The organism is Lacticaseibacillus thailandensis DSM 22698 = JCM 13996 (genome assembly GCF_001312865.1).
Lineage (GTDB): Bacteria > Bacillota > Bacilli > Lactobacillales > Lactobacillaceae > Lacticaseibacillus > Lacticaseibacillus thailandensis.
On record NZ_BBER01000004.1, the window covers coordinates 57,672 to 115,342 of the forward strand.

47 protein-coding genes, 1 other RNA gene, 16 pseudogenes and 1 riboswitch (2 of these 65 cut by a window edge) are annotated in these 57,671 nt (G+C 54.5%); of the genes and pseudogenes, 13 read left to right on the forward strand and 51 right to left on the reverse strand.

Features of this window, described 5'->3' with window-relative positions:
- From JCM13996_RS13195 to JCM13996_RS06830, 23 genes and pseudogenes are all read right to left on the reverse strand, one after another.
- Window positions 1-1,174, reverse strand: a pseudogene (locus tag JCM13996_RS13195) (dihydrolipoyl dehydrogenase family protein); it reaches 168 nt to the left of the window's first position.
- A 299-nt stretch (window positions 1,175-1,473) separates the two neighbouring features.
- Window positions 1,474-2,508, reverse strand: coding sequence for a tRNA (adenosine(37)-N6)-threonylcarbamoyltransferase complex transferase subunit TsaD (gene tsaD, locus JCM13996_RS06735; RefSeq protein ID WP_054750550.1), 1,035 nt, complete (start codon window positions 2,506-2,508; stop codon window positions 1,474-1,476).
- Window positions 2,505-3,074 carry a ribosomal protein S18-alanine N-acetyltransferase gene (gene rimI, locus JCM13996_RS06740; protein ID WP_054750551.1) on the reverse strand — a complete coding sequence of 190 codons (570 nt, stop codon included), beginning with the start codon at window positions 3,072-3,074 and terminating at the stop codon, window positions 2,505-2,507. Before rimI ends, tsaD begins: the two co-directional genes overlap by 4 nt.
- A pseudogene (gene tsaB / locus JCM13996_RS06745) lies at window positions 3,058-3,776 on the reverse strand (tRNA (adenosine(37)-N6)-threonylcarbamoyltransferase complex dimerization subunit type 1 TsaB). Before tsaB ends, rimI begins: the two are co-directional and overlap by 17 nt.
- 239 nt (window positions 3,777-4,015) lie before the next feature.
- Window positions 4,016-4,537: a folate family ECF transporter S component gene (locus tag JCM13996_RS06750; RefSeq protein ID WP_054750552.1), complete on the reverse strand. Its 522-nt coding sequence runs from the start codon at window positions 4,535-4,537 to the stop codon at window positions 4,016-4,018.
- Window positions 4,538-4,665: 128 nt separating this feature from the next.
- Window positions 4,666-4,771, reverse strand: a riboswitch (THF riboswitch).
- A gap of 48 nt (window positions 4,772-4,819) precedes the next feature.
- Window positions 4,820-5,560 (reverse strand): acyl-[acyl-carrier-protein] thioesterase, encoded by a 741-nt coding sequence (locus JCM13996_RS06755; RefSeq protein ID WP_054750553.1) that lies wholly within the window; start codon window positions 5,558-5,560, stop codon window positions 4,820-4,822.
- 20 nt (window positions 5,561-5,580) lie between these two features.
- Window positions 5,581-6,469, reverse strand: a pseudogene (gene rsmI / locus JCM13996_RS06760) (16S rRNA (cytidine(1402)-2'-O)-methyltransferase).
- Window positions 6,470-6,527: 58 nt separating this feature from the next.
- Window positions 6,528-6,893: a DNA replication initiation control protein YabA gene (locus JCM13996_RS06765; RefSeq protein WP_054750554.1), complete on the reverse strand. Its 366-nt coding sequence runs from the start codon at window positions 6,891-6,893 to the stop codon at window positions 6,528-6,530.
- An 87-nt stretch (window positions 6,894-6,980) separates the two neighbouring features.
- Window positions 6,981-7,460, reverse strand: coding sequence for a hypothetical protein (locus JCM13996_RS12465; protein ID WP_054750555.1), 480 nt, complete (start codon window positions 7,458-7,460; stop codon window positions 6,981-6,983).
- Between the two features lie 16 nt (window positions 7,461-7,476).
- Window positions 7,477-7,668 carry a DNA polymerase III delta subunit-related protein gene (locus JCM13996_RS12470; RefSeq protein WP_054750556.1) on the reverse strand — a complete coding sequence of 64 codons (192 nt, stop codon included), beginning with the start codon at window positions 7,666-7,668 and terminating at the stop codon, window positions 7,477-7,479.
- 46 nt (window positions 7,669-7,714) lie between these two features.
- Window positions 7,715-7,879, reverse strand: a complete 165-nt coding sequence (locus JCM13996_RS12475) for a DNA polymerase III delta subunit-related protein (protein ID WP_082383865.1) — start codon at window positions 7,877-7,879, stop codon at window positions 7,715-7,717.
- Window positions 7,879-8,207, reverse strand: a pseudogene (gene darA / locus JCM13996_RS06780) (cyclic di-AMP receptor DarA). Before darA ends, JCM13996_RS12475 begins: the two are co-directional and overlap by 1 nt.
- A 21-nt stretch (window positions 8,208-8,228) precedes the next feature.
- Window positions 8,229-8,876: a dTMP kinase gene (tmk, locus tag JCM13996_RS06785; protein WP_054750557.1), complete on the reverse strand. Its 648-nt coding sequence runs from the start codon at window positions 8,874-8,876 to the stop codon at window positions 8,229-8,231.
- Window positions 8,877-9,029: 153 nt separating this feature from the next.
- Window positions 9,030-9,299: a DUF2508 family protein gene (locus JCM13996_RS06790; RefSeq protein ID WP_054750558.1), complete on the reverse strand. Its 270-nt coding sequence runs from the start codon at window positions 9,297-9,299 to the stop codon at window positions 9,030-9,032.
- Between the two features lie 14 nt (window positions 9,300-9,313).
- Window positions 9,314-9,913: a recombination mediator RecR gene (recR, locus tag JCM13996_RS06795; RefSeq protein WP_054750559.1), complete on the reverse strand. Its 600-nt coding sequence runs from the start codon at window positions 9,911-9,913 to the stop codon at window positions 9,314-9,316.
- 25 nt (window positions 9,914-9,938) lie between these two features.
- Window positions 9,939-10,237, reverse strand: a pseudogene (locus JCM13996_RS06800) (YbaB/EbfC family nucleoid-associated protein).
- A gap of 376 nt (window positions 10,238-10,613) precedes the next feature.
- A complete protein-coding gene (gene dnaX / locus JCM13996_RS06805; protein ID WP_054750560.1) occupies window positions 10,614-12,398 on the reverse strand; it encodes a DNA polymerase III subunit gamma/tau in 1,785 nt (594 codons plus the stop codon).
- Between the two features lie 133 nt (window positions 12,399-12,531).
- An RNA gene (ffs, locus tag JCM13996_RS10480) (signal recognition particle sRNA small type) lies at window positions 12,532-12,618 on the reverse strand.
- Between the two features lie 54 nt (window positions 12,619-12,672).
- Entirely contained in the window at window positions 12,673-13,182 is a 510-nt protein-coding gene (gene tadA, locus JCM13996_RS06810; RefSeq protein ID WP_054750561.1) for a tRNA adenosine(34) deaminase TadA, read from the reverse strand.
- Between the two features lie 11 nt (window positions 13,183-13,193).
- Complete coding sequence (locus tag JCM13996_RS06815; RefSeq protein WP_054750562.1) at window positions 13,194-13,802, reverse strand: class I SAM-dependent methyltransferase; 609 nt, start codon at window positions 13,800-13,802, stop codon at window positions 13,194-13,196.
- Between the two features lie 232 nt (window positions 13,803-14,034).
- Window positions 14,035-14,922, reverse strand: coding sequence for a glycine betaine ABC transporter substrate-binding protein (locus JCM13996_RS06820; RefSeq protein WP_054750563.1), 888 nt, complete (start codon window positions 14,920-14,922; stop codon window positions 14,035-14,037).
- 36 nt (window positions 14,923-14,958) lie between these two features.
- Window positions 14,959-15,813, reverse strand: a pseudogene (locus tag JCM13996_RS06825) (ABC transporter permease).
- 13 nt (window positions 15,814-15,826) lie between these two features.
- Complete coding sequence (locus JCM13996_RS06830) at window positions 15,827-17,017, reverse strand: quaternary amine ABC transporter ATP-binding protein (protein ID WP_054750564.1); 1,191 nt, start codon at window positions 17,015-17,017, stop codon at window positions 15,827-15,829.
- Window positions 17,018-17,809: 792 nt separating this feature from the next.
- Between JCM13996_RS06830 and JCM13996_RS06835 the strand changes: the two genes are divergently transcribed.
- The 3 genes and pseudogenes from JCM13996_RS06835 (at window position 17,810) to JCM13996_RS06845 (ending at window position 21,038) form a co-directional block, all read left to right on the forward strand.
- Complete coding sequence (locus JCM13996_RS06835) at window positions 17,810-18,370, forward strand: ECF-type riboflavin transporter substrate-binding protein (protein ID WP_054750565.1); 561 nt, start codon at window positions 17,810-17,812, stop codon at window positions 18,368-18,370.
- 132 nt (window positions 18,371-18,502) lie between these two features.
- Window positions 18,503-20,208: pseudogene (locus JCM13996_RS06840) on the forward strand (ABC transporter ATP-binding protein).
- The gene (locus JCM13996_RS06845; RefSeq protein ID WP_054750566.1) at window positions 20,208-21,038 is read left to right on the forward strand and encodes an energy-coupling factor transporter transmembrane component T family protein; all 831 of its coding nucleotides are present in this window, start codon (window positions 20,208-20,210) and stop codon (window positions 21,036-21,038) included. The pseudogene JCM13996_RS06840 and the gene JCM13996_RS06845 overlap by 1 nt, the downstream one beginning before the upstream one ends.
- A gap of 73 nt (window positions 21,039-21,111) precedes the next feature.
- Here JCM13996_RS06845 and JCM13996_RS10915 read toward each other — a convergent pair whose 3' ends face one another.
- The 6 genes from JCM13996_RS10915 to JCM13996_RS06870 form a co-directional block, all read right to left on the reverse strand.
- Entirely contained in the window at window positions 21,112-21,282 is a 171-nt protein-coding gene (locus JCM13996_RS10915) for a hypothetical protein (protein WP_156321900.1), read from the reverse strand.
- Window positions 21,283-21,357: 75 nt separating this feature from the next.
- On the reverse strand, window positions 21,358-22,179 hold the full coding sequence (locus tag JCM13996_RS06850) for a Cof-type HAD-IIB family hydrolase (protein ID WP_054750567.1): 822 nt from the start codon (window positions 22,177-22,179) through the stop codon (window positions 21,358-21,360).
- A gap of 136 nt (window positions 22,180-22,315) precedes the next feature.
- The gene (locus tag JCM13996_RS06855) at window positions 22,316-22,990 is read right to left on the reverse strand and encodes a Crp/Fnr family transcriptional regulator (RefSeq protein WP_054750568.1); all 675 of its coding nucleotides are present in this window, start codon (window positions 22,988-22,990) and stop codon (window positions 22,316-22,318) included.
- A gap of 31 nt (window positions 22,991-23,021) precedes the next feature.
- The gene (locus tag JCM13996_RS06860) at window positions 23,022-23,573 is read right to left on the reverse strand and encodes a ferritin-like domain-containing protein (protein WP_054750569.1); all 552 of its coding nucleotides are present in this window, start codon (window positions 23,571-23,573) and stop codon (window positions 23,022-23,024) included.
- Window positions 23,573-23,803 (reverse strand): heavy-metal-associated domain-containing protein, encoded by a 231-nt coding sequence (locus JCM13996_RS10920; protein ID WP_054750570.1) that lies wholly within the window; start codon window positions 23,801-23,803, stop codon window positions 23,573-23,575. The genes JCM13996_RS06860 and JCM13996_RS10920 overlap by 1 nt, the downstream gene beginning before the upstream one ends.
- A 24-nt stretch (window positions 23,804-23,827) precedes the next feature.
- Window positions 23,828-25,735: a heavy metal translocating P-type ATPase gene (locus JCM13996_RS06870; protein ID WP_054750670.1), complete on the reverse strand. Its 1,908-nt coding sequence runs from the start codon at window positions 25,733-25,735 to the stop codon at window positions 23,828-23,830.
- 330 nt (window positions 25,736-26,065) lie between these two features.
- Here JCM13996_RS06870 and JCM13996_RS06875 point away from each other — a divergent pair.
- Window positions 26,066-27,165: pseudogene (locus tag JCM13996_RS06875) on the forward strand (glycosyltransferase).
- A 58-nt stretch (window positions 27,166-27,223) separates the two neighbouring features.
- On the opposite strand, the gene JCM13996_RS06880 reads toward JCM13996_RS06875, so the two are convergent.
- From JCM13996_RS06880 to JCM13996_RS06890, 3 genes are all read right to left on the reverse strand, one after another.
- Window positions 27,224-28,000 (reverse strand): Cof-type HAD-IIB family hydrolase, encoded by a 777-nt coding sequence (locus tag JCM13996_RS06880; protein ID WP_054750571.1) that lies wholly within the window; start codon window positions 27,998-28,000, stop codon window positions 27,224-27,226.
- 210 nt (window positions 28,001-28,210) lie between these two features.
- Complete coding sequence (locus JCM13996_RS06885; RefSeq protein ID WP_054750572.1) at window positions 28,211-28,591, reverse strand: zinc-binding dehydrogenase; 381 nt, start codon at window positions 28,589-28,591, stop codon at window positions 28,211-28,213.
- Window positions 28,572-29,189, reverse strand: coding sequence for an alcohol dehydrogenase catalytic domain-containing protein (locus tag JCM13996_RS06890; RefSeq protein ID WP_054750573.1), 618 nt, complete (start codon window positions 29,187-29,189; stop codon window positions 28,572-28,574). Before JCM13996_RS06890 ends, JCM13996_RS06885 begins: the two co-directional genes overlap by 20 nt.
- A gap of 171 nt (window positions 29,190-29,360) precedes the next feature.
- Here JCM13996_RS06890 and JCM13996_RS06895 point away from each other — a divergent pair.
- Window positions 29,361-30,201: pseudogene (locus JCM13996_RS06895) on the forward strand (aldo/keto reductase).
- Between the two features lie 109 nt (window positions 30,202-30,310).
- Here JCM13996_RS06895 and JCM13996_RS10485 read toward each other — a convergent pair.
- From JCM13996_RS10485 to JCM13996_RS06940, 12 genes and pseudogenes are all read right to left on the reverse strand, one after another.
- Window positions 30,311-30,844 (reverse strand): annotated as a pseudogene (locus tag JCM13996_RS10485) (alpha/beta hydrolase family protein); the annotation flags it as partial.
- Window positions 30,814-32,043, reverse strand: a complete 1,230-nt coding sequence (locus tag JCM13996_RS10490) for a S9 family peptidase (RefSeq protein WP_156321902.1) — start codon at window positions 32,041-32,043, stop codon at window positions 30,814-30,816. The gene JCM13996_RS10490 and the pseudogene JCM13996_RS10485, both read right to left, overlap by 31 nt.
- A 422-nt stretch (window positions 32,044-32,465) precedes the next feature.
- Entirely contained in the window at window positions 32,466-32,924 is a 459-nt protein-coding gene (locus tag JCM13996_RS12480; RefSeq protein ID WP_369395704.1) for a M20/M25/M40 family metallo-hydrolase, read from the reverse strand.
- A complete protein-coding gene (locus tag JCM13996_RS06905; RefSeq protein ID WP_263848884.1) occupies window positions 32,810-33,580 on the reverse strand; it encodes a M20/M25/M40 family metallo-hydrolase in 771 nt (256 codons plus the stop codon). Before JCM13996_RS06905 ends, JCM13996_RS12480 begins: the two co-directional genes overlap by 115 nt.
- A 305-nt stretch (window positions 33,581-33,885) precedes the next feature.
- Window positions 33,886-35,538 carry a peptide ABC transporter substrate-binding protein gene (locus JCM13996_RS06910; protein ID WP_162205194.1) on the reverse strand — a complete coding sequence of 551 codons (1,653 nt, stop codon included), beginning with the start codon at window positions 35,536-35,538 and terminating at the stop codon, window positions 33,886-33,888.
- 123 nt (window positions 35,539-35,661) lie between these two features.
- The gene (locus tag JCM13996_RS06915; protein WP_082383869.1) at window positions 35,662-36,795 is read right to left on the reverse strand and encodes a metal-dependent hydrolase family protein; all 1,134 of its coding nucleotides are present in this window, start codon (window positions 36,793-36,795) and stop codon (window positions 35,662-35,664) included.
- A gap of 689 nt (window positions 36,796-37,484) precedes the next feature.
- Window positions 37,485-37,646 carry an SOS response-associated peptidase gene (locus JCM13996_RS12485; RefSeq protein ID WP_162205195.1) on the reverse strand — a complete coding sequence of 54 codons (162 nt, stop codon included), beginning with the start codon at window positions 37,644-37,646 and terminating at the stop codon, window positions 37,485-37,487.
- Window positions 37,647-37,659: 13 nt separating this feature from the next.
- The gene (locus JCM13996_RS06920; RefSeq protein ID WP_054750575.1) at window positions 37,660-38,085 is read right to left on the reverse strand and encodes an SOS response-associated peptidase family protein; all 426 of its coding nucleotides are present in this window, start codon (window positions 38,083-38,085) and stop codon (window positions 37,660-37,662) included.
- A gap of 30 nt (window positions 38,086-38,115) precedes the next feature.
- Window positions 38,116-38,745 (reverse strand): DUF4352 domain-containing protein, encoded by a 630-nt coding sequence (locus JCM13996_RS06925; protein WP_054750576.1) that lies wholly within the window; start codon window positions 38,743-38,745, stop codon window positions 38,116-38,118.
- Between the two features lie 123 nt (window positions 38,746-38,868).
- A pseudogene (locus JCM13996_RS06930) lies at window positions 38,869-40,327 on the reverse strand (6-phospho-beta-glucosidase).
- 101 nt (window positions 40,328-40,428) lie between these two features.
- Window positions 40,429-40,797 (reverse strand): PTS lactose/cellobiose transporter subunit IIA, encoded by a 369-nt coding sequence (locus tag JCM13996_RS06935; protein ID WP_054750577.1) that lies wholly within the window; start codon window positions 40,795-40,797, stop codon window positions 40,429-40,431.
- 24 nt (window positions 40,798-40,821) lie between these two features.
- Entirely contained in the window at window positions 40,822-41,139 is a 318-nt protein-coding gene (locus tag JCM13996_RS06940; protein WP_263848893.1) for a PTS sugar transporter subunit IIB, read from the reverse strand.
- 341 nt (window positions 41,140-41,480) lie between these two features.
- Between JCM13996_RS06940 and JCM13996_RS06945 the strand changes: the two genes are divergently transcribed.
- A complete protein-coding gene (locus JCM13996_RS06945; RefSeq protein ID WP_054750578.1) occupies window positions 41,481-42,188 on the forward strand; it encodes a GntR family transcriptional regulator in 708 nt (235 codons plus the stop codon).
- Window positions 42,189-42,525: 337 nt separating this feature from the next.
- Here JCM13996_RS06945 and JCM13996_RS06950 read toward each other — a convergent pair whose 3' ends face one another.
- Entirely contained in the window at window positions 42,526-43,260 is a 735-nt protein-coding gene (locus tag JCM13996_RS06950) for a GntR family transcriptional regulator (RefSeq protein ID WP_054750579.1), read from the reverse strand.
- Between the two features lie 183 nt (window positions 43,261-43,443).
- On the opposite strand from JCM13996_RS06950, the pseudogene JCM13996_RS06955 reads away from it, so the two are divergent.
- Window positions 43,444-44,816: pseudogene (locus JCM13996_RS06955) on the forward strand (glycoside hydrolase family 1 protein).
- A 1,078-nt stretch (window positions 44,817-45,894) separates the two neighbouring features.
- Here JCM13996_RS06955 and JCM13996_RS06960 read toward each other — a convergent pair.
- The 4 genes and pseudogenes from JCM13996_RS06960 to JCM13996_RS06975 all read right to left on the reverse strand — a co-directional run bounded on the left by JCM13996_RS06960 (window position 45,895) and on the right by JCM13996_RS06975 (window position 49,398).
- Window positions 45,895-47,222 (reverse strand): annotated as a pseudogene (locus JCM13996_RS06960) (PTS sugar transporter subunit IIC).
- A gap of 514 nt (window positions 47,223-47,736) precedes the next feature.
- On the reverse strand, window positions 47,737-48,096 hold the full coding sequence (locus JCM13996_RS06965) for a hypothetical protein (RefSeq protein ID WP_054750580.1): 360 nt from the start codon (window positions 48,094-48,096) through the stop codon (window positions 47,737-47,739).
- A 94-nt stretch (window positions 48,097-48,190) separates the two neighbouring features.
- On the reverse strand, window positions 48,191-49,012 hold the full coding sequence (locus JCM13996_RS06970) for a Cof-type HAD-IIB family hydrolase (RefSeq protein WP_054750581.1): 822 nt from the start codon (window positions 49,010-49,012) through the stop codon (window positions 48,191-48,193).
- Between the two features lie 56 nt (window positions 49,013-49,068).
- On the reverse strand, window positions 49,069-49,398 hold the full coding sequence (locus JCM13996_RS06975; protein WP_054750582.1) for a PTS sugar transporter subunit IIB: 330 nt from the start codon (window positions 49,396-49,398) through the stop codon (window positions 49,069-49,071).
- Between the two features lie 172 nt (window positions 49,399-49,570).
- Between JCM13996_RS06975 and JCM13996_RS06980 the strand changes: the two genes are divergently transcribed.
- The 4 genes and pseudogenes from JCM13996_RS06980 to JCM13996_RS06995 all read left to right on the forward strand — a co-directional run bounded on the left by JCM13996_RS06980 (window position 49,571) and on the right by JCM13996_RS06995 (window position 54,529).
- Window positions 49,571-50,323 (forward strand): gamma-glutamyl-gamma-aminobutyrate hydrolase family protein, encoded by a 753-nt coding sequence (locus JCM13996_RS06980; protein ID WP_054750583.1) that lies wholly within the window; start codon window positions 49,571-49,573, stop codon window positions 50,321-50,323.
- Between the two features lie 202 nt (window positions 50,324-50,525).
- Entirely contained in the window at window positions 50,526-51,893 is a 1,368-nt protein-coding gene (locus JCM13996_RS06985; RefSeq protein ID WP_054750584.1) for a glutamine synthetase family protein, read from the forward strand.
- 100 nt (window positions 51,894-51,993) lie between these two features.
- Window positions 51,994-53,159: pseudogene (locus JCM13996_RS12930) on the forward strand (amidohydrolase family protein).
- Between the two features lie 25 nt (window positions 53,160-53,184).
- A pseudogene (locus JCM13996_RS06995) lies at window positions 53,185-54,529 on the forward strand (APC family permease).
- A gap of 66 nt (window positions 54,530-54,595) precedes the next feature.
- Here the strand turns inward: JCM13996_RS06995 and JCM13996_RS07000 are convergent.
- Complete coding sequence (locus JCM13996_RS07000) at window positions 54,596-55,393, reverse strand: MerR family transcriptional regulator (RefSeq protein WP_054750585.1); 798 nt, start codon at window positions 55,391-55,393, stop codon at window positions 54,596-54,598.
- A gap of 93 nt (window positions 55,394-55,486) precedes the next feature.
- Between JCM13996_RS07000 and JCM13996_RS07005 the strand changes: the two genes are divergently transcribed.
- Window positions 55,487-56,431, forward strand: a complete 945-nt coding sequence (locus JCM13996_RS07005; RefSeq protein ID WP_054750586.1) for a zinc-binding dehydrogenase — start codon at window positions 55,487-55,489, stop codon at window positions 56,429-56,431.
- Window positions 56,432-56,447: 16 nt separating this feature from the next.
- Window positions 56,448-56,798, forward strand: coding sequence for an MmcQ/YjbR family DNA-binding protein (locus JCM13996_RS07010; protein WP_054750587.1), 351 nt, complete (start codon window positions 56,448-56,450; stop codon window positions 56,796-56,798).
- A gap of 129 nt (window positions 56,799-56,927) precedes the next feature.
- On the opposite strand, the pseudogene JCM13996_RS07015 reads toward JCM13996_RS07010, so the two are convergent.
- Window positions 56,928-57,671, reverse strand: a pseudogene (locus JCM13996_RS07015) (DNA/RNA non-specific endonuclease); its annotated part runs 122 nt beyond the window's last position; the annotation flags it as partial.

Consider the following 57,671-nt stretch of genomic DNA (forward strand, 5'->3'; position numbering starts at 1 on the left):
ATTGGTAATCGTCGTGACGCGGGCATCGTCGTCGCGAATACGGTGGTACGTGTACCAACTACCGACATCCTGAGTCAGCACGGCGTACCGGTCGGAATCTGCCTGTGCCGCGGAAAGTGACAAACCAACTTGAGCTAACTCCGGACCCGCAAAAACGGTGTGGGGAACCGGTGGGTACTGAATCGGCGCCGTGGCACCGTTAATCAAATCCGCGACGTAGCGCCCTTCAAAACTCGCGGTCGGCGTTAATTTCGGCACCTGTTTATCGGCGGCGTCCCCAATGGCAAAGACGTTTGCTACGGTACTTTGCAAGTGATCGTTGATCTTAACACCGTGGCGGCTGTACTCAATACCAGCAGCCTCTAAGTTCAAACTGCCAATATTCGCATCCCGGCCAGCTGCCGCAACCAGTAGATCCAACGTCACATCGTCACCGTGGTCAGTAGTGGCAATCACGCCCTGGTCAGCACCGGCACGCACACTCGTGATACTGGTATCCCAGTGCCACTGGACGCCTTTGTCCTGGAGCTGGTTAGCTACGCGCGCAGCGTACTCCTCTGGAAAGGCACGTAAAAGGCGCCGGTTGTGTTGGAAAATGTGCACGGTCACGCCTGCTTCCGCAGCAATATTGGCCAGCTCAACGGCCACATACCCGGCACCAATGAAACCGATGCTCTGTGGCCGGTCAGCGAGCGCCAAAAAAATCGGTGCTAGTCGCCAACAATTCGTGCCCCGGGATGTCAGTAATGTTCGCGTGGGCGCCGGTTGCCACCACGACTTTGTCCGTCGTAACCGTCCGGTCGCCCACCACCAGGGTATGTGCATCACGGAAAGTGGCGGTCCCGTGCAGATGGTCGATTCCGGCCTGCGTCAGTCCCTGCTCAGTCCCAACCGGCACGCCGTCGGTGTAGCTACGCTTGAAGGCCATCATCTGTGCCCAGTTGACCCGCGGCTGCCCGTCCAGGCCGCTACCCTGGTAACGCCGCACCTGACGTTGCGCCTCCACCACGCCGTAAAGCATCTTCTTCGGATCACAACCAAAGTTAGGGCAAGTTCCGCCCCACAAATTGTTTTCCACCACCAGGACGTGCTGTTGCGCCGCCAAACCGTATGCGGCCGCCAAGCCACCAGGACCGGCACCGATAATCACGACGTCATAATCATACTTGGTCATAGTCAACCTCCATTTCAACGCAAAGTCGCGTGGCAATCTTGCCACTTACTATTTAATTATTAGTGCTTACCTAACAGATTGCAAGCGCCACCATGGTAATGAAACATTATTGTACACAAAAAGCGGCATCACCTGCGCAGGTACTGAGCATGAGCCAGGTACGCATTAGGGGATACCGCTATTTATTTGGTACGTTTAATTGTCATTGATTGGGTATGGTGCAACGCGCTGCACCCTATTACGGTCAACTTTCCGGCCCACAGCGGGTTGGCTGGTTGGTTGCTTGACGCTATCTCCTTCTAACCGCGGGGCGCCACTCGCTCAAAGTCTAAGTTCGGTACCGCGTTCAAATCGGGACCCGCCGTAACACCCTTAGCCCACTCAATGTGAGCCGCCGCGCCGACCATCGCCCCGTTATCGCCACACAGGCGCAACGGTGGAAAGACCATCTCGGTGTCGGGAAACCGCACCGCCATCACGCTGTTCAACGCCTCACGGAGACCCTGGTTAGCCGCCACCCCACCAGCGACGATCAGCTGCTTCACGGGGTGAGTGGTCAGCGCACGCAACGTCTTATCAACCAGTACGTCCACCACGGCCGCCTGGAAACTAGCCGCTAAGTCCGCCCGGTCCAACTGGTCACCAACTTGGTCCACGTGGTGCACCGTGTTGATAAACGCCGACTTAAGCCCACTAAAGCTAAAGTCCAAGTTGTCCTCATGCATCATGGCCCGCGGGAAGTTGAACGTATCGTGACCCTTGTGGGCCAACGCATCCATTTCCTTGCCCGCCGGATAGTTAATGCCCAGGATGCGGCCGACTTTGTCGTACGCTTCACCCGCAGCGTCGTCCCGGGTTTCACCGATCACGTGAAACGAACCGGGCGCGTCCACGTAGACGATTTCCGTGTGGCCACCCGACACCATCAAGGCCAGGAATGGGTACTGCAAAGTAGTGACAAACGCAGCGGCGTAGATATGTCCGGCCATGTGGTTGACCGGGATCAACGGTAAGTGGTGCGCGTAAGCAATTGTCTTCGCAGCCGTCACCCCGACTAAGAGCGAACCCACCAGTCCGGGACCATACGTCACCGCCACCGCGTCAAGGTCGTCATAACCGACCCGCGCGGTGCGTAACGCATCATCGATGATCATGGTAATTTGCTCTACGTGGTGGCGACTAGCCACCTCCGGTACGACCCCGCCAAAGCGTTTGTGGCTGTTGATCTGCGTTGCAATAATGTTGCTTAATATCTTGTTGCCATCTTGAATGACAGCTACTGACGTCTCGTCACAGCTAGATTCAAACGACAAAATTAGTTCGTGTTTACTCATACTTTTCCTTGCTCCATCTCCGCACAGGCCGGTGATAAGTCCAGTTGCATATCCAACGCGTCTTGGTGCGTGGACGCATAGTAATTGCGTTTGATCCGGCCGTCACGAAAGCCCAGACTGCGATACAGTTGCTGGGCATTGGCATTATCCGTGCGTACCTCCAGGGTCATCCGCGCCGCATGACGCTTCTCCGCCACGGCCATCATCGCCTGCAACATGGCTTTGCCCAAGCCGTGCCGCTGGCAATCGGACGCTACTGCCAGATTTGTGATGTGCGAATCCGCACCATGAAATGACGCACCGATAAAGGCCACGACACGCCCTGCCATGTTTACGGCCACCACGTACAGCCGCGAATGGACTTTCTGCAGTTCAGACAGAAAGACAAACCGATCCCAGGGGGTATCCCCGTAAACGTCCCGCTCAATATCCAAAGCTGCACCAATGTCGGCCGCCGTCATTTGGCGCAAAATAATTTCCACGTCGCTCACGGTGATCGTGCGGGCGCTAAAGGCTAGTGCTGATGTATTCAACTGGTCAAACCACACCTTAAACCTTTTCCACATAATGCTCAGATCCTTGATTATCATGCGTTTTTAGCCAATTACGTTCGGCTTCGGTGACCCGCAAATAGCGCGGTACAAAGCTGTCCACATCAACTGGCGGCAATAACGTTCCCAGTTGGGCCAACCGACTTCCGCGTGGCAACGCCGCAATGTCGTCTGCAAAACGGGCGCCATGTCCCAGCTGGGCGAGGATTTCTTCCCGCATGGTTGGCGTCGCGCCAATAAAGATGGCCGGCTGCCGCAGTGCTTGCACCTCAGCAATGAGTGTGGGCACCGCAATGTGCCGGTCCTGAATGACGTTGCGCAAGCGGCCGTCAACCCACTGGTAGCCACCAGCAAACACGTTGTTGCGCCGCGCGTCCATCATGGGCACAATCAGGCTTCCGTGTCATGCACGTTGGCCGCCAAAACAGCCAGACTTGACACGCCGACGAGCTGAATATCCTCCGTGTACGCCAGGGTCTTTGCCGTCGTTACCCCAATTCGCAGGCCGGTATAACTGCCAGGTCCGGCAGCAACAACGACCCGATCCAGATCACTGGGCTGCAAGCCACTCTGCTGCATAAGCTGCTCAATTGTGGGTAACAATTGCCCGCTATGTGAGCGGGCATGATTCAATGTGGTCTCGGCAAGTACCTCATTGTTAGCAGTCACCGCGACGCTCATGGCTTTATTCGACGTATCGATCGCTAAAATTTTCATTTTACTTCTCCCCCCTTTGCACAAAGATATTTGCACTTAGTTTAACACAACCACTCTTCCTTGCGGCAGGCAACCCTGCTGGCACATACGCAAAGTAGCGCGGTTAGTGCCAAACTGCTGAGACTTGGTGGGCCAGTCCACTGTGATCACTACTGTACCTACAATAGCCGCACGCACCGCGGCCGCCATCAAAAAAGGAAAGTCCAACAAGACTTTCCTTACTCAATAACAAATCAACTTTATGCGAGTGACGGCCGCACCGCGGTCACCCCTTTGAGCACCCCGTAAATCAACACTGCCTGAATCGGTAGCTCAATTAAGTTCTTGATGACCCGGGGCCACAGGATCACTTTGAGGTCAAACCCCATCAGCACCAGCCACCAAGTCCCCATCACCACATTGACTAACACAATGACCAAAACCGTGGCCACCACCACGCGCCAAATGCTGGCACTATGGTCGTGAAACAAGATTCCGTAAATTGCGGCAGCCACCGCTGCCGATAACGTGTAACCTAAAAAGTCAGCGCCACTACCGAACAGGACAAAACCAACCTGATCCAGGATGATTGCTGCCCCCGCTGCCCACCAGGGACCAAAGTAGTAGCCCATTAAGGCCGTCGCAATGAACGCCGGGCTGACTTTCAAAAACTCGGTCCCAATCGAGAACCGGGCGAGCACCAATTCCAGCGCCATCAGTAGCGCCAAGAACACCATCGACCGCGTATTCAAACGTGGCGAACGAAAACTAAATATTTGCATTGTAGCCATCTCCTTGTGGAGACGCCTAAGGGCAGACCACGCTGCATTGACCAATAGGCCAACACGCGACGCTAATACAACTCGCCGCACACCGACACGGTACGGAATGGGTGTGACGTAGCCCAATCTAAGACGAATGCGGTGCATACATCGCGCTCTACCCCACGGTAGCGGCTTCGTCCGGTGTTCACATTCCGTTCCACCAGCACTTAACGCGTATGTACCTACTCCTTATTTTTTTGTAAGTTGAGTACTTACTGCCTAAGCGTAACATGGTCCCCACTAAGCTGGCAAGGGTGCCCAAGTAATTTCCGCAATCGCGTTGACCTGGTCGCCGGTAGAAATACGGTGCAACGTCGTTGGCGTCGCGGCATCCACCACGTGCCGGAAAGCCGCCGTCGTCACGTCGTCTGGCCCCACTTCCTGTTCGTACTTAATGTTGACGCTAGTCGGCCGGTAATGGCGCAACCAGTCGGTACCCAGGCTGTCGCACATCCAGTCAAAGTAGTGGACGTTATTGACGTGCCCGTTAAAATCGATGTCAAAGTAGCGGACGCGGTAGTCCCGACTACCATCCGCCGCATCGAATTTAGCTACCCGCGGTAACCGCTCAACTTTGGCACTCTTGACTGCCCCCGTAGGCGCGGCCACCGCTTCAATGATCGGCATCATCTTACGCTTGGTTAGGTCAAACATTACCCAGGTGCTGTGAATTTCGGCTAGCGTATGCCCATCCTGATCGTCGAGCCCATAAGTACGGTAGCACAATAGCCGGTTGTAAGACGTGGCCTCCGTCCAGACGTGCAACTGCTCGTCCACGCGGGGCAGCCGCTCAATTGTCATCTGATTTTGGGTAATCACCCAGCCCGCACCATATTTAGCTAAGCCGGCCACCCCGACCCCTAATTGGTCAAGTTGGTGTTCAGACACCAGCATCATAATGTTAACGGCGTCGGCAACGCTAATGTCCCCGTTGGCAGTGCCCATGAAGAACGGTACCTGATAATCCTCTGAATAACGCAAACAATACCCTCCTTGATTACCTAGTGAATATCATGAAATTCATTATAAACGGACTGCCGGGTCCGCCCCAGGCGCTTAGCCACTTGCTTGATGGCGGCGTTTGGAGCTAACCCACCGTCAATCGCGGCTTGTACTTGCTCCGTGACCGTGCCGGTCGCTTGCGGAGCACTAACAGGTAGCTGCCCATCACCAGGAGCGATGAGAATCACGTACTCACCGCGCGGATTAGCCGCCACCGCTTGCAATTCACCCAGCGTGCCCCGGTTAAACTCCTCAAATTTTTTTGGTTAATTCCCGCGCCACGACCGCTTGCCGCTCATCACCGAACACCTGCGCCATTGTGGTTAGCGTTTTGCCCAACCGGTGCGGTGCCTCGTAAAAAATGAGCGTGGTTGGGTGGTGTACCCAATTAGTCAACGTGGCAGCCTGTTCAGTGACTTTACGCGGTAAAAAGCCGTAAAACGTGAACGGCTGGGGGGCCAATCCCGAAGCAATTAGCGCCGTTAACCCGGCATTCGGCCCGGGGAGCGGCACCACGGGAATTCCCGCCTGGGTGGCCGCGGCCACCAGCTCCGTCCCCGGGTCGCTAATGGACGGCATGCCCGCATCACTGACCTGCGCAATGTTGGTGCCCGCACGCAACTTTTCCAGAAGCTCGGGAATACGCTGCTGCGTATTGTGCTCATGAAAACTGATCTGCCGGGTCTCGATGTCAAAGTGGCTCAACAACTGGCCGGTATGGCGCGTATCTTCGGCCGCAATCAGATCTACCGACCGCAACGTATCAATGGCGCGCACCGTCATATCGTCGAGGTTACCAATCGGCGTAGGTACTAGGAACAGCGTCCCCGTATCGTGTTGCGCAAAGCTTTTTTTGCACCTGCATAACTGACTCCTTCTAACAAAAATGGGCTTGGACCCAAACACACCGTCACGGCGCACCGCCCGTACCCACAGCCTAATGCCATCACTTATTGCTACGCTCATTATCAGCGTCCGCATAAATTACCGCGGAGCAAAATGCACACGGTTCACCGTTCAACCGCCGTGAACCGTACTGGAACGAACACACGTGATAGCCCTCATTATAGATTTTCTCCAGGTTTTGCTTGGACTTCGATAAGCCACCCTTTGTGGCAGGCTGCTTGGGGGTCCCGTCCGGTTCGGTCAGCTCTTGGAGTCGGTCGCGGAGGTGCTCATTTTCAATCTTTAATTCGGCGTTTTGTTCCATCACCGCAGTAAAGTCTTCGCGCAGGTCTGCCAGCCTTTGCGTCAACGTTGCGGCGGTATTCGCCGCTTGCTGAAATTCTTCAAACACATCCCGATCCGCCATTGCTGACTTACCCCCGTAAAATTAGTAATACCATTTGTTCCATATTTGCCTGAAAATTAACGTTACTCTCAATCTGGGCCGCCGCGTTCAGTACGATTTGCATGCCAGCGGCGACTGTGGCCCCCGGCAATGTAGCAAGCTTGGCAACACCGGCATCTTGTTTGAACACCGCCGCCTCTGCACCGTAACAACGATTAATGGCTTCCGAGTAGCTAAAGCCAACAAGCGCACAAACTGGCGTTGGCTATCGCGGTCCGGGCACGCTTTAACCACATCCGTTTGTATAAACGGGAAGGCCAATTCGTCGTGTGCAGCTAACCGTGCCACCAGTTGCAACATGACGTGAATCCGTTTAGCCACGTCTTCGTCATTGGCTAACGCCACCCCATCATCAACCGAAACCGTCATCCGGGCCACCACGCCGGCACGGCTCGCCGCCACCCCGGCTTTGACTAACTGGGCCTCAACGTCTCTACGCCGCGGAGCCGGAAACTGGATGACCTGGGCCCGCGACAACACCGTTGGTAGTAACCCATTGCGGTTGGTGGTCGTCAGAATGATCAACATCCCTGGGTACGGTTCCTCAAAAAAACTTGAGTAAGCTATTCGCCGCGGCGGCGGTCATCCGGTCCGCATCTTCAATGATGAACACACGCCGATTGCCTTCAACCCCTGACTTACTCATCTCTGCCTTCAAGCCACGCACAGCATCAGCTTTCACCGTCGTGCCCTCCGGCCGAATGGTGAGCACATCAGTATGGTTCCCCGTCAGCACCCGTTGGCACTCAGCGCATTCGCCACAGGGTTGTCCCCCCTGTAGGTTAGTACAAAAAAAGGCGCTGGGCTAGCCATCGTGCCAGTGCGTTGGGGCCACTACCTCGGGGGCCGACAAACACGTACGCCTGTGATAACCGGTCGTGCTGAATCACGTTTTGAAATTGCTGTACCAGTCCCGGTTGCAACTGGTTGATCTCTGCCGTTGCCATTAGAACTGGTGGAAGGACTCAACTGGCATCACGAAGACGGTTGCCCCGCCCACTTGCACCTCAATGGGGTACGACTGGCCGGCTTCCGCCGTTTCCACGTTCATGATTGGCGGCGTCATAAACTGTTCCCGCGTTTCACCGTTGTCCTTAATGATATCGAGCACTTCGTCGACCCGTTCGTCTTCAATACCGACGATAAACGTTGTGTTACCAGCCTTTAAGAAACCGCCGGTGGTACTCAGCTTCGTAGCCCGCACGTTGCGTCTACAAACGCCGCACTGAGATTAGTTGCATCCTTATCCTGCACAATTGCCAAAATTAACTTCATGGTTTTCCCCCTCAGCCCTAATTATTCCTGCCAGTAATTGACGAGATATTGCTGCAGTACCGCTAGCGTGTCGGCACAAACTTGGTCCAGTGCCTGGGTCGCATCGATGGTCTTGATTCGCTGCGGATTAGCCGCTGCCAACTTTAGGTACGCTGTCCGCACCCGGTCGTGGAAACTCTCCGTTTCCTGGTCGAGTCGGTCGTATTGTGTATCCCGACGGTGCGCATTAATTCGCGCTAAGCCAACACTGGCCGGCACGTCTAGGTAAACCGTTAAGTCCGGTTTGAGGCCCTCCGTTGCAAAATCGTTAAGGGCGGCAACGGCTGCCTCGCCAATACCGCGGCCAGCACCCTGGTAGGCGATGGAGCTATCCACAAAGCGGTCACAAATTACGACTTTACCCGCTGCCAACGCTGGCCGAATTTTCTCGACTAAGTGTTGTCGACGCGACGCCGCGTACAAAATGGCCTCCGTCCGGGGATCCATCTCGGTATTATCCGGGTCCAAAATTAGGTCCCGGATGCGTTCGGAAATTCGGGCCCCACCAGGCTCGCGGGTTTCCACCAACGGCACGCGCAGGTGCGCAGCTAACGCGGGCACTACCCGCAGCAGAACGCTGTCCTTTCCCGCACCATCGGGTCCCTCAAATGTGATAAATACACCAGTCACGTCAACAACCCCTTTGTCGCCTATTCTACTGTAATTAGCCAATCAGGGCAAAGCCGCACGGGGACCCGGGGGAGTAGCGGAGCCTACCAAATCGGGCACGAGAGAAACATTAAAAATAAAAAAAGCAGGCTGGTTAGCCTGCTTGAAAGGATTCTAGCGCAACTGCTTGCGCTCCAAATTGTACCGCACCGAAAAATCCTCGACCTGTTGGCCCGAAACCTTACGGGTGCGCGCTTGGCGGTGCAGGAAGTCAAACAGCCCCTCCTGCAGTTCCACCTGCGCTTGTTGCCGCAGATCTGTAGCCCCCTCAGTCGAATTATTCAAAATCTTGTGGGCCCGCGCACTCTGGTCGCGTACCGCGTAAATCAATTCCAGTAATTCTGCGTCGTGCTGCAACTTAGCGCTGGTTTTTTTTGCGTCCAAACATTCCACTACCCCTATAATTCCGTCCGGCCCTCGACGGCCTTCATCAACGTCATTTGATCGGCATACTCGATATCACTACCAACGGCCAGCCCGTGAGCCAGCCGGGTCACCTTGATGCCCGCTGGTTTGATCAGGCGTGCTAGGTAGGAGGCGGTGGCCTCCCCCTCAGGTGTCGCGTTCGTAGCAACGATCACCTCGTGCACCTCATCGTTGTTTTGTAACCGCCGGATCAGGCTGGTGATGTTAATATCATCGGGACCTAACCCTTCAATCGGTGACAACACCCCGTGCAGGACGTGGTACAGACCGTGATATTCATTCATTCGGTCAATACTCATGACGTCCTTGACTTGCTCCACCACTAAAATGGTGCCCCGGTCACGCGACTTATCCGTGCAAATCGCACAGGGGTCCACGTCGGTGATGTTGCCACAAACCGAACAGTAGTGTAACTGCTCCTTAGCGTTAACTAACGCATCGGCAAAGGTGTGTACGTCCTCTTTGTCCATATCAATGGTATAAAAAGCCAGGCGCGTCGCAGTTTTTTCGCCCACGCCCGGCAACTTCATGTAGCTATCGATTAGCTTCGCAATTGGATCTGGATATTGCATATTCTCTCCCTAACTTAGCCAACAACTAAAACGGCAGTCCCTGCGTGTACTTACCATCTTGGCCTGGGTGGTCTGCTCAATTTGGGCCAACGCGTTGTTGACTGCTTCCAGCACCAGGTCCGACAACATGTCCGGATCATCGGGGTCAATGGCCTCGGGGTTAATGTTCAAACCCGTCATCTTCCGGTCACCGGTAAAGTCAGCTTGTACCAAGTCCTGGGCGCTCTTGCCCGTAAAGGTGGTCTTGTTGATTTCATCCTGCGTGCTGGTCATTTCCTTCTGCAACTTCTGCATCTGCTTCATCATGCCCTGCATGTTGCCCATGTTGCCCATACGACCCATATTTGCCATTACGATAAACTCCTTATTATTTTCATTATTGTTGATAACGATGTTGGTACTGAACGCCTTTTCGGGGAATGTGATACGGATTCAGTGTGGCCAAAGCCAAGCTGATTAGACACGCCTGCCAAAAAGAAGTATTGAAACGAGCTCCGCCCCACAGAAAGCTGCCGCGTAAGGTGACCAAGTCAAAAGGCCAAACCCGGGCCTTTCAGGCATCACGCCCACTAGAAAATGGTTGAAACGAGCTACGCGGGCCAGAAAGCTATCGCGTATGGCACTTAACCATCAAGCCAAAAACCGGCCTTCATGGTTAAGTGCCATACGCTACCGCTTTCTAAGCGGCCCGCTCCGCTCTCTAATCCCCCTTCACCGTGACATTATCACTCCCAAAAATATCCGTCAACGTCTCGACGGCCTTATCCTCAGCGCTCGCTTGAGCGTCCACCTTGGCTGCTTCCTCATCCGCTGGTGCCGCCGACGACTCCGCCCCAGCTGACGTCGCTGCTGCACTCGCCTGCCGCTTCTTGAAGCCAACTTCCTTGATGAACCGTTGCCGCACCACCGGCCACTGCGCCTTTTCAATCAACACGACCTGCTCGTCATGGTGCAGGAACTGCTTTAACGAATCCTCAACTTCTTTGAGGAGTACCGCATCATTCTGTACCCGCTCAACCATAATGTCGTAATCAAAGCTGATAATCACGCCGTCAGGACTAGCCGCTACCGGCTCACTGATGTTCATCATGGCCTTCCGCCGGTCCGTTAACTTGTTCAGCACATCGGGCCAAACGCTCCGCAGCGCCGCCAAGTCATCCTTGGTGGCCTTCCCCAAAATCGGGTAAATGGCGTGCGTGTTGACTTCGCCATGCTTCCGGCTGCGGTTCGGTTGCGCCGCCGCCCGCCGTGGCGCGGCTTTGGTGCCACCATGGGCGGACAACTGCTTGACCGTCTTACTCAGCTCCGCCACCGTTGACCGCAGTTCATCCACTTCCGCTGCAGTGGTAGCCGTTGCCGCCGGCTGCTTCGTTGGCACCGCGTCCGCATCCGTGTCCGGCGTGGCCGGTTGTGTCAACTGCACTGTGGCCACCTGCAAATATAACTCCGGCTGATTGGTCAGCCGCAACTGCTGCTGGGTCCGGTTCAACGTGTTAACTACGTGAAACAGCCACTGCGCATCGAGTGATTTAGCCAACTGCTTAAACTCATCACCCGCCAGCGCTAACTCCCCGGAATCTACCAGCTCTGGGGCTGACTGGTAAACCAGCAGGTCGCGCGCATACGCAATCAGGTCGTCAATCAGCCGTGCCGGATCTTTACCGGCCGCCAGTACGTCACGCACCACCGTTAACCCGGCAGCCACGTTGCCCTGGCGCACATCAGCAAGGTATTGACCTAACTCCTGCTCCGTCACGGCACCGGTCACGTCCTGCGCCGCTTCGAGACTAACGTGGTTCTCACTAAAATTGAGGACCTGGTCCAGAATCGACAGGGCGTCACGCATACCACCTTCAGCGGCCCGTGCAATCACGGCCAGCGCTTCGGGATCGTAAGTGATTTGCTTATCATCCAAAATATCGCCCAAGTGGTGCTCGATATCGTGCATGGTGATCCGCCGAAAATCGAACCGCTGCGTGCGCGAGATGATGGTTGCCGGAATCTTGTTGGGCTCCGTGGTAGCCAAAATGAACACCACGTGGGCCGGTGGTTCCTCCAACGTCTTCAATAACGCGTTAAACGCACCGGTGGACAACATGTGCACTTCATCGATGATGTACACTTTGACCCGGGCCTCGGCGGGCGCATACTTGGCCTTATCCCGAATGTCGCGGATCTCATCCACACCATTATTGCTGGCAGCATCGATTTCAATCACGTCTGGTTGGCTTCCTTGGTTGATAGCCGTGCAGATGGCACAAGTGTTATCCGGCTCGCCGTCCTCGACGTGCAAACAGTTCAGGGCCTTCGCCAAAATTTTGGCCACACTAGTCTTACCGGTACCCCGCGGGCCCGTAAACAGGTAGGCGTGACTGGTCTGCCCAGTGGCAACCGCGTTTTTGAGTGTCTGGGTGATTGCCTCCTGGCCGACCACTTGGGTAAAGGTCTGGGGCCGCCATACCCGGTATAATGCTTGATAACTCACGTGTGGTCATCCTTTCTGTACTAATAAACTAAGGTTAATTCTACCATAGATGGCGAGCGTTTTACCGGTACTTGCTGAATGGTCAGTGTATGCAAAAAGGGCCGGAACGATGTCCGACCCCACTCAATATCATAATAACAAAAGGCACATGGTGAACCAACCTTAGTGCTGCTTCCTTCCGGACCTGACACGATTCGGAAAGCCGCCATTGCCTTCAGGCCTTTCGGCACTGTTTATTATACACAGTCCAGTTACGTTTGGCCAGACCCGGATTTTAAACCGCCGGGTGCGCGTCCGTATCGACCTTGGCGGCTTTTTGCTTGGCCCGGATACCCCGGAAAAAGCGCGTGAGCATCGCACTCGACTCCGCCTGGAAGATACCGCCAACTGAACCGACCTGGTGGTTAAACCGACTATCGGTCAACAGGTTGACCAGCGTACCGGCCGCCCCGGCTTTAGGATCTGGCGCACCCCAATAGCAAATCCGTACCCGGCTGTTGATCATCGCACCCGCGCACATCGGACACGGCTCGAGGGTGACGTACAGGTCACAATCTTCTAGCCGCCATGAATGCCGCACCATGCACGCCTCACGAATCGCCATCATTTCTGCGTGGTGGGTTCCATCCTGCGTGTGTTCACGCATGTTGTGCCCGCGACCAATCACCTGGCCGTTGTACACCACGACCGCACCAATCGGTACCTCACCGATGGCCTCGGCTTTAGCGGCTTCCCCCAGTGCGACCTTCATGAATCCTTCAATTTCTTCACGTGTGGCTGTCATGCCGCGTCCTCCTAGCCCTTGATGCTGTGTAAAATGTAGTAACCTTTGTCCTTACGGAGCACGTCACAATTGCCAAAGGTGGCCTGCAACAGCCTCTTGGCGCTGGGTGCACCCTGCTTCTTCTGTAGCACCACAAACAGCTCCCCGCCACGGCGCAGGTGGCTGAAGGCCCCCGTCAAAATAGCGTTCACCACGTCTTTGCCTGCGCGCACCGGCGGGTTGGTGACCACCACCCCTAAATCAGTCGGTGGCACGTTATCAAACGCGCTGGACTCCACGATTGTGGTCCGATCCGCCACCCCGTTAGTCGCCGCGTTACGCGTGGCTAAGCCCAGCGCCCGCTCGTTGACGTCACTCATCCATACGTGGCGGTCTGGCCACGCCAAAGCTAGGGCAATACCGATGGGCCCATAACCGCAGCCGATATCCGCCACGTCACCACTTGGCACCGTGGTCCGCTGTGCGACTGTTGCGATCAATACCCGGCTACCATAATCGACCGTGTGGCGTGAAAACACCCCACTGTCGGTGGTCAGGCGCACGTCATGACCCGCCAGCGGAAAGTTAAACGTGACCTCATCATGGGCCACATCGGGATTATTGGTGTAGTAATGTTCCATGTGCGTACTCCTTTATACCGCCCCGCGTTTGGGCGGCCATCTAAAGGGATTATAACAGACCAACGCTGGTTACGGAGCGTTCACCCTCGCTTTCTCCACCAATTAGCATCATCTATTGGGGAAGAAGTTAGCGTGCTTTGGACAAAGACGTCAAAAAGGGCCCGTGACAATTCCTGATTTGGAATTGCCGCGGGCCCATACTTTAACCTGCAGCCAAGTAGATCACCGCAGACTACTTTTTATTCAAATCTGTAATCGAATTGACCTTTGTCATGTACGTTGGTACCGCCAAGCCAACCTTCGCACCCCGGAGGTTGACCCCCAAGTCAACGAACTGGCCGCGATACTTACGGTAGTACACACCGCTAGTATTCGGCAACCAGGCGCAGACCTGCGCGTCCGCCGCTTTGGTCGCAATTGACGCCCACATCGGTTGCATTTCCATCGACTGAATCGTGACCTTGTAGCCAATGCTCCGGAGCACTTCCGCCACGACGTTAGTTGACGCCACCTCGGAGTCCCAGGCCACGTACGTCATTTTAAGCGACTGCCCGTGCACATGCTTGACCCCGGCAGTCCACTGGCGGACCTGCTGCGGATGTTGCTTGATCCACTTGTCGGCCGACCGCTTGGGGTCAGCCCCCTTGTTCACGGCTAACATCACCTTGGACATTTCGGCCTTCGTCCAGTGGAAACGGTTGAGCACCGTGTAAGCTTCCGGTTTGTCCTGTTTCAACCCTTTGCGCACCACCGTGTGGATATTTTCCGCCTTACCAAAAACACCCTTGGGATCACGCAAGAACTTCAGCTTGTACTTGGTGAACATCCAGTGGGGTTGCCAACCAGTGACAATAATCGCCTGCCGGTTCTTAATGGCTTTCCCCAGCGTACTGGTCATCGCCGAGGACGAACTGGTTTGTAGTTGCCATTTACTCAGGTGGTACTTCTTGATGGCCTTTTGCGCGGTGGCCATTTCACCGGCACCAGCATCAATGCCAGTGATGGTGTAATCCACCTGCGGACCGACCGCCTTGTTGGCTTGGTACTGCGCCAAGTCGGTACTGCACCCCGCTAAAGTCGGTACCAAGAGCACCACGCGGCGACCAGTAGCCACCACCATTGACGTTGTTTCAAATGCACAATTGGTCCCTCCTCGCTAATGCTCCGGCTTGTTCACAAGTTGCGTGATCCGGTCCAAAATAATCGCGATAATCACGACCGCCAACCCGGCGGTGAACCCGGACCCGGCCTCGTTACGACCAACGGCAAAGTAGACGTCGGTCCCCAGACCCATGGCCCCGATCATTGAAGCGGTCACTACCATTGATAGGGCCAACATCAGCGTCTGGTTAACCCCGGACATGATGGTCTTCCGCGCCAACGGCAGCTGGACTTTGACCAACTTTTGCCAGCTCGTTGAGCCGTAGGAATCAGCCGCCTCGATTAAATCGCTCGGCACCTGCCGAATTCCCAGGTTGGTCATGCGCACTACCGGGGGCATGGCAAAAATCAGGGAAGAAATGACCCCGGGCACGGTCCCAATACCGAAAAACGCGACGGCTGGGATCAGGTAAACAAAGGCGGGCATCGTCTGCATGAAGTCCAAAATGGGCTGGATGATCGTCTGGGCCACGTTACTTTTGGCCATCAGGATCCCCAGGGGAATCCCAATCACCAACGCAATGACACTCGACGTCAACACCAAAGACAGCGTCCGGGTCATGTCCTGCCAGTAATCCAAGTTCCAAATCAGGCCAGTCCGACCAGTTCCAGCACCAATAGCCAGTACCGTGGGGCTTTGCGACTCAAGAACCAAGTCCATGCCATCACCAACACGATAAATAGCCATTGTGGCAGTAAATCAAACACCCACTGAAAGGCACCGTTGATTCCAGAAACAAAGTTAATAATTACGTTGAAGAACCCGGTGAACTGGGTCAACCAGTTCACCAAGCTATCGACAGTTAGCCAACGGCAACTGGGGAATACTTGCACCAAATACATTCATCATTTTGTCACCCCCACTAGTCGCCCGCGATAGCAGCTAACACTGCACCACGAATAACCACACCAATCAACCGCTGCTGATCATCCAGTACCCCCAAAGGTGCGGAGATCGACGAAATTTCGTCAATGATGCTGTTGATTGGCGTGTCGACGGTAGTCGTCTTCACGTCGGGGTTAACGATGGACTTGATACTCCGGACGGACCGGTCGTGGTCATCTTCAATCAACTTAACGGTATCACGCGCTTCAATAAAGCCCACCAGTTCGCGGCGGTTGTTGATCACGAACAGCGTCGACACTTCGTTATCCCGCATCCGCCGCAGCGCTAAACGCGGACCATCCGTGTCCACATTCACGGTGTACGGCCGAATCATGACGCTGCCAACCGTGATGACCTTGGTCCGGTCAACATCCTCGATGAACCGTTCCACGTAATCATTAGCCGGCGCCGTCAAAATTTCTTCCGGCGTCCCGATCTGAACCAACCGACCATCACGCATGATCATGATGCGGTTACCGATTCGTAACGCTTCATTTAAGTCGTGACTGATAAAGATAATGGTTTTATGCAGGTCAGCCTGTAATTCCAGTAACTCATCCTGCATATCCTTCCGGTTCAAGGGATCCAGCGCCGAAAAGGCTTCGTCCATCAGTAGGATATCCGCGTCATTCGCCAACGCGCGGGCCAAACCGACCCGCTGTTGCATCCCCCCGGAAAGTTGGTCCGGATACTGATCGGCGTACCCGTTTAAACCCACGCGATCCAGGGCCTTGTTGGCCTTGGCGTACCGTTCTTCCTTGCCCACACCCTGGATCTCCAGACCGTAAGCGGCATTATCTAATATGGTACGTTGCGGGAAGAGGGCGAACTGTTGGAACACCATGCTCATCTTGTGCCGCCGCACTTCCCGTAACTGCTTCTTATCAAGCTGCGTGAGGTCCTCACCGTCGATGGCGATCTTACCAGCAGTGGGTTCAATCAGTCGGTTGATCATCCGGATCAGCGTCGATTTACCCGACCCAGACAACCCCATAATGACAAAGATTTCCCCAGACTGGACGTCGAAGCTAATGTCACTCACCCCGACAGTCGACCCTGTGGCCTTTAAAATTTCTGCCTTACTCTTGCCGGCCTCGATCATAGACCGTACCTGTTTGTTGTGGCCACCAAAAATCTTGGTGAGGTGTTCAACCTTGACCTTTTCCATACGTAGCCTCCCTTAAACTTACTTTTGCACTATGCAACAAAACCGCATTACGTTAAAAATAAGCAATGTAATGCGGCAACCATAATTAATACTGGGGGTAAAATCAGTGTTTGTCAAATGGTTCACGCTTTGCAAACAGCTATGAAAACGCCAAACCATGCCGGTTGATGCGGTGCAAGCATCATGAGAGTCGCTCTCATAATTAATGCTCGTGGCAAACCAGTTCTCGGGCAAAATCGACAATTGAACAACAAAATTTCGGTCAAAGTTTCCCCATCACCAGACCCAAGACACCCCCATCATGACCAACGGACTAAACATGTCACATCCAGCCGACCGCCACTGATTACAAGTAGACCAATTACCATTATTGAGGATAGTGACCGCCGCACGCTACCCGCTAAACTGTTGATTGGGTCAAACGCCGCTTTGACTTTTACTCATATTACTGTTAGAATTCTCATCATATTAACAGCCGCGTTCAGGAAATAGTACGGTGGTCCCCCAGCAGTGTCAGAGAGCGTCATGTTTGCTGCAAGTGATGCCTGTTGGCCCACCAGAATGAATCCTCGTCAATTACGGTCGGTGACACACGCCTTAAGTGTAAGTGGTTCCGCTGTGGCGGAACAAGGTAGGTGGTACCACGACTTTGGCCGCCCTATCATGATTCAGTTCATGGTAGGACGGCCTTTTTGATTGACCAGGTATTCAACTGTGCCCCGCGACCCGCAATAATTGTTGTGCCTAGTTTAGTTGTCCGTTTTATGTACAAACCTGAGGAGGATAAACGTTATGCAGAAACAATCACATCGTGGTCTGAGCATTCGCACCGTCGTCGCCATTGGGATCGGCGCCGCCATCGTGTTTCTATTAAAGCGGTTTGGCTCCGTTCCTACTGGGGTCCCGAACACTAACATTGACACGTCCTACGGTTTCCTGGCCTTCTTTGCCAGCCTGTTTGGACCGATTGCCGGCTTCATTATCGGGTTTTTGGGCCACATGCTCAACGACCTCACTTACGGCACCCCATGGTGGACGTGGGTCTTTACTACCGGGATCTTTGGTGGCGTCATCGGGCTCTTCTGGAAACGGTTTGACGTCGAGGGGGGTAACTTTGGTGTCAAAAAGATCGTCAGCTTCAACGTGCTGCAAGTGATCACTAACTTGGTTGCTTGGGTGCTCCTCGCGCCAACCCTGGACATCCTGGTCTACTCCGAACCCGCAAATAAGGTATACTTACAGGGTATTGTATCCGGAATTAGTAACGCCATCTCCACCGGCGTTATCGGCACCATCCTACTCGTCATTTACGCCGCCTCACGCACCAAGCGTGGGTCGCTCAAGCGCGAGTAGACACAAACCTCAACTGAGCCGCCATCCGCTATGGCGGTGCACCAACGGGCTATTACTAGACCCACCGCGTAGGTCTGGTAATAGCCTTTCTATCGATATGCCACACTACTTTGCTTTCATTTGGGAGACAACATGCCAGCAATTACATTCGACCACGTTAATTTTCAGTACGAAAGTCAGGCTGAGCCGACGCTCCACGACATCAACCTCACCATTCACGCCGGTGAAAAGGTGCTGATTGCGGGCCCGTCCGGTTCGGGTAAGTCTACGCTCGGCAACCTGATCAACGGTTCCATCCCCCACTCCATCAAGGGACATGTGACCGGGACCGTCCGCATCGGCGATCAGGACACCCAAGACGCCAGCCTGTTCGACTTATCCTTGCTGGTCGGTACCGTGTTGCAGGATCCGGACAGCCAGTTTATCGGCCTCACCACTGCGGAAGACATCGCCTTTGGGCTCGAAAATGACCGCGTCGCCCGACCGGAGATGCACCAACGGGTGGAGGAATGGGCGACGCGTTTGGGCATCGCCGCGCAGTTGCACCAATCCCCCCAGGAACTATCGGGGGGCCAAAAGCAGCGTGACGCGATGGCGGGCGTATTGATCGATGACGGCGACATCCTCCTATTTGATGAACCCTTAGCTGCACTGGATCCCGCAAGTGGGCGCAAGTCGATTGCCTTAATCGACAAGTTGCACCAACAATTACACAATACCGTCATCATCATTGAGCACCAAATCGAGGACGTACTGACGCGGCCCGTGGACCGGGTGATCCTGATGGCGGACGGACGTATTATTGGCGACCTCACCCCCGCCGAGCTTCTGCGTAGTAACCGGCTGCAGCAAATTGGCTTGCGGGAACCGCTGTACGTCGAAGCCCTGCGCTACGCTGGGTGCGACCTGAACCAGGTCGACCACATTGAGGACATCACTGCCCTCGATACTCAAGCTCTGGCACCCACTTTGCAGCACTGGCAGGACGGCGCCGCAGCCACACCACCCACAGTCGCGCGGACACCACTACTAGACGTTACCGACCTCCACTTTGGTTACAACCGGCACACGCCAATCTTTGACGGCCTGAACTTGACTATCAACCGCGGTGATATGTTGGCCCTTGTTGGTCGCAACGGGGTGGGTAAGTCGACACTGAGTCAAATTATTACCGGTTTCCTGAACCCCGCAGCGGGCCACCTCACTTACCACGATGGCGACCAGAAAGTTGACCTCGCTACCCTATCCGTGAAGGAACGGGCCGACAAGATCGGCTACATCATGCAGGACCCCAACCAGATGATCAGCCAAGTGATGATTCGGGACGAAGTCGGCCTCGGTTTACGCCTCCGCGGACTAGACGACGACACCATCACCAAGCGCGTGGATGACACCCTCAAGATTTGTGGCCTGTATCCGTTCCGCAACTGGCCCATCAACGCATTGAGTTTTGGCCAGCGCAAACGGGTGACCATTGCCAGTATCCTGGTGCTCCAACCCGAACTGCTGATTCTCGATGAACCAACTGCCGGTCAGGACTGGCGCCACTACACAGACATGATGACGTTTTTGGAACAACTAAACCAGCAGGGTATCACCATGATGTTCATTACCCACGATATGCACCTCATGCTCGAGTATGCTAACCGCACGGTAGTGCTGGGTGACCAGGGTGTCATGCTCGATGCCCGCCCGTCCACGGTGCTCGCCAACCCCGAAGTGTCAGTGCCGCTGCTTTAGCCCCTACCAGCCTTTACCAACTGGCAGAACGTACTGGCATCGACCCCGATGCTTTTACTCAGCACGTCATTGATACGGAAAGGAGTGTGCGCCGCTAATGAGCTTCCAATTATTTGGCTTTGACGACCAGGACACCTGGCTACACCACCTCAGCGGCGCCACCAAGCTGCTTGCATTTCTGGGCCTGTCCATCATTGCGATGATTTCCTACGACGCCCGTTTCCTAGCGGCCATCACCATCATGTCGTTGATCCTGTTCAAACAGGCACACATCACTTGGCGACAAATTCGCCTGGTGACTAAGTTCATCCTGTTCTTTTCCATTCTGAACCTGCTGGCGGTCTACGTATTCAGCCCGGAGTATGGTGTCCACCTGTACGGTACGCGCCACCTGATCCTCGGTAGCACGGGTTACTTCACGCTGACCCAAGAACAGTTATTCTACGAACTGAATTTGACCCTTAAGTACATCGTCACGGTGCCGCTAGCCTTGATTTTTCTGATGACCACCAACCCGAGCGAGTTCGCCTCAAGTTTGAACAAAGTCGGCTTGTCCTACAAGGTCAGTTACTCGGTGGCCCTAGCACTCCGGTACATTCCGGACGTGCAAAGTGAGTACCACCAAATTAGCTTAGCGCAACAAGCCCGCGGGTACGAACTGTCCCGCAAAGCCAACCTCTGGCAACGGCTGCAGGGCGCGGGTAAGATCTTGATCCCGCTGGTCTTTGCCAGCCTAGACCGCATCGATACGGTCAGTCGCGCCATGGAGCTACGCCGCTTTGGGCGTTACCGTAAGCGCACGTGGTACATGGGCCGTGACTTTCACGCCAGTGACTGGCTAACGCTGCTCGCAACCGTCCTGATTATTATCCTCGGCATCGCGCTCTTTAAGGTCAATGATGGCCGGTTCTGGAACCCGTTCCGCTAACACAACAAAAAGCACAATGGCACCACGCGGACAATCCGTTTGGTGCCATTGTGCTTTTTTTATGATGCGGTGACTACCAATTACGTAGCGGGAATACGCCGGCAGCACCCAAAATGATACCGATAAACGAACCCACAGCAAAGCCAACCGGAACGTTGTGTGTTAGTCCACCAAACAGTACCCCGAGAACTTGGCCTAACCCAATACCTATTAATAGCGACGTGTCATGGTTACGGGATTCCATAAAACCACCGCCCCTTCTTACACCCGAATAATAACAGGCATCGGTTGATTTTGCAAGCGCTTTCTTGTAAAACAGCTAGTCAATGAGGCCGAGGTGTTGGAGACCATTAATAACACCGCCATGATCAAAATTTGTGGTGACGTAAGTAGCCGCGGCCTTCACTGCTGGTAGCGCGTTGCCCATGGCCACTCCGTGATCGACGTACGCAATCATCTCCCGGTCGTTCAACCCGTCCCCAAACGCAAACGTGGGCACTGACTGACTAACCGCAGCTTGCACCGCCTGAATCCCGCGAACCTTGCTGGCGTTGCGGGGAATGATGTCGATATCGTAATCAAAATTGCGGAAGAAACTTAAGCCGGGAAAGGCCGCACCCAGCACCTGATCATCCGTCCGGTTTTCGGTGAAGGCCATCATCATGTACACAGGCTGCGTCTGGTAATCCCTTGGGCGCACCGGCGGCGTTGGTTTGGCAATGGCGGCGTAACCAGCCACAACGGCCGGACTCATCCCCGATAGCCACTCACCATCAGCATTGTAGTAGCCCAGCATTACGTGCCGTTGGGCCGCCATCGCGGTCAGCTGGTTCACCACGGTGGTCGGCATCGTCTGGGCATAGACCACCGTCCCCGCTAGCTCCACATACTGGCCGTTCAGCGCCACCAAACTGTCAATACCACTGGCCACCATCACGTCCCGGATTCCCGCCGCCGGGCGTCCCGTGGCGATCACGGGTTGGTACCCGCGCGCCCGTAGTTCATCCAAGGCTTGGCGAACAGCCGGGTCAACGTGGTGTTGCGGGTTGAGAAGCGTTTTGTCTAGGTCAAAGAAAACCAAACCACGCGGTGTCTGCATACTAACTGGTCCCTTCCGGTGTGCGTTCATCCCGACGCACATTATTTACCTCCAGCATGCCCGATTACCGCTCAACTTGCAAGCCCTTTCTTGATGCCGTAATTGCCAGGACTAAACGCCAAGAGGTCCACAACTCGTTGGGAGTTGTGGACCTCTAAGTCAATGCTACCTGTAAAAATTATTCTACCGTCAGCAACGCGTCACTGTTGTTGATAGCGATGTGGCGCCGGCCGGTTTGGGTGATCCACCCGCGCGTACTAAACTCGGCCAACTTGCGACTGACCGTTTCGGGCGTGGTCCCCAAATAGGCGGCCAGGTCCTTTTTGGGTAGTGGTAAGTCAAACGCCTGGTGTCCCATTCCCGCACTGGTTTCCACCAGGTAATTGGCTAGCCGAGCTGCGACGCTAGTGGTGTTGGCCGCCGTGGCTTGGGCTTCCAGCCTGACCACCCGCTGACCCAGGGCATTGAGCACGTTTAGCGCCAACGGTGGCGTGGCCTGCAGCAGGTGCTGAAAGTCCTGGCGACTAATGGTGCACGCCTGTACCGCCGTCAACGCCGTGGCCGTGGTGGTCCGCTCTGTCGGCGTAAATAGGACGGCTTCACCATCAAAGTCGCCCAGCTGCAGTAATCGTAGCAGTTGTTCACGGCCGCTGGCGGTTGACTGTGTGACTTTGACCTGTCCCCGCGCAATGATCACTAACGTGTCGGCATCGGTGCCCGCGGTAAACAGTTGCTCCCGGGCCTGGTACGTATGGTCACGGACCAACGCTGCGATGGCCCGCACGGCCGTTTCATCGAGCTGCCGAAAAATTGGCACCAATTGTACACACTCGATGGATGCCTGGATGTCCATGCCACTCACCTCCCACCAACATTATACGCGCCTAAAACGCGTCATCGTCATCATCCTCATCATCCAGACCAGTCCGGGCGGCGTGCCCCAGCACGGCCTGGTACAGTCGGATCTGGTGCCGGTTCCAGCCGTACAACGCCGTCATTGTCGCTGCCAATGCTGGCCGCTCTTCCTGATTGGCCAAAGCAATTGCGCGCGTAACGAACAGGTTATCGGTATCCCAATCGTGCACTAACCCGTTGATGATGGTGTCTGTATCACGATACTTCTGGGCCCCGTCTTCCTTGAGCATCGTCCAGGATGCGTATTCGGACATCAAATTAGCGGGAATTTCGCCCTCATCCAGTAAGGCGTCCGCAACCCGGTCGATCCAAGTACTATTTTCCTGATTGGTCGTCCGTAACGCGGTAGCCAGTTGCGGAGCTGCGACCCCGCGAATAAACCACGTCGCCTGACGCAACTTATTAGTGAGAATCACGTGGTTACTCAGAATGTGGTTGATCATTGCCCCAGCCGTGGGGACGTGATGGTCATGCTCAGCTCGCTCCTGTTCAACTTGATACAACGCTTCTGCCGTTGCCATTACGCCAACTCCTTTACTTTGCTACCCACAACCGTATAACCCAACTTAGAGACCACCGTGCTCAAGGCGTCCGCACTCGTGACGTGCGGGTCGAACTTGGCCTTTAGCTTGGCCGCGTTAAATAGCACCTTGACGGCCTGCACCCCGTCAACACCCGCCACGGCGTGCTCGATTTTCTGCATACAGGACGGGCAAGTCAGTCCGTCTAACTTCAAAATTGCCATTGTCATCATTGATCAGTCCTTTCACTACCCTTAATTTACCTTGGTTACCGCCACATTAACTTGATGCTGATCAAGTTGCGTTGTTTTTGGCCCGCGCTGGTGGTGCAACAAGCGCAGGGCGTTAGCGATGACCACCAGAATGGACGCTTCGTGCACCAGCATGCCACTGGCCATTTGTACGACACCGAGTACCAGGCCCAGCAACAATAACGCCACCGTGCCCACCGCGATCACAATGTTTTGGCGCGTGACCGACCGCGTCGCTCGCGCGAGGTGCACGGCCTGGGTCAGTGTGGCAAAGGTGGGCCGGACCAATACAACATCGGCCGTATCGAGCGCTACCGCAGTACCGCCACCCATGCCGATACCAACATCCGCCGTAGCGAGTGCGGGGGCGTCGTTAATGCCATCACCCACGAAGGCAACTTTGTGCCCTGCCGCTTGTGCTTGCCGGACCACGGTCAGTTTGTCCGCCGGCAGCAGCTCTGCTTGCACTGAGTCGATCGGTAACCCGGCCGCAATGTGTTGTGCAGACGCGTGGTTATCGCCCGTCAGCATGACCACATGCTGAATGCCCCGTTGCTTCAACGCCGTTAAGCCCGCCGCCGCGTCTGGTCGCACCACATCGTTAATGCCGACCGCCAACCGTAACTGCCCCGCCACTGCCAGCAATACCACCGAATCACCGTGCCGCTGAATGTCATTCATTCCAGCTTGAGCGTCCCCAGTAATGGGCACCTGGTGCGACTGCATCAACCGTAAGTTACCGACTAAATACCGCCCATCAGCACTCACCAGGCCACGGCCCTTCACGGTCGTCATGGCCGGCGCACTTGGTAGCGGTAAGTGCTGCTCCCGGGCTGCCCGCATGATGGCCTGCGCCAGCGGGTGCTGGGAATCAGCCTCAATGGCCGCCAGCAACGCCAGGTCCGCGTCCGCATGCCCCACAAAGTCGTGCAGGTGGCTCAACGTCATTTTCCCAGTAGTAATCGTGCCGGTCTTGTCGAGCATGATCGTATCCACACCGGCGAGCGCGTCGGTCGTGGCGCCGCCTTTGAACAAAATTCCCTGACTCGCCGCGCGGCCGATACCGGCCACATTCGCCACCGGCGCACCGATCACCAGCGCGCCGGGGCAACCAAGCACCAGCATGGTAATGGCCAACCGCACGTCCAATGTAACCAGGCCGACAAGTAACGCAATCACCATCACGGCGGGCGTGTAGTACCGGGCAAAGCGGTCAATGAACCGCGCAACCGGAGCCTGTGCATCCTGGGCATCTTCCACCAGGGCCACGATTTGGCCAAAGGTGCTGTCCTCTCCGGCTGCCGTCGTGTTAATGGTCAGCGCGCCGCTATCGACGGTGGCACCGGCATAGACCTGGTCACCAGTAGTTTTAGCCACCGGTGCAGCTTCACCCGTAATGACGGCTTCTACCAGTCGGGCCGTGCCCTCCACCACCGTCCCGTCCACGGGGACCTGATCGCCAGGCCGAACCCGCACGTGCATACCAGGTTCAATATCGTCAATATCCATGGCGGCCACGTGTCCCGCCGCGTCAACTACAGCGGCCTGTTGCGGAGCCATGTCCGTCAGGGCGCGCACTGCCGACCGGGTTTTGGCTAACGTGCGGGCTTCCAGCACGTTACCAAAAAGAAACAGGAAGGTCACAATGGCAGCCTCATTCGGCTCGCCAATGGCCAACGCCCCTACACACGCAATGGTCACCAGCAATTCAATACTGACCGTCCGCATGCGCAACGCGCTCCATGCCCGTAACGCAATCGGTATAGTGCCCAGAACGCCAGCCAGGTACATCACCCCTAACGCCACGGCGGGTAGTCGTAGCCACCCTACCAACCAGCTCACAAGGATCAACCCTGCCAACACCAAACTTGCCTGACCAGGATGTTGGTTCAAATATTGTTGCCACCGCATCATCAATCGCCTCCATTAACTTAATTGCTGCTGCATGACTATAGGCTAACTCGGAGGCCACCCCAACGACCTTGATGCGGGTCAAGTTCAATCACTAATGCTAGTTGTCATATTATCGGACGTGAATACACTTACAAGATTAGAATATGACATCCTGTCATGTACCGTTCTGGTTTAGCCTTCGCCAAGAACTATTCTTGTTGGTACGCCACCCGTAACCGGTTACTATTCGTCAGAATATTGCTATTAGGTAACCAATACGCGTATAATTGATATAAGGCATTAACAATTGTTAGATACGTAAACGCTAATCAAACGGGGGTGACCGCAATGAAAGTAATGATGGCTTTGGAAAATGTGGTGATGGACGGCGTCAAACGAGCCTCGACTGTGCTGGCCAACGCGCTCACCGACCATTACGATATGTATTATTACTCGTTGGCCGACGCCCCCCGCTACTTTGAACTTGACGCCCCCCTGATCATCGCGGATCCACCAACTGATCCACACCGGCTAACTTCTTCGGTAGCCAACCCTACGAAGTATTCGCCGACCAGATTGGTGATATGCTGGCGACCATTGAACGACTTAAAATCGACATGGTCATCCTCCCGGCCGGACTCCTGACCAGTTTTGCCCCCCTGATTCGCGCCAAACTGCCCGCCGTGGGCTTAATTGGCTGGATGCACAATAATTACGACACCTACGTCAACGACTATTACGGTTACATGCGCAAGGAGTTCCGCGCTGGTCTACGCGCCGTGGACACCCTGGTGACGCTCACGGAATCCGACTTCCACTCGTACAGCGCGTACAACCAGCACACGGTCAAAATCTACAACCCCATTACCATCCAGGCCACCGGACGCGCAAACCTGGACACGCAATCGGTAGCCTTCACCGGGCGCATCGCCATCGAGCACAAGGGCATTGACTTGCTGCTCGAAGCCACGCGCAACCTCTACCCCGGCTGGCATATCAACATTGCTGGTAGCGGCGACGACGAAAACATGGCCGTCTTTAACCAACTGATGGATTTCTGGCACTTACACGACCGCGTCCATTTCCGCGGCCCACTCAAGGACGCGGAGCTCACACAGCACTACGAAGACGCAGCCATCTTTGCTTCCACCTCGCGTTGGGAGGGGATGCCCCTCGTGATTGGTGAGGCAATGGCCTTCGGGTTACCCATTGTGGCCATGGAAAACACCGGCAGCCGTGAGTTTATCGGTAACGACGAGTTCGGCATCATCACGCGCCCCGGCGATCCCGACGACTTTATGCACCACCTCAACCGCATGATTGCCAACCGTGAATTACGTAAGTACTACGCGGAACAGTCCTTGAAGCGCGCACAAGACTTTAACATCGACAAAATTGTGGCTGATTGGCGGCCGATTATTGAACGTCTGCCCGTCCCAGAGCCATAACGTCAAAGAAGGTGTACCGATAATGAATATCGGTACACCTTCTTTATTGTGACGCTTTTTACAAGAGTTGCTGCAGGCCGTAACCCACACCATCCTCATCGTTGGACTTGGTGATCACTTGGCCCACCGCTTTGATCTCAGGCAGGGCGTTTGCCATCACCACCGGCGTGCCCACCATCTTCAGCATGGGTAGGTCGTTATGACCATCACCAAATGCCGCGGTATCAGCCGGCTGGAGGTGTTCACGCGTCATGATGTAGTTGATGCCGCGCGACTTTTGTGCTTCAATATGGGTCACCTCTAGGTACGCCGTCCCCGACTGCGCAATCGCCACGTGAGGTAGTTGCAGGCTCCGGACAAATTGTTGTAGACGCGCCATTTCGTCACGATCAAAGGTGATCATCATCACCTTAAAGACCGGTTCCGTGGGACTGGTCAGGACGGTCCGCCAATCAGCCAACGTCGGGGTTTGGCCGGTCAGTTTAGCTTCATAGCGCAAACCAGGCGTCACACGGTCGGCATACCATCGGTTCAGGTCATAAAAACTGAGGCTGACATTGGGAAAATCCGTGGCCACCGCCCGCAACAGCGTCGTGGCCGCCAAAAACTCGATGGTCCGCTGACTAATCACGTTCCAGCCATGGGCACCCGGTTGGTAAATCAAGCCCCCGTTAAAACCGATTTGTGGGGCGTGCAAATTTAGCATGTGGATGGCGGCGGCCATCTCCATGGGTGCACGTGCTGATACCAGGGTGAGTGGCACCCCGCTGTGCTTGATCATCGCGGCATTCGTGGCACTAACAACGCCAGCACTATTCAGCAGCGTGCCGTCCATATCACAAAAAAAACGTGTCTAATCGTCCCCAAAACTCATCCACCGTCCTCATAATTCAATATCACCAGTGTACACCATGTTGGGCAAAGGTTGGACGTTGTGCACGTCCCAATACCCCACTTTCCAACGCCATACTTTCATAATCATGACACACACTAAGGGACAACAAAGCACCGCCATCATGCGGGTGGCGGTGCTCATCAGAATTGGTTATGCGCGCGTAATGACAATTTTGCCCGCTTGGTGGCCCGTCTCAAGTTGCGTGCGCGCCTGGTTCAGGTGTGCGGCGTCGATTCCGCCCCGAATGATCGTCGTCGTGGTGTGGTGGATCGTCCCGTCGACCAGTAGTTGCAATACGTGGCTGAGAATCTCACCTTGAGAGTCCAGCTCGTAGCCGTACTTGCTCTTGGTAAACATCAATTCCCAGTCTAGTGATTGGGCGCGACTTTGTAGTCGGCGGATAGGAAAGTGGTCATCATTACCACCAACGTTGACGATGTGACCGAACGGCCGGGTCAAGTGGACCGATTCCGTCAGGTACTGATCCACACCCATTAAGTTGATGGTGGCATCAACGGTCGTGCCGGCCATCTGGCTTCCAGGTCCTCATGATAATCCAACGTAACGTCCACGCCGTTTTGGCGCAACCAATCATAATGCCGTGGGCTGGCAGTGGCGTAGACCTTGATGCCCGCCCAGTGGCTAACTGGCTCAAAATACTGCCAACGCCACCAGCACCATTAAGCACCAGCACGCTACGGCCAAGATTGGCATCCGCCGCCGGGATAAACCCCACCTTATCGAAGAGGATCTCCCAGGCGGTCAAAGACGTCAGCGGCATCCCCGCCAGTGGCGCCCAGTCCGTTAATGCATCAGGGACCAGTGCTGTCAGGCGTTCGTCAACGGCTTCCTGCTCCGCCCATGCCCCCGGGCGGACAGCCGAACCCGCGTACATGATGCGGTCACCAACCTGATACTTTTGCGCTTGGTCACCCATGGCCACCACGCGGCCGACCGCGTCGTAACCAAACACTTGTTGATCATCGCCAGTTACCCGGGCTAAAGCCTTCACGTCGTGGGGATTGATGGCCACGGCGTCGACGGCCACCACCACATCATGGGGCAATGGCGTCGGATCTGTGAGCGTTTCATCAACCAACTGTTGGTTTCGTGCAATTACTGCGTGCATCTTTTGTCCTCCTTAATCGCTTTGCTTTCATCATACACCAGATTATGACGTAAACTATTTTTTTTGTAAGTTGATTGACCACAAGTCCACTTATGGTTGTAAGATGGAAGTACGTGAGTTACTCATCGTTACTTTGGTGATGACACGTACTACGGAAAGGAAGTATTGTTCATGCAAAAACAGTTCCGTTTTGATGACGACCTAGTCGTTAACCGCTTGGGCTACGGTACCATGCAGCTACCCGGCAAAGGTGTCTGGGCCCGCTACCGACCCGAAGCGTGCCAGCGAGGTCATCACGACCGCCATCGATCACGGCGTCAACTTTATCGATACCGCCGATGCTTACGGCCCGCTATATTCCAACCTGTACGTCCGCGACGCGTTGCGCCAGCGGCCCAACGCCAAGGTCATGGTAGCAACCAAGGTGGGCTTTACCCGCCAGGGCCCAAACAAGTGGACGGAGTTGGGCGACCCCGCTTACCTACGCCAGCAAGTTGAACTGAACTTGTTCACGTTGGGCTTGGACCACATTGACCTGATGCAGTTGCACCGCATTGATAGCCGCTACAGCATCGAGGAACAGGTTGGTGTTCTGGCCGACATGCAAAAGGAAGGCAAGATCAAGCACATTGGGTTGAGCCAAGTCTCAGTCGACCAAATCAAAGCCGCCCGTAAGGTAGCTCCAATCGTATCCGTACAAAATCGGTACAACCTGATTGACCGGGCTGATGAGGACGTGCTAAATTATGCCACCCAAGAGCACATTGCGTTCATCCCGTGGTTCCCACTCGCAACGGGTAAGTTGACCGCGGGCGACACGCTGTCCACCATTGCTGCCAAGTACAATGCCAGCCCCGCACAAATTGCGTTGGCTTGGTTATTGCAGCGTTCCGACGTTATCCTGCCGATTCCGGGCACCTCGAACCCAGACCATGCCGTCCAGAACATTGCGGCCGCTAACATCACCCTGAGTGGTGATGATCAGACACAATTGGACCGCTTGGCTGATTAAGCTGCGCCATTACCTGATCCAAGCTAACCAGTAAATCAAAGCAGCGCTACCCCACCCAGCCATGCAGGTGGCAGGTACGGGTAACGCTGTTTTATTGGCTCACGACCGTTTAGGCGTGGCGTTGAAACCATTCCATAATGGCTTCCATACGCTCAATACGTAGGTTTGGCAGGCCCGACCGGGAAAGTTCGTGGTTACTCCCAGGGAAGCGGACAAACTCCGTCTCCACCCCTTGCAACTTCAAGGCGTTGTAGAACTGCTCACCCTGCTCAATTGGGCAACGGCGATCTTCCTCACCGTGCAAAATCAGAATCGGTGACTGGGCCTGGTCAACGTACTTGAGTGGGCTGCGGTCCCACCATGCGGCGGCGTTTTCCAGGCCACTTTCCCACCGGTCGTCCAGGTTGGTGGGGAGGAAGTCCCAACCAATGTCACTGGTCCCAAACATGCTGACCCAGTTGGAGATGGAACGGCAGGTAGCCACGGCCCGGAAACGGTCCGTGTGCGTTTCGATCCAGTTGGACATAAAGCCCCCGTATGAACCACCCGTGGCGTAAACGTGGGTGTCGTCAATATCGGGATCCAGTTGTTCAGCCACATCCACCGCCTGCATCAGGTCAGCAAAATCATTATCACCATAATCGGCAAAGACGTCGTGTGCAAAGTCGTTGCCGTACGTCGCCCCGCCCCGCGGTTCAACGTAATGACACCGTAACCAGCATTAGCCAACACCTGTAGCTCGTGGTAGAACGTCTCACCGTACGCCGCGAAGGGGCCACCATGCACGTACAAGATTGCTGGGTGGGCGGTTCCTGCTGGTACCCCAACTGGCCGGTAATACCAGCCCTGCAGATGCCGGCCCTCACGGTCAAAGCTGAAATCGTCGGGCGCCACCGTCGTATGCTCCTGCGACCACGTAGTGTTGGGATCGTACACTAATTCGGGCTCGGACGCACCCACTGCGCAGTAGTACAACTGGCTCGGGGTCGTGATGGTACTTTGCGTGTAATACACGCCCTGACCATCGGCAGTCAGCGCAAAGTCGGTCACGTGTAAACGCCCGTCAACAACGACTTGCGTGTGGCCATCGTTGTCGATGGTACGTAACCCCACACAGCCGTGCCGGGACGACGCGTAGGTAATTTGCTGGTTATCATTCCACGCAGCCACACGCCCACTAAGGTTCTGTTGCGTATCAGCGGCTAACTCGGCCCCGATTTCCACATCTTCATCATCAAAGACACGCCGCACCGCGCCACTTTGGCAATCCGCGACAAACAGGGTCTGTGACAGCCACCCCGTATCCTCGTTGGGATTACCCGCAAACAGCAACTGGTGCCCGTCCGGACTGAAGGCCACCGCGCTAAACGTCCCGAACTCCATACCGGTATCGAGACGCACCGGCTGATCCTGCCCGGGCGTCAACAGCAACAGCACACTTGCCACCCGCTGCGGCCGGTCAGTGGCAACGGTACGGTCTAGGGCTAATTGTCCTTGCGCACTCACCGCCGCCAGGGTAAACGTGGTGTCATCCTGGTACAACTGCTGGGTCGCTGCCTGCGCCCAGCCCTGTTTATATAGTAGGAACCGGCGACGTTCATCTAGCAACCACGGCCCGTTGTCCTGGTAGTGCAGACGCGTGACCCGCGTGGCGTGGGGCAGAGTTGTTGGGTGCTGGGGATGTTGTTCCGTCACCTGCACAAACCAACCATCACCAGTGGGATCCCACTGGAACCCCGTGACACCGTCTGCAAACCAAGTACGCTGGGTCGCCGCTCCGCCAGTAAAGGCCTGCGTAAAGACCTGGTCGTGACCCGCAGCATCGTGGCTCAAAAAAAGCAATGGTCGACCCGTCTGGCCCCAAGGCCGCCGCGGTATCGTGTTGCTGATCGTGACCTAAACTAACCCGCGCCCCCGTGGCCCGGTTTTGGAAGTACAAGCGGTGCCGATAATCATTATGGGCCTGATCGATCCAATTCTCGTTAAACACCACGCCCGCCGCGGTCGGGACGGGCCGTGACAAAGTCTTGATGTTGTATAAATCCGTTGTGCGTACGCGCAAAACAATCCCTCCTCAGGTGCAATCTTTGATATTATTGTAATCACATTCTAATCCTTTTACCATTTAATTGCGAATTTCTGGGGCGCACGGACCAACAATGCGTGTGTGCAACATAAGGGGCCAGCAAATGACTTTGCTGCCCCCCTAAGTGTCCCCCGAAAACTTGGCACCAGTCATTCCCCGCTGTACCCACCGTGAATGGCTACTGCTGTGCACCGACCGCGCGCATCAACTGCATCATGAAGTACGTGCCCCACTGATAATCATGCACCCGCAGACTTTCATTCGGGGCGTGGGCACCAGCGCCAAAGTAGCCGCAACCTACCGACACGATGGGGGCATGAATGGCCGCATCCATTTGCGCTTCGGGGCCACTACCGGCACTGTTCGGAATCACGCGTACGTTATCGTCACCGTACACCGTTTTGGCAACCCACTCTGCTTCCTTGAAAAATGGCGAATCAATGTCGGACCGGAAGGCCTCTTCAGCCAAGTTAAAGTGCATTTCCACGTCCTTAAAGCCGTTACGGTCCAACTGTTGCCGAATCATGTGGTAGACGGTATGCGCGTCTTGGCCCGGCACGATGCGGCAGTCGATTTTGGCCTTGGCGTAGCGGGGAATGACGGTTTTGACGCCGTGCCCGTTATACCCGGCCTCAATGCATTAATGGTCATCGTTGGTGTAGTGACGCTGGCCATTTTAGGGTCATCCGTCGTGAATGCTGTCCGCATTCCCGTCCGTTCGCGAATGCCCGCCGCGTCAAAGTCCATCTTGGCAACTGCATCGCGCCCCGACTGGCTAATGGGTTCAATGTGGTCATAGTAACCATCGACTTTGATGTGGCCATCCGGGGTGCGAATGGAGTTCAAAGCCTCAACCATGCGCCAAGCAGCGTTGTCTACGTAGGCAGCCATGGAGGAGTGCATATCCACATCCGCCGTCTGCACACTCATGTCGAAGGCCACGCAGCCCTTCACCCCACCAGTAATAGTAAAGTGACCCTGCTCGTTGATACTGCCACCTTCCCACACACAGGCATCACACGCCAGGTCCGCCTGGTGTGCCTGCACGTAATCATTGAAGTGGATGGAACCAATTTCTTCTTCGCCCTCAACCACAAACTTAATGTGACACGGGTAACCACCATGATCATACATGAATTGCATCGCGGTAATACGCGACATCAGTTCGCCCTTATCATCCGCGATTCCGCGTGCCCGGATGGTACCGTCATCCTGGAAGGTTGGTGCAAACGGTTCCGTCCGCCATTCCTCAATGGGTTCCGGTGGCTGGACGTCGTAGTGGTTGTAAAACATAATGGTACGGTCACTGGCACCACCAAACTCGGCAAAGACGACGGGGTTGCCACCCTGATCGTCCCACGCTCCACACGGCGAGCACCAATTGATGCGAACTTTTGCGTCAACCAGGCCACCGTTTTGTCAATGCCCTTGCCCTGCACCGAAATGCTGGGGATCTTGACGTATGGCGCCACCTCAGGGAAATAGTCCATTGCAAATTGTTCAACAGCCGCCCGTTCTGCGGGCGTGCCTGCCTTAATATCATTCGTTGTTGTTGTCCGTGTTTCAGTCATAAGCATATCCTCCAATAATGATTATTGTTACTTGTTTGCTAGGTACACGCCGCGCCAGCCAGGGTTGCCGCCGGCCGGGTTAATAATGACGTTCTTAAGTTTCGTGTTACGTAGGTATGAAGTGGACAGCTGGTAAAGCGGAATGACTCCCTGATCCTTCATCAGCGTCTGTTCAGCATTCACCATGGCATTCCACCGGGTTTTCGCGTCCGCCGTGTTGTCTGCAGTCTTCATGTCGGCATCAAATTTACTGTTGCTGTAATCACCAAAGTTATAGGAGTTACCGGTCGTGAACATATCTAGGAAAGTTGACGGATCACTATAGTCGGGACTCCATCCAGAGATGATGGCATCAAAGTTGCCGGTCTGCAGGTACTTTACCCGTGTAGTCTTAGGCACTTTGCGCACCGTCACCCGCATGCCTTTGAGGTTCTTCGTCCACGCGTTCTGAAGGTATTGAACGATGGTATCGTGCGTATCATCATCATCGGCAGTTAACGTGACGTTCAGCGACGTTGCACCAATTTCCTTCATGCCCTTGGCCCACAGTTGCTTTGCCAGCGCAATGTTGTAATTGACCCCGCTGTCAGCATCATTCTTTACGTAAGCAGCCTTGGCAAAGTCCTCACCACCCGACGGATTCTGGCCCATGCCGGTCGTTACGATGCCGAGGGCGGCCGTCGAACCATCATTTAACGTGTTGTTGACGAACGACTGGCGGTCAATTGATAGCGAGAGGGCCTTACGGATGTCAACGTTGTTAAATGCTTTCTTCAAAATAGTACTGCTAGGGCTCTTCTGGTTTAACTGCACGAAGTAATTTGAACCACTAGCGACCTTGGTGTAGCTCTTGTTGTTTTTCTCGTTTTGTACTTGGTTGCCGATCAACGTCGTTTGGTCAATCTGCCCGGATTCAAACATGTTGAGACCCGTGGAAGATTCCTTAACGACTTGGTACGTCACTTGATTAAGGTGAACATTATTCGGATTCCAGTAGTGGTTATTCTTCGTGAGCGTCCATGAATCACCGCTGCCGTTCCACTTCTTGATGGTGTACGGCCCATCGTAGGCAACCTTAGTGGCATCCGTTCCGTACTTCTTACCGTACTTCTGCACTACTTTTTGCTCCTGAGGAAGGAAAATTGCACTCTGCACTAACTGTTCAAAGTACGAAATAGGGTGCTCTAAAGTCACAGTGACTTGGTACTTTCCGTTAGCCTGGATGCCTAATTGATCAGGATCCTTTTTGTTGGCAATAATAGCGTCCGCATTTTTAATACCAGAGAACAGGTACGCATTTTCAGCTGCGGTTTTAGGGTCAACACCACGCCGCCAACCGTAAACAAAATCCTGGGCGGTCACTGGGGTGCCGTCATTCCACTTAGCGTCATGCCGTAAGTTAAAGGTGTAAGTTAAACCATCCTTGCTTTTGGTCCACGACTTGGCGATTCCCGGCTCAGCTTTATTCTGCTTACCCATCGTGACCAGGCCTTCCTCAGTGTTCCCAATTATTTCACTACTGGTAGTATCCACATCGTGCACAGGATCAAGCATCTGAATTTCACTGGCAATGCCAACACTGATGTTTTGGTTGCTGGCGGCTGCGGCTTTTTGTCCACAAGCAGACAGGGCAACCCCAGACAGGCCAACTGCTGCAATAATTCCAAATACTTTACTCATTGTTTTCATGCGCCCATTTATCTTGTTATGCATTTTTCTTCCTCATTCCGTGATGTTGTCTAAAATTTACGCTCGCCGTGCTGGAAAACCTGCTTATCGCTTCACGCACCGCATCGATATCTGCTAACGGCTCGCCGACAACACGATGAAGTCGGCAAATTTGCCAACCGTTAACGTTCCATAATCTTGATCAATCCCCAACAACCGGGCTCCGTTGATTGTGGCGTTATACAACGTTTGTTGCGGTGAAACGCCGATTTTATGCACCATCAAGTGCAACTCATCCCAATAACCAGTACCAAAATCATTAAACGTGGTACCTGCATCCGTCCCAGTCGTCATGGGTACACCTAACGCCACTGCTTGGCGCATGTTATCAAAGAACGCATTGCTCAACGTAGTAGCCTTATCCACCATGTAATCTGGAATGTGCCCTCGTCCATCACGCACGATGGACTCCACCGCGTTGAGTGTGGGCACCAAATAGACGCCCCGTTCACTCATCACCCGCGCTTCCTCCGCATTCAAGTAAATGCCGTGTTCAATTGAATCAAATCCGGCGTCTAAAGCCATCTGAATGCCTGTAGTACCTTGTGCGTGAGCCACGGCTTTGCGGCGCCGTGCGTGGGCCTCGCTAACGGCCACCGCTAGCTCTTCCGCTGAGAACCCAACATCACGGGGATCATCACCTTTGGACATCACCCCACCGGTTACCAGCACCTTAACGACATCTGCACCATTCTTAATGATCTGCCGTACTACACGACGCATCTCGTCAGGAGAATCGACAATGTACGAGGCGTTGCGTTCGTGATACGGACCATCGCCGTTGCCACCGGTCGATGAAATCAGGCGTCCCGACGCCACAATACCGGGGGCGGGAAAGTGATAACGCTGCTGCGCGTCACGTAGTTTAATATCCACATCGTGACCAGTACCTAAGTTGCGTACATACGTTACGCCAGCCTGAAGCGCCTGCCGTAGATTTGCCAGCGCCATCAACGTGACCTCAGTTTCAGTTATCGGACCATCCATCGTGTGATTAGCATCGGCATCAACATGAACATGTGTATTGATCATTCCGGGCATGATGAACTTATCTGCCACATCCACAACTTGATCAGTATTGGGAGTGGGTCCGTGGCCGGTCGCCGTGACCCGCCCGGTCGTATTATCAACAACCAACCATGAGTTGGGAATAAAACCATCATCCTGTCCGTTAAACAAATTCACGTGCACATACGCTGTTGTTGCCATGTTATTTAACCCTTTCTGTTTGCACCTAACTGCATCCGTTTATGTGTGCCACACCTGCTTTTCCCGCCCGTTTTCCCCGTTTCAGTACAAAAAATGACGCCCACCCCGCGCCGTACTACCACGGGTGGCCGCCATTTTCCGTCTGCAGACAGAAAATGGCACCAAAATTGTTATCTTGACCCACCACCGTGGGTCACACGTTCACGACTAGCATTCCTGCTAGCAAAGCTTCATTAACGCAACAACAACGCTGCATTAGTCGTGTTCAACAACAATTTTGGTGCCACAAAGTTAATTTTAAGCATAAAAAAAATACCCCCGCCGGCAAGATGTTTTGCCGGGTACCTACGTGCAGCCCACTACTAAAAATGGGCCCGAAACGTTCATCATTTAGCGGTAGCTACCCGCCCACATGAATTACAACGCACGCAAGCACAACAACGCGGAGGCAACCTGGTTGTTCTTTACTGTGTTCATTCGTGTCACTGCTGTGAATGTAATCTGACATTGAGTCATGATCATTGCCCCTTTCGTTGTGGAAGATTTGCCCCTCTTAATGAGGATGCATTCATCATAACGTGAGTAAAATTAGAAGTCAACTACATTTTCACATTTCGGGCACATTTTTCTTATCTTTTGCCCATACAGAACGCTGATTAAGCTGTCATTCAGCATTAACCCGGCAGTAATTACTCCTCCAGACCCAACGGCATATCCTGACCCAAGCCAATCTGGCGGGTGGCCGTTAACGCCCCCATTCGCGCCTGCAACAGTTTCTGCGCGCAAGCCTCGTCCATGATCCAGTCACGTAACCGTGCTTCGGGAACCATGAGCGGCATCCGGTCGTGCACAGCGCGAACATCACTATTGGGGGCGGTCGTCAGGATGATGCCACGCGGCCCATCGGGGTACTGCCGAATAAAACCCGCCAAAAAAAATCAGTCCGCCATCTGGCTGGGCAAAGCTGAACCGGGTGTGGCTCGCGTCCCATTCATAAAACGCGTCACTGGGAAACACGCACCGCTGGTTTAAAAAGGCGTCACGAAACGTTGGCTTGGACAGTACACTCTCGGCCCGGGCATTGATCAGCGGACGCCCGCCACTATATCCCGGAAAGCCCCAGCGTACCGCTGTGACTACCATGTGGGTGTTCTTCCCCGTCACGACCGCCATCTGGTCGCCAGGAGCAACCTCACCAGTCTGCACCTTAACACCGCGTTGCGCCAACAGCTCGGTCAGGTGCCGCAAGCGTTGCGCATGGGTCGTATTAAACGAATAGCGTCCGCACATCCTCATTACTCCTTTGCTGGTCAACCAGTCCTAAAACGAGGTGCCCTGCCATTCCCAGCCGGCACCATGATAACTCACAACCAACTGTCCCTCATCCTGCTGATTAGCCACCTGAAACGATAGGCGTACCGTGCGGGTTTGACCCGGTGCAACATCCTGCTTGGCCGCCAACGTGGTTAATTGTGGCATGGCAGCGCCACTGTTGTACATCTGGAAGTCAGCCAAATCAACTTTGGCGGTTTCGTGACCACCGTTATGCACCGTGACGCTCACTTGCTCCACCTTGGCGCCCGCATCGCACCGACTGATTGGCGGTCCGACGACCACCGTCAACTGGTGGGCAAAGCGTAACCTTCGCCCAAACTGGGCATCCCGCCCCACGGCTAGCTGGTCATCCGCCGCGGGTGCTTGGGGTTGGGGCTGCTGCAACGGTTGGCTCGGCATTTGGCTAGCCGTGTGCGCAGCCACCACCAGGTGCTGGACCGTCACGCCAGCGCCAACCCAACTACTAACCGTCAACAATAAACCCACCACCATTACTGCTACCGGGGCGTTTAACGGTTGCTGCCGTAGTTGCCGGCGCGCCGTCCACAGCGCCGCGCCCACAGTAACCAACGTGCTTACAACCCCAAATCCAATCATCCACCACAACCCAGACATAACCAACCTCCACGAATATTAGTTCCGTTATACAATGGCGGGTCGTGCGGGTCAACTGGCATTATCACCCCACAACAAAACAGCCACACCATTACGGATGTGACTGCCCCGGGTAACAGGTAATCATTCTGCCGAAACGTCGTCTAAGTTCGCACCGTTAGTGCTGATCACTTGCTGGTACCAAGCAAAGGAATCCTTCTTGTACCGTCGATCGCTACCGTGACCACTATCATCACGGTCGACATAAATCAGGCCGTAACGCTTAGCCATCTCACCAGTGCTGGCCGATACGATGTCAATGGGGCTCCACATGGTGTAACCGATTACGTCCACACCGTCTTCCACGACCGCCAATTCCATTTGATGAATGTGGGCCCGGAGGTAACTGATCCGGTAATCATCATGCACGTGCCCATCATCCTCCAGGTGGTCGTAAGCACCAATACCGTTCTCAACGATCATGATTGGCTTGTGCCAGCGATCTTGGATCCAGTTCAGAATCCACCGCAACCCCTGAGGGTCAATCTGCCAGCCCCACTGGGACTTCTCAACGTACGGATTATCGACCAGGTCGTTGTGCTCATCAAACTCGACTTTGTGGTCCGCCCGTTCCTTAACCGTGAAGGAGAAGTAGTAGGACATCCCCAGAAAGTCGGCCGCGCCGGCTTTTAGTGTGGCGCGGTCCGCTGCCGAAATTGGCACCTGGTACCCTTTGCGGTCAAAGTACTTCAGTAACCACTGCGGATACTCGCCCTCCATTTGGACGTCGCCGTAGTAATAGCGGTACTGCATGGCCCGGGCGGCCAACATCTGGTCACCGGGATTGGCCGTCAACGCGTAAATCGGCACCATGGCGAGCATGGCCCCTACTTGGAGTTGCGGATCAATCTTGTGCGCGGCAATCACCGCCTTGGCACTAGCCACCATCTCGTTATGCGCAGCCTGGAACATTGCTTCTTCCCAGTTCACGTTGCTATCCAGTTGCAGGCCGGAATCCTGATACAGGTGATGCGCATTACGCCAATCCGACTGATTATCGATTTCATTAAACGTCATCCAGTAGCGAACCTTGCCATCAAAGTGGTGGAAGCAGGTCTCCGCAAACCGTTCGAAGAAACCAATCAACTTGCGGTTACGCCAACCACCGTATTTTTTTTACCAGATGGTACGGCATTTCGAAGTGGGACAGCGTCACGATTGGTTCAATGCCCTTGGCACGCAACCGGTCAAAGAGGTCGTCGTAATAGCGCAGCCCCGCTACATTCGGTTCCGCCTCGTCGCCATTGGGAAAAATACGCGTCCAGGCAATCGACGTCCGAAACGCCTTCAACCCCAACTCGGCAAACAATTCAATGTCCTGCGGGTAAGTTTGGTAAAAATTGATGCCCCAGTGGTTCGGGTAGACCTGACCAGCCTCCACGGTGTCCGTCACGACACGTTGCGGCTGTTCACGACTGGCCGCAGCCATGACGTCGGCAATCGACACCCCTTTACCGTCTGCCTGCCAATTGCCCTCAACCTGGTGGGCGGAAACAGCGCCGCCCCATAAAAAGTCTTTTGGCATTGTTAATGCTTCACTCATAAATTTATGCACCCTCTCTTCCACGACCGGGAAAAAAAAGGCAAGACAAACTCGCAAACTGTTTGTCTTGTCTTTAATTGTCGTTCAATAATACGCTGGTGCTAATCGGCTACGTCCTGACCAGCAAGCTTTTTGTACAAATCAACGATCTCACCCGCTAGGTCACGAAAAGTGATGGCGTTCATCAAGTGATCCTGGGAGTGTACCGTCAGCAGCGTAACGTGTACATGCTTTCCCTGGGCCTCAGCCGTTAACATCCCGGTTTGTGAATTATGCGCTTTACCGAGAAAATCATCAGCTTCTTGCAACTTAGCGTCCGCCTGGTCAAAATCACCGTGCTTAGCCGCATCAATGGCTTCAAAAGCCGAGCTCTTGGCGTTACCACCATTAACAATCAAGCCCATGATGGATTCTAGGTTTTGCTCTTCTTCTTTCTCTGGCGCTTCATTCTTGTCTTCAGTGTCTGCCATGAGCACTATCCTTTCATTACGGGCTTACTTACCAGCCGCATCAATGGTGGCCAGTGCGTCCTTCAATACATTTTCGCCATTCATCAGGCCGTAATCACGCATGTTAATGACCTTAACGGGAAAGTCATACTCAGCGGCTAGCTTCTTCTCCATGTACCGAACTTGCGGGCCCAACATCATCACGTCAGGCTTAACTTCATCCAACTTGTTCTTGAGGTCAGGTGAAGCCGTCGCGGCAATGTTTACCGTGATGTCATCCTTGTCCGCAGCCTTCTGCATCTTAGTCACGAGCAGGCTGGTCGACATCCCCGCGTTGCATACCAACAAAATATTTTTTTTCAGCCATAATAATTTCTCCTTAAGTGTAAGGCACTATATTCCACAATCGTTACGCACCACGATTGCCGCAAGCCTTTTTGGCAACCGCTTTCAACTCCACGCCCATAATATAATACGTGGGTACAAATTTTGCAAGTGCTTACAAATATTTTTGGCCCTAACGCCGTGATGGTGTACTCGCCAAACCGCCAGAAGCCGCTTGTGGTGCGCAATTACGGGTGGTCAAAAGCACCGATTGGTGACAACGCATAAGCGGTTAGTGCTGACAAAGGTGCTATGATAAGGGTACAAATATCGTTAATGTGTGGCTTAAATATATCAGCGCAGCGCGTGGGGGTAACCATATGTATCACGAAATTGCTGAAGACATTATCCGGTCCATTCACGAGGGCCTGTACACAGACAAACTGCCAACCGAAGCGGAGTTAATGGCAACCTACGACGTGAGTCGCAACACCATCCGGCGGGCCATTGATGTCATCTACCAACGGGGCTTATTGCGGCGAATTCAGGGTTCCGGCTACTACGTCAACAAGATGCCCCAACCCTCAAAGACGGTCATCAACCTAGTCGCGGGGGCCGGTGCCTCTTTGCATAGCCCGGACAACCACCTCACGTCGCGGATAGTCACTTTTGACAAAATCAAGGCCGATCCCGAACTAGTCCAACCGATGAAACTCCAGCCAGATAGCGAACTGTACCGGGTCGTGCGGTTGCGTTACCTCAATGGCCAGCTCTACTGCATGGAAGAGGCCTATTATTCCACCGGCGCGGTACCATACCTGCCGGTGGAGGCGGTTAACGGCTCGATTTTTGACTTCATTGCGGAAAATTACCACGTCCACATTACTGCGAGTGAGGAATACATTTTTCTTGCCACGTTGGCACATGACCAGGCCACAGTCATGGGGCAACAGCCTGGCAAGCAGGTCCTGGCGTTGGAACAGACCAATTTCTATGGCAACAGTGTGGCCTTTAACTACTCCACCACCTACTTCGTCTATCCGGGCCTCCGCTTCTACTCACATTCCTTCCCCGTCAGCCATTCATGAACTCAGGGTGTTTTGGTCACAACCCTCCCCGCGACACTTAGTCAATAGCCTCACCCCGTGGTGCCATTCCGCCCACACTGCTTTTACAATTCAATCAAACACAAAGCTGTGCATACCGCGCTGGTGGGTTTATCCCCAAAGTGTCGTCATTGACAGCTTTTTTATTGGCATGATCGCATTCAGGTAGATTCAAAAAAAATACGGCCACTAACGTTAATTAGTTGGCCGTATGGGTATGATCACCAATGATTCGACGTGATTCCGCTTGCACGCATAACATATCGTTCCAAGCACCTCTCGCAGACTCATACTAATGCACCGCAACTGTAACTCACCACTAGTGGGGCCGCTTGCCTAGACTCAGTTCAACGTCCGCGACGACGCTGCTGGTTTGGTACGGGAAGTGCACCTCCGAAACTTTGAAGGGCTCGCCCTCCTCCGTGTAACTCACCTGGTTAATCACCAAAACGGGGTCGTTCAACTGGCACCCCATCGCCTCCACGTCATCCTGCGTTGCCTTAATTGCGTGAATTCGCCGGTGTGAACCCGCAATATGCACGTGCGCCTCATCAGCCAGGTGTTTGTAGACTGACCCTTCCAAAATTTCACGGGTGATGGTGGTAATCTTCGTCGGCATAATCGTGTGCTCGTAAGCATACACTGCACCATCAACGTACCGCACCCGCCGGATCACGTACACCGGCTCGTCGGGACCAATAATCAGATTGTCCTGCTCGGACTGCGTGGGTAAGCGCGCATCCAGCGACAAAACTTTACTGGTAACTTTGCGGCCCGCATAAGTCAACGTTGTCCCCACTGGTCGGTCAATTGAGGACTCCATGTCGTTAGGATCTTTGTGGTGGAAATCCTTACGCAAAAAGGTGCCGGCGCCACGCTTGGTATACACCACACCCTCAACTATCAATAGCTGAATGGCCTTGCGCACCGTCATCCGGGTGGTGTTAAATTCCTTGGCTAAGGTTTCTTGGTCGGGTAACAAATCCCCCGGCTGGTATTCCCCACCCGTAAATTTTTGGCGTAACTTCTGCGAAATATCCTGGTACTTATACATGGACAGTCCCTCCCAACAAACCACTTTTCCCCACCATTTTACGCTATTTTAACAATTGTTGCGATAGACCACCTTGAATATTTGTATATACTTTTATATAAAAAGGCTTTACGAATTGTAAAAGACGTGGCATAATGAAACCGGATTCACGGAAGCAGTATCTACGGAGGAGGCCAAGTAATTATGTCCCAAGCATTACCAAAGGGGTTCCTGTGGGGCAATTCCACTTCGAGCATGCAAACTGAAGGCGGCTGGAATGAGGGTGGCAAAGGTAAATCCGTTTATGATGACCGTCCAGCCACGGACCACAGCAGCGATTGGCACGTGGCCATTGATGATTATCACCGGTACGACGAAGATCTTGACCTGATGGCCCAGCAGGGGATGAACTGCTACCGGTTCCAAATTTCCTGGAGCCGAGTTTGTCCCACGGGCGACGGGCCCTTCAACGAGGAAGGCATCAAATTCTATGATGACCTGATCAACAAGTTGCTCGCCCGCCACATTACGCCGATGATTTGCCTGTACCACTTTGACATGCCCCTTGCCCTCGCCCAAAAGTACAACGGCTTTAGCGACCGTCACGTTGTTGACGCCTTTATTCGCTATGGCCAGGAAATGGTCGACCGCTTTGCGGATCGCGTGCCGTACTGGATTACGTTCAACGAGCAAAACCTGTACTCGATGAGCGATGCGTTCACTATTGCCGGGTATCTGCACGGCCCCCAAACGGACGAAGAGCTATTTCAAATTAGCCACCACGTGATGGTGGCGCACGCCGCCGTCGCTAATTACCTGCACGCTCACAGTCACGCTCAAATTGGGGGCATGCTGGCGTACTCCGAAGTGTATCCTGCCTCCGCAAATCCACGTGACGTGCTTTACGCTCGCCGTATTGACGAGTTTTTGAACCGTAACCTGCTTGACGTATTCGTCAACGGGCAATATTCCACTGAGTTTCTCACCTTTATCCGTAATCAGCGGATCGATTTGGACCTGACGACTGACGACCAGGCGATTTTCAATCAACTCCACAGTGATTTCATTGCCTTTAGTTATTACCGTTCCGTCCAAATCAACAGTAGTTTAGTCCCCATCAATACCTTTCCTAATCACTACCTCGACTTTGGTGCCCAGCCAGTACCGGGATTGCAGGCCAATGAATGGGGTTGCAGGTGGATCCATTGGGCTTCCGTGATATCCTCACGAAAGTCTATGACCAGTACCACCTGCCAATGTTCCCCATTGAAAACGGAATTGGTATTCGTGAGGTGTACCAGGGGCACGAGATTCAGGATGATTACCGGATCGACTACCACCGTCAGCATATCCAGGCACTCAAAGACGCGGTCTTCGCGGACGGCGTGTCAGTGCTGGGCTACCTGGGCTGGGGTCTAATTGATATTCCTAGCTCGTCAGGTAACATGGATAAGCGCTACGGCATGGTCTACGTCAACCGGACCAACCACGATCTGCGCGACCTCCGGCGGATTCCCAAAAAGTCGTACTGGTGGTTCAAAAAGGTCATTGAATCCAACGGTGCGCGACTGGATTAACGCGTGACGCAAACGTAATCACTGCTATCAACAAGTTTTGATTTGTGCGTCACCGTGATCCGAGCGCCATCACTTGATTGGCGGCGGTCACCAACCCCAATTGGTCTACCACCGCCCAACCACAAACATACCCGCTCACCCCACCGTTGGCCCGCCAACAGGGGTCAACTTAAGAATGACAACCACCAGGCGTTGTCGTCACTGCACAGAGCGGTGACGACAGCGCCTTTTGTGTACCTATACCAAAACGACTGGGACCAAGAAGTTAGTCAGTACCGCGTAAGTGTCCGAACAGACAATAGCATCCCGTGCTCACGGCATGCCCGTCAGCGCCTCCGTGTCACAACCGAAGCCTTATTAGTATCCGCTGATTTGAGCAGCATCATTGCCACGCTAATTGTCTCTGCACAAACACCATGCCTTTGCAGGCACCATTTTTGTTTGCAACTAACGCCGGTTTGTCCACGCACTACCAAAAGCGTGGACGCCGACAACTGGTCGCTGCTGGGATATTCAGGATCACCACCAATACGCGGTACCCGGCAGTAGGTCGCCGTTATCCTGGCTGCACATGTTGTGCGCAGAAACCGACCGTAGCATTATCACGTGTTAATCAATACCAGACGTTGTGGCTCCTAATACGCAACTCTATACATTATCGCCCATCCGTCCAGCTCTGCATGTGGGGACCGCTGTAGACCGATTATGCTGGTCTGCAACCGCACTGGCACCATGCAAAGCAGATCAGAGTGACTTAGCACCATTTTTGTCATGATCCTGTATTGTGGGGTATTACATCAGCACTTATCTGCCTAACCACGATTGCTCCAACACACAGGAGAATGAGTGGTCCCGTATGTCCTGCAGTTGCGCATCCATGAGACGTTAACCTACTCCATCAACTAGTTATGAACGCGATTTAGACCTCCCCTGCAACCACACGGCTGCCTCAGCTATTGGTCCCTCATTGTGAATGCACCCGCTCGAAACGATTCCGCACCACCCAAAAATTCCCCCGGAGCAATGCCCCCGAGGGAATTATCAAATCGTCTGATTAATCCAGCAGACAGCCTTAACGTTAGGCTTGCTTTGCAGCCTCAGCCTTTTCCTGAGCAACCTGCTTAGCAACAACACCATCGTTGATCTTAACGAATGGCATGTACATCAGCACACCAATGATGAAGACCACAATCTGAATCACCGGCGCACGCCAGTCACCACCAGTTGCCAAGAACGAGTTCAGGAACATCGGCGTCGTCCATGGAACTTGGACAACCATTGGGTTCATCCAACCCAAAACCGTGGTCAACCAAGCAATGAAGATACCCAGAGATGGTAGTACGATGAACGGGATAATCAGCGCAACGTTATAAACGATTGGGTAACCAAAGATAACTGGTTCGTTAATGTTGAATACCCCTGGTAGTACGGCCAACTTAGCCACGTTTCGGGAAGCTTTGTTGCGGCTGACAATGAAGGTCGCAACCAGCAAACAGAGCGTACCACCAGAACCACCAAGTAGCGCGAAGGCCTGAACCAGTGACAGGTTGATGATGTTCGGAATTGCGTGACCAGCACTGTAAGCAGCGGTGTTCTGCGCAATGTTCACAATCAACAGTGGTTCTAGAATCGTACTGTAGATAACAGAGAAGTGAATACCGAACAACCAGAGCAAGTTAGCTAAGGTGTAGATAATCAGGGTCCCGACAATACCAGTGCCAATGTGCCGCAGTGTTCCTGAATGAACGTAGAAATCAGGCTGATCACGTTCATCTTGGTCGTGTCGTACAGCAACGTGGAAATTAGGGCAAAGAAACAAAGAACAATAATTACAGGAATCAAAACGTTAAAGGAATCGCCAACTGCTGGTGGTACCTGATCGCCTAGGTTGATCTTCAACGCTTTGATGTTAGAAATCTTAATAAACAGTTCGGTTGCCAGCAGGCCCATGATGACCCCGGCGAACATACCGCCGGTACCCAGTTCGGTGTATGAAAGCACCGCACTGATGTTGGACGCCTTTTTAGCACCATCCGCAATAATCTGCACGGTGTTCGGCATCATGGTCACCAAAGTTGCCAGCGAAACCATCGCGGCCGCCAACGGGTTATCAAAGCCCCGGTTCTTCGCCAGGAAGTAACCAATCATGGTCGTAACCAACAAACTAGAAATATTTAGGGTCGCATTGGAAAGCATCGTGCCCCAATACTGAACCTTAAGCAACGTTGCACCTTTAAACAACCAGGTGAATACCGTGTTGTTGATCAGGGTGGCCAAACCAGCCAGAATATATAGTGGCATGATCGTGGCAAAGGCGTCACGCAACGAACGCAGATGAATTTCATTGCCAATCGCAACGGCGACCTTGATGAAGCCCTGACCGAATTTACTGTCTTCTAGAGCCATGTGTATCCACATCTCCTATTCTTGAACTCCCACAGCTAGCAGTGGTGCCACCAGGCCGTCCCCAAATGACCCGACAGCGGAACAAAACTGAATAATTTCTCCGTGAGTACGAGTGTAACCACCAGCTGCTTTATTTAAACAATTAACGTACAATCACTAACGCTTAAACAAACCTCCCCACACGCTTTGCAAACGTTTTCGCTCCTATCAACAGTTAAAGTATACACCGTGACCATAACATTTCAATACTTTTTTTATTTTAATGTATATACAATTAGCTGAACCCGTTGCAAATCAACATTGTAAACGCCTTAAACTAACGGCGTAGCCCCGCCCCTATCGCTAGTTAAATAACGACAACTCAAACGAACATTTTTAACGTTTTGGACTATACCATTATGTACATGATGCGACTAATGCCCTTCTAGAACCCGCATGCAGTGGCAACCCCATCGTTTAGCAACATAAACCAAAAAAAATCCGCGGGTATCCCGCGGATCATCAATCATTATACTTACAAACTCTGCGCGTGTCCGAACACATCTGCCGTTGCACCCGCACCATCCGGCAACCGCCGCATGCGTAGCTCGAAGTGTTCGCGCAAACCAGCCAAACGCCGTTGTCGCGTTACCTGCTCGACCCGGTATCGACCGCCCTGACTGCTACCAACCACCTTGCCAGGCTGGTACATCTCACCGGTCAACACTTGGCGACGACCACCCTGGAAGAACCAAATATCCACAACGAAACGGGGATGTTCATCATCCAGCGGCCGCAAGGGGCGTAGCGACACCTTATCGTTTTGGTACGCCAGAATAAAAATGGGACCCAAAATAATTGCAATACCAAACACGTTAATAAAAAGAGAACTCACAGCAACCTCCTCCTTTTCTGGTAGCGCTATCATTAAACGCATTATGCCAAATTATCAGGAGGTTGTAAACACTTTCATTAAATTCTGTATATCACTACTTAATTTTACCGGCCAGGACGGCGGTCAGCATTTTACCGACCCCGTCGTCATTATGATCAACGGTTTGCAGACGCGCGACGGCTTTGATTTTAGGAATCGCGTTGGCCATCGCCACCCCATAACCAACATCGCGCACCATTTCCAGGTCGTTTTCATAGTCCCCAAAGCACATAAAGTGCTCCATACTCTGGCCCGTGTGCCGCGCGATGGCGTGCAACGCACTGGCCTTGGTCGTGTGTGGAGCGTTCGCCTCAAAGAAAAATTTGTTGGAACGCGATAGGTGCACGGGCAACGCCGCAATTTTCTTCATCGCCAGGGCCAAACTCAGACCGTTGCCGAAGATGCCGTTAAACGTAAACTTGTAAAACTGGACGTGGTCCACCGTCAACATTTGCAGCAACTCTGACTCGCGGCTAATGTGGATGGTCTCACCGTTATGCCAATTACCCCGCACACGTCCGGGCACCCCCGGTTTATAACTAACCGCATGGTGCTCAGCAAAGAACACCATGCGGACGAGGTAATGCTTGGCTAGGTGGAACGCCGCCAGCACCACCGCGTTATCCAGCGGCCGCCGAACAATCGGTTCGTCGTGCTGATCATACACGATGGCACCGTTCAGGCAGACTTTATAGCCCGGCACTTCCAAATCCTGTCGTAATAGGTTACTTACAGTGGGTAACGACCGCCCTGAGCAAACAGCGAAGTCACGGCCACTGCGCACCCAGTCGCGCACCGCCTGCCGGTTGTAAGCCGATACCTGACTCTGGTTATTAAAGAAAGTGCCGTCCAAATCCGTCCCAGCTAATGAAATCATGTTAATCTCCCAGTCATTAGGTTTTCGTATTTAACGGGTCGCCCCCTGCACGCCAATTATGAGGCACAGGTTGGGGCGTGCGCAATGGTGTCCAGCGCCGTTTGTAACAGGCGCTCACCATCCAGGCCCGCATAATCGTGGGTATTCATCACCGCTACGGGCACGTCCAACTTGGACTGTAGTTGGTCAGCGAGGTAGCGTACCTGCGGACCAACCAAAATAACGTCTGGCTGCATATCCACGAGTTCATTGTTGACCTCGGCAGCACCAATTGCCACCACCTGCACGTCAACGTTGTCGTTAGCAGCTGCCGCTTCCATTCGGGAAACAAGTAAACCAGTCGACATCCCCGCGCTGCATACCAATAAAATATTCTTTTGTGCCATAATAATCCCCTCCTCGAGAGGTAACTCAACGGAAGCGTTTCCAGTAACCAACTTTAATATAGCTTCTTACCCCGGATTTTGCAATTTTAGTTTGTGGCGCCCAAAATATTGTTCCTCCCCCCTTGCTGTGGTAATCTTAGCGCAAACCGTATGTATGAAAGGAAGTTGCCGCATGACCAAACCGATTATTGCAATGACTGCTGACGCACTCGCCGACACTAACCCCCGGATGCCCGATGACTACCCTGCCTTTGCACCGCACGACATTAAAGAAGCCGTCTTCAAGGCCGGGGGCATTCCGACCATCCTGCCGTTTCCCGACAACCCTGAGTTAGCGGATGCCGCCGCAACCGACATGGTGCCGCTATTTGACGGTCTCATCCTGCCCGGTGGCCCGGACGTCGACCCGACCACGTTTGGCGAAGAACCCATGTGGAACCTCGGCGACACGTACTACCCTAAGGACCGTTTTGAGTTGGCGCTCATCAAGGCTACATTGGCTGCGGGGAAACCCATCTTGGGGATTTGCCGGGGCATCCAGATTCTAAACGTAGCGCTGGGCGGCGATGTGTACCAAGACACCCACACGCAGGACCCTGACAGTTACATTCGCCATCCCCAGGTGGCACCGCCCCACTACCCAACGCACCACGTCGACATTACACCGGACTCGCGCCTGCACGCCTTACTGGGCGACCGGGCCTTCGTTAACTCCCGCCACCACCAGGCGGTACGCAAAGTCGGTACCGGGTTGACCGTCACGGCGACCGCGCCAGACGGAGTGATCGAAGCACTCGAATCCACGGCTGATGACCTCGTGCTGGCGGTGCAGTGGCACCCAGAAAACATGTGGCAACACCACCCCGAACAATTTGGCTTTTTCAGTGACATCGTGGCTCGCGCGCAGGCCCACAAGCACGCTTAACCACTTTGGCCATTACGACCCATCCGGCAGTAGTTGGGGCAGCGTAGTGGCCTTTTTTTGTACCCACCAACGTCCCCCTCTTTGGGTGAGAACCCACGGCACCCCGCGGTCGTACGAACCAGTAATCTGTGGGGTAGTAGTCAAGTACGGGCTTTGCGGGTACAATGACGGTAGTTTGTAAAATTTCAGGGAGGCTATGAAAATGGCATCAACATATTTACCGGAAGAAAACCGGGCTCAAAACATCGTCAACGGGTTGCGTGAAAAGGGCGTGCAACTCGTGGAATTCATTTACGTCGACTATAACGGTGTGGCCCGCGGCAAAACCGTGACCATCGACAGTTTGAGCCGCCACATTGTGGATGGTGTGGGCCTGACGCTCGTGCAGTTTGCAGCCACCGCGCGCGACGAGATCGTCGACGTGCCCGGCCTGACCGCAGTGGGTGAATCCCGGCTGGTACCCGACCTGGATTCCATGCACATTCTGCCCAACCATCCCCAGGTAGCCACGTTCATGTGCGACCACCTGACCCAGGACCAGCAGCCATTCACGGCTGATCCCCGGGGCCTCCTACAGCGCGTAATTGCCGACGCCGCACAGGATGGGTTTACGGCCCAAGCTACATATGAAAATGAGTTCATGCTGCGTAACGCGGAGACGGACGCGCCCGCAAACGATAACTTCTGCTTCGACACCGACGCCATGGAGTTTGCATACGACTTTATCTCCGAGATGATCGACCAGCTGAAGCAAATGGGTATCGGTATTGATAAGTACTACCCCGAAGCCGGCACCGGCCAACACGAGTTACCAATGCGGCCGTACCCGTTACTGCAAGCGGCAGACAACGAAATCTGGTTCAAGCGCGAAGTCCGCGCCGTGGCCCGTAAGCACGGCATGCGCGCCACCTTTGCACCCAAGCCGGACATGCAAACTGAGGGTAACGGGGGACACCTCCACCTCTCCTTGTGGGATCAAGCCGGCCACAACGTGCTGGCAGACGCACAGGATCCCGTGGGGTTAAGCCAACAGGGGTACTACTTCGTCGGCGGTATTCTGGCCCACATCCGCGGCTTACTGGCACTGACTGCTGCCACCGTCAACTCCTACCAGCGCCTCCAACCGGGTGAATGGAGTTCGGCCTACGCCGCTTACGGCAAAGACAACCGGGAAGCCGCGGTCCGGATCCCGTCCACCCAGTGGGACCACGTGGCTGCAACTGCCAACATTGAGCTCAAGGCTAGTGACGCTACGGCCAACCCTTACCTCGCACTGGCAGGTCTGCTGAGCGCCGGCCTGGACGGCATCCGTAATCACATCGATCCGGGAGCACCAGTCAACGTCGACCCCGCCACCCTGACGGACGCGGAACGCGAGGCTGCCGGTATTCAGCGCCTGCCGCTGACTCTGGATGAGGCCTTACAAGCACTCAACGCGGACGCCCTGTTCAAAGACCTGATGGGTGAGCAAATGTTGACGGGCTACACCGCGGTCAAGCAGGCAGACATCAACCACTTTGCCCACTACGATGACCAAGCCATCGGTACCGAAACCGCCCACCTGTACTAAAACCAAAGGAGTTGCCTATGCGCGCACCGCATTTAACTCGTCGCGGCATGGACCCACCCCGCCAATCCGGACTAATTACGGACGGAAAGGAGTGCTAACTATGTCCATCAACGCATTTGTTCAATCACTACCATTACTTGACCACCACGCCCACTACCTAATTCGGGGCGACGTGGCCGACCGGGCTCACCGCTTATTGCGGGTATCCAGCGAAGCCGACGCCCAGTACCCAATTACCGATACGGCTAACCGGTTAGCGTGGTCGGCCTTCCAGCAGACGGCACGTGACTTTGATCCCACCGTGGCTGCTGCTTACCAGCGTGGTGCCACCCCCGAGGAGGCACTGCAGCCTATGGACGCGGACCATTACCGTGACTATAACCACCGCGTCTTTGCGGCTTATCACTACCAGACGCTGTTCATCGACACGGGCTTCGTGCCCGATGACGCCATCCTTGATTTGAACGCGACGGCCGACCTCACCGGCCTGACCGTGCGCCCCATTTACCGGCTGGAAACCCACGCCGAAGCCTACATGCAGCAGTACGCCGACTTCGACGCCTGGTCTGACCACTTCCTTGACGCCGTTGGCCACGTGCGTGCGCACGGCTACGTCGCTGCAAGTCTATTGCCGCCTACCGTGTCGGGTTACAGGTTACCCCGGTGACGCCCGACGCTGCGCGGGCCGCCTTTGACCAATGGCGCCAGCACTACGAAGAAACCGGCGTGGCCCGCCTGGAAAATCAGGACGTCATTAACTACCTGCTCGCACTGGTAGCACCGGCCCTGATCAACCAGCACCTGCCACTCCAATTCCACGTGGGCTATGGCGACGCCGATACTGACCTGTACCTGGGTAACCCGCTCTTGCTGCGGTCATTCTTACGGCGATTCTGCTACGACGGGTTGCAGGTCGTCCTGCTACACTGCTACCCCTACCACCGGGAAGCGGGCTACTTGGCCAGCGTCTTCCCCGGCGTCTACTTCGACACCTCACTGGTCAACAACCTGGCGCCGTCCAGCACCATGAGTGTCGTCCGGGAGTCACTGGAGCTGGCCCCGTACTCACGCTACCTGTTTGCTAGTGACGCCAGCACCTACGTCGAAATGTACGCGGTCGCCGCCCAAACGTTCAAAGCCGCGCTGGCCGCCCAACTGGACGCGGTCACAACCGCGACGGACGCGCAGAAGCAAAGTTGGGCCCGCATGGTCTGCTACGCCAACGCCGCCAACCTGTACGGTGTCGCCGTCACGGCCACCGATTAACCACATATAATTGAAGGAGTACCTTATGCAGAAGAAGCAACTATCATTACTGGAGGTCTTTGCACTCTCCATCGCCATGGTCGCACCCACTGGGGCCATGGCCTTTAACACCGCCGGCGCCGCCAACATGGCCGGCATCAACGTCCCGCTCGCCTTTATCCTGGGGGGTATCGGCGTGATTTTTACCGGGATCAGTTTCGTCGAACTCGGCCGCCGCATCCCCGGCGAGGGTTCCGCCTATGCGTACAACCGCCAGGCCCTTGGTGAAAAGGGGGGCTTTGTGTCCGGCTGGGCCCTCATCCTCACCTACATCACGTTCACCACTAGTAGTGCGGCCATCGTGGGAAACTTCCTCAACGTGTTCCTCGGCCACTTTGGCATCCACGGCCCGATTCCACTCTACATCATCGTGGCCCTACTCATTAGTGATTGGCTCAGCCACCAGGGCATTGAGTTCTCCACGCGCTTTGCGCTGACGCTTGAACTAATTGCCGTGGTCGTGCTCACCATCCTGACCGTGATCATCATTACCCACGGGGGTAACGCTGGCAACACCGCTGCCCCACTGGACCCACGTCACGGGACACTCGGTACGTTGGGCGGTGGGATGATTTTTGCCTGATGTCCTTTGCCGGGTTTGAAGGGGCCGCGACCATCGCGCCGCGCGCCAAGAAGCCAGCCAAAGCCATTCGGGTCGCCCTGATCGGGGCCGTCCTGTTCGCCATGGTCTTTTACTGCATCGTGAGCTACGCCGAAGTGATCGGCTTTGGGACCGCGCACATTGGCAAAATGGCTAGTTCCAGCGCGCCGCTGAACTACCTGGCGACCCGTTATGTTGGCGGCTGGATGGCCATCTTCATCGATTTTGCCTCCGTCACCAGTTACTTTGCCTGCTTCTTTGGCGCCCTGAATGCTGGGGCCTTCATCATGGAGCCATGGCCAACAAGGGTTATATGCACCCGTGGCTGGGCGCACTCAAGGGTGATAAGCAGACGCCGACCCACGCGCTCGACCTGATCACCGGGCTGGCCATCCTGCTTTACGCCGTGTTCGGCATCCTCAGTCACGTCAGTGCCACGAATTACTACAACTACTTTGGGACGATTGGGATGTACCCACTCCTGCTGGTGTACGTCTTGGTCAACATTGGTGCCATTGTGTACTTTAACAAGCACCGGGAACACTTTGGCTTCTGGAAGCACGTGGCCGCACCCGTCATTGGGTTGCTGGTGATGGTCTTCCCCATCTACAGTAACTTGTGGCCCGTTCCGGCCAAGCCGTACAACATCTTCCCGTACGTACTGATCATCTGGCTGGTCATCGGTATCTTCGTTTACCTGGCCCGCAAGCACGGCAAAGCGGCAAAGTAACCACTAAATAGCACCAATTAAAAAGGCGTTACCCGTTGAACGACGGGTAACGTCTTTTTGCTGGTCCTAGATAATTTGGTACTCCAACGATAGCTCCGGCGTACTAGCCTTCTTACCGAACTGTTCGCCGTTATTCAGTTGCCAGCAGAGGGTACTAATGGTCAAATTCTGTGCGGCGACCTGCGCCCGAATTGCATCGAGCCCCGCGGCAATGCTGGCCGCATTATTCTGCGTGCTCGCGACCACATACTGTCCCTGTGGCCGCACGATTACCGGCACGTCACCTGTTACTGGGGAGGTGACTGCCTTCAAAATACGAAAATTCGCGGTTGCATACCCCGTCGCATCTGCGGCAGGTAAGTCGGTCAGAAAACCGGATGCTTGCTTGTCGACCAACTTTAGCCGGCCAATGAGCGCGTAAAATTGTTGGTACAGATCCCGCACCGCCTCGTCCGTACACCCGACCGATTCGGGTGACGTCCAAAATTGGGTCCGCGGCCGCCGCACCACCATGGCCCGACCAATGGGGGCTACGGTAACGGGGCGGGCCTGTAGCCGGTCAGCCAACAACGTCCGCAGTTTCGTCAAGTCCGTCAACTTGGCCTCAATACGGGCTAACAAGGGGGTAATATAGGCGTCCAGTTCGGCACCCGTGGCCCCGACGACGCGTTGCGTATCGGCGACCGACAACCCGAGATGGCGTAGCTGGAGAATGAATTGAAGCTGGTACAGCTGGTCTGCGGCGTAATAGCGGTAACCATTTTCCCCCACCTTTGCCGGGTGAAACAATCCCACTGCGTCATAAAACTGCAAGGTGCGGCGGGTCGTCCCCGCTAGGGTCGCAAACTTGTTGATGGTAATCATTGTCCGTCCTCTTTCTTGACCTGCACGTCACGTGATAGTTTACACTAAAGTCAGTTCGTTGGTACCCAACTAAATGTGGAGGTGCATATTATTATGAAGGCTTTTGTTGTGAACCATGCGGGTGATTCATCCGCGCTGGAACTCGTTGACCGGCCCATGCCACATGCAGACGCCACGCACTCAGTGATGCGGATCCGCGCGTTTGGCGTTCACCGGTACGAAGTGTTGACCCGTGAAGGCGGATCGCCTAGCGTGCATTTTCCACGCGTACTGGGTGTCGAAGCCGTTGGTGAGGTGGCAGCAACGGCACCCGATTCCGGCCTCAAAGTCGGCGCGCACGTGCTGACCATTAATGGCGGCTTTGGCCGGGCCTTTGATGGCAGTTATGAAGAGTACGCGCTAGTACCTAACAAGCAACTGTACACAGCCGACTACCAAGGTAGTTGGACTGACTTTGCCCAGTATCCCGAGACCTTCAGCACGGCCTACGGGGCCCTGCAAAGTTTGCGTCTCGCCCCACACGACCACCTGCTGGTCCGTGGTGGTACCTCCGCTGTAGGTCTGGCCATCATCAAGTTAGCTAAGGCCAGTGGCTACCAGGTAACGGCCACTTCCCGCAAAGCCGCACGGCTGGCCTTCTTACGTGACGCCGGTGCGGACGAAGCAGTGCAGGATCGCGACGGGCAACTACAGACCGAGTCCATGTACGCCGGCATTATCGACCTCGTGGGGGCCACGACCGTCATGAACTCGGTGGCCCACATTAACGTTGGTGGGACATGCTGCATGGTTGGTCTACTCAGTGGCGAGTGGGTCATGCACGAATTCTCGCCGTTTGACCTACAGAACCGCTACCTGACCACTTACGACTCCGGCTTTGCGGACCAGCAGTTGATCAACGCCATGTTCGCCCTGATCAACGCCCACCACATTACCATCCCCATCAGCAAGGTCTTCCCGTTTACCGACTTGCCGGCAGCACAGGATTACGTAATGGCCAACCCGCAAATTGGTGAAGTCATCGTTACAACTGACTAGCAAAGGAGGTCACAATATGACCCGTGATGAACTCATTACGTACTGTCAAAACGAGTACAATGCCGTCGTTGATCATCCGTTCAAACATTACCCCCATTACGTGGCCCTGCGCCACCCAAATGGCAAATGGTTTGGGCTGATTATGAACGTGCCCGGCACCAAGTTGGGGCTGGATGACCCCCAAGAAATCGACATCGTTGACTTGAAGGTCGAGCCCGAGCTCAACTCGATTCTACAGACCCAACCGCGCTTCCGTCCGGGCTACCACATGGCCAAGAAGCACTGGCTGACGGCGTTATTGGATCAATTTGAAAGCGTGGACAACCTTGCTGACCTCATTGAGGGCAGTTTCGCCGCCACTAAATAAGGCACGGCGTCAACAGGGCAACCATAGTTACCCTTGTTGGTGCGCCCCGCTTATTAGGCGCAACAAAGGCCGCTGGTATCCGCATTGCGTCATGGTAACGCGGGTACCGGCGGCCTTTAAACAATCATTTTATTGCTCAAATTTACACAACGTGTAACCATCTGCTTGGGCCTGCGACAATGTCATCGTCTCAACGCTCTTGGCGCTGCGCAAACCGCGACAATGCGGATCAAAGTGGTACCGCGATCCCGACGGCGTGACGTAGACCGTGCGGTTGTCCCCCTGACCATTGGTCGTGGCCGTAGTACTGGTGGTCCGCGCCGGCGCCGTGCTACTACTCGACGCCGCTTGATTGGCCGTTACGGTACTGGTGCCGTCGGCGTAGTTCAACTGCACCCCATCCTGAACGTTAAAGATGTAGACGTTGAAGCTAACCGCGTCATCGCCCACCGATTGCGCCATCATGTGCACACCTGAGCTAGTAGGTTACTACCCTTGAACACCGGCACCACCGCATAACGAACGTAGTGCTGCGGGGATTGCTTCAGGTAATCCGCGATATCGTCCTCATAGTGCAACATCTCCGGACTGTTGAGCGAACGCGTCCCGGTCATCAGATTGCGCCAATTATTGTTTTGTCCGGTTAGCTGGTAACCGATCAGGTGACTGCGATTGTACAGGTAACCACTACGAATGCGCTTATTGTGCCACCCAGTCGGATCCACCGTTAATTCCTCGCGCTTCGCGGTCGGCATCAACGACTGGTTGAGTAACGCCTCAGCATCGGTTGCCCGGTTGTACCGGTCCAGCGCACCGTAATATTGCCAAGCCCCCTTGGCCGTGCTGAGTTCCTGCTTGGTAAAAGTCGGGTGG

Bases quoted from the DNA above. Each gene is read 5' to 3' on its own strand.
- JCM13996_RS10920 (WP_054750570.1), bottom strand. From the start codon at position 23,803: ATGACAATGGCAATTTTGAAGTTAGACGGACTGACTTGCCCGTCCTGT.
- JCM13996_RS06765 (WP_054750554.1), bottom strand. From the start codon at position 6,893: ATGGCGGATCGGGATGTGTTTGAAGAATTTCAGCAAGCGGCGAATACC.
- JCM13996_RS06975 (WP_054750582.1), bottom strand. From the start codon at position 49,398: ATGGCACAAAAGAATATTTTATTGGTATGCAGCGCGGGGATGTCGACT.
- JCM13996_RS07010 (WP_054750587.1), top strand. From the start codon at position 56,448: ATGACCCGTGATGAACTCATTACGTACTGTCAAAACGAGTACAATGCC.
- JCM13996_RS07005 (WP_054750586.1), top strand. From the start codon at position 55,487: ATGAAGGCTTTTGTTGTGAACCATGCGGGTGATTCATCCGCGCTGGAA.
- JCM13996_RS06870 (WP_054750670.1), bottom strand. From the start codon at position 25,735: ATGCGGTGGCAACAATATTTGAACCAACATCCTGGTCAGGCAAGTTTG.
- JCM13996_RS06860 (WP_054750569.1), bottom strand. From the start codon at position 23,573: ATGGCAACGGCAGAAGCGTTGTATCAAGTTGAACAGGAGCGAGCTGAG.
- JCM13996_RS06885 (WP_054750572.1), bottom strand. From the start codon at position 28,591: ATGGCCGGCACGACCGTTGATGCCACCATCAACTTAATGGGTGTGGAT.
- JCM13996_RS06945 (WP_054750578.1), top strand. From the start codon at position 41,481: ATGTATCACGAAATTGCTGAAGACATTATCCGGTCCATTCACGAGGGC.
- JCM13996_RS06890 (WP_054750573.1), bottom strand. From the start codon at position 29,189: ATGCACGCAGTAATTGCACGAAACCAACAGTTGGTTGATGAAACGCTC.
- JCM13996_RS06985 (WP_054750584.1), top strand. From the start codon at position 50,526: ATGGCATCAACATATTTACCGGAAGAAAACCGGGCTCAAAACATCGTC.
- JCM13996_RS06905 (WP_263848884.1), bottom strand. From the start codon at position 33,580: ATGTTTTACAACCACTACGACGTCCAGCCACCGGAACCCATTGAGGAA.
- JCM13996_RS06855 (WP_054750568.1), bottom strand. From the start codon at position 22,990: ATGGACATCCAGGCATCCATCGAGTGTGTACAATTGGTGCCAATTTTT.
- JCM13996_RS12465 (WP_054750555.1), bottom strand. From the start codon at position 7,460: ATGTTGATCATTCTGACGACCACCAACCGCAATGGGTTACTACCAACG.
- JCM13996_RS06750 (WP_054750552.1), bottom strand. From the start codon at position 4,537: ATGCAAATATTTAGTTTTCGTTCGCCACGTTTGAATACGCGGTCGATG.
- JCM13996_RS06935 (WP_054750577.1), bottom strand. From the start codon at position 40,797: ATGGCAGACACTGAAGACAAGAATGAAGCGCCAGAGAAAGAAGAAGAG.
- JCM13996_RS12475 (WP_082383865.1), bottom strand. From the start codon at position 7,879: ATGGCAACGGCAGAGATCAACCAGTTGCAACCGGGACTGGTACAGCAA.
- JCM13996_RS06835 (WP_054750565.1), top strand. From the start codon at position 17,810: ATGCAGAAACAATCACATCGTGGTCTGAGCATTCGCACCGTCGTCGCC.
- JCM13996_RS06910 (WP_162205194.1), bottom strand. From the start codon at position 35,538: ATGAGTAAAGTATTTGGAATTATTGCAGCAGTTGGCCTGTCTGGGGTT.
- JCM13996_RS06830 (WP_054750564.1), bottom strand. From the start codon at position 17,017: ATGGAAAAGGTCAAGGTTGAACACCTCACCAAGATTTTTGGTGGCCAC.
- JCM13996_RS10915 (WP_156321900.1), bottom strand. From the start codon at position 21,282: ATGGAATCCCGTAACCATGACACGTCGCTATTAATAGGTATTGGGTTA.
- JCM13996_RS06980 (WP_054750583.1), top strand. From the start codon at position 49,571: ATGACCAAACCGATTATTGCAATGACTGCTGACGCACTCGCCGACACT.
- JCM13996_RS06925 (WP_054750576.1), bottom strand. From the start codon at position 38,745: ATGTCTGGGTTGTGGTGGATGATTGGATTTGGGGTTGTAAGCACGTTG.
- JCM13996_RS06880 (WP_054750571.1), bottom strand. From the start codon at position 28,000: ATGGACGGCACGCTGCTGAATAGTGCTGGCGTTGTTAGTGCCACGAAT.
- JCM13996_RS06820 (WP_054750563.1), bottom strand. From the start codon at position 14,922: ATGGTGGTGGCTACTGGTCGCCGCGTGGTGCTCTTGGTACCGACTTTA.
- JCM13996_RS06915 (WP_082383869.1), bottom strand. From the start codon at position 36,795: ATGGCAACAACAGCGTATGTGCACGTGAATTTGTTTAACGGACAGGAT.
- JCM13996_RS07000 (WP_054750585.1), bottom strand. From the start codon at position 55,393: ATGATTACCATCAACAAGTTTGCGACCCTAGCGGGGACGACCCGCCGC.
- JCM13996_RS06950 (WP_054750579.1), bottom strand. From the start codon at position 43,260: ATGTATAAGTACCAGGATATTTCGCAGAAGTTACGCCAAAAATTTACG.
- tadA (WP_054750561.1), bottom strand. From the start codon at position 13,182: ATGACAGCCACACGTGAAGAAATTGAAGGATTCATGAAGGTCGCACTG.
- JCM13996_RS06920 (WP_054750575.1), bottom strand. From the start codon at position 38,085: ATGTGCGGACGCTATTCGTTTAATACGACCCATGCGCAACGCTTGCGG.
- recR (WP_054750559.1), bottom strand. From the start codon at position 9,913: ATGCAATATCCAGATCCAATTGCGAAGCTAATCGATAGCTACATGAAG.
- JCM13996_RS06845 (WP_054750566.1), top strand. From the start codon at position 20,208: ATGAGCTTCCAATTATTTGGCTTTGACGACCAGGACACCTGGCTACAC.
- JCM13996_RS06970 (WP_054750581.1), bottom strand. From the start codon at position 49,012: ATGATTTCATTAGCTGGGACGGATTTGGACGGCACTTTCTTTAATAAC.
- rimI (WP_054750551.1), bottom strand. From the start codon at position 3,074: ATGTGGAAAAGGTTTAAGGTGTGGTTTGACCAGTTGAATACATCAGCA.
- JCM13996_RS06850 (WP_054750567.1), bottom strand. From the start codon at position 22,179: ATGTGCGTCGGGATGAACGCACACCGGAAGGGACCAGTTAGTATGCAG.
- tsaD (WP_054750550.1), bottom strand. From the start codon at position 2,508: ATGAGTAAACACGAACTAATTTTGTCGTTTGAATCTAGCTGTGACGAG.
- JCM13996_RS06815 (WP_054750562.1), bottom strand. From the start codon at position 13,802: ATGGAACATTACTACACCAATAATCCCGATGTGGCCCATGATGAGGTC.